At 75.1% G+C, this 57234-nt stretch carries 51 protein-coding genes (1 of these 51 only partly in view); 12 read left to right on the top strand and 39 right to left on the bottom strand.

What is annotated here, in order from left to right; genetic code table 11:
• Positions 1 to 550, bottom strand: the beginning of a protein-coding gene (locus tag ABQ292_RS07020) for an ABC-F family ATP-binding cassette domain-containing protein (protein ID WP_369204655.1). It extends 1052 nt beyond the left edge of the window; 550 of the gene's 1602 nt are visible here — the first part of the coding sequence; the start codon lies at positions 548 to 550; the stop codon falls past the left edge of the window.
• A 127-nt stretch (positions 551 to 677) separates the two neighbouring features.
• Between ABQ292_RS07020 and ABQ292_RS07015 the strand changes: the two genes are divergently transcribed.
• The gene (locus ABQ292_RS07015) at positions 678 to 2819 is read left to right on the top strand and encodes an SCO7613 C-terminal domain-containing membrane protein (protein ID WP_369204653.1); all 2142 of its coding nucleotides are present in this window, start codon (positions 678 to 680) and stop codon (positions 2817 to 2819) included.
• Positions 2820 to 2899: 80 nt separating this feature from the next.
• On the top strand, positions 2900 to 4738 hold the full coding sequence (locus ABQ292_RS07010) for an SCO7613 C-terminal domain-containing membrane protein (protein WP_369204651.1): 1839 nt from the start codon (positions 2900 to 2902) through the stop codon (positions 4736 to 4738).
• Between the two features lie 24 nt (positions 4739 to 4762).
• On the opposite strand, the gene ABQ292_RS07005 is transcribed toward ABQ292_RS07010, so the two are convergent.
• From ABQ292_RS07005 to ABQ292_RS06965, 9 genes are all read right to left on the bottom strand, one after another.
• Positions 4763 to 5953, bottom strand: coding sequence for a site-2 protease family protein (locus ABQ292_RS07005; RefSeq protein WP_369204649.1), 1191 nt, complete (start codon positions 5951 to 5953; stop codon positions 4763 to 4765).
• A gap of 255 nt (positions 5954 to 6208) precedes the next feature.
• Positions 6209 to 6601, bottom strand: a complete 393-nt coding sequence (locus tag ABQ292_RS07000; RefSeq protein ID WP_204694012.1) for a metal-sulfur cluster assembly factor — start codon at positions 6599 to 6601, stop codon at positions 6209 to 6211.
• Entirely contained in the window at positions 6598 to 7080 is a 483-nt protein-coding gene (gene sufU / locus ABQ292_RS06995) for a Fe-S cluster assembly sulfur transfer protein SufU (protein WP_369204647.1), read from the bottom strand. Before sufU ends, ABQ292_RS07000 begins: the two co-directional genes overlap by 4 nt.
• On the bottom strand, positions 7080 to 8411 hold the full coding sequence (locus ABQ292_RS06990; protein ID WP_369204645.1) for a cysteine desulfurase: 1332 nt from the start codon (positions 8409 to 8411) through the stop codon (positions 7080 to 7082). Before ABQ292_RS06990 ends, sufU begins: the two co-directional genes overlap by 1 nt.
• A 73-nt stretch (positions 8412 to 8484) precedes the next feature.
• Positions 8485 to 9288, bottom strand: a complete 804-nt coding sequence (gene sufC / locus ABQ292_RS06985; protein WP_369204643.1) for a Fe-S cluster assembly ATPase SufC — start codon at positions 9286 to 9288, stop codon at positions 8485 to 8487.
• A gap of 15 nt (positions 9289 to 9303) precedes the next feature.
• Positions 9304 to 9672, bottom strand: a complete 369-nt coding sequence (locus ABQ292_RS06980; protein ID WP_369204641.1) for a non-heme iron oxygenase ferredoxin subunit — start codon at positions 9670 to 9672, stop codon at positions 9304 to 9306.
• 2 nt (positions 9673 to 9674) lie between these two features.
• Positions 9675 to 11009: a Fe-S cluster assembly protein SufD gene (sufD, locus tag ABQ292_RS06975; protein ID WP_369204639.1), complete on the bottom strand. Its 1335-nt coding sequence runs from the start codon at positions 11007 to 11009 to the stop codon at positions 9675 to 9677.
• Positions 11009 to 12451 (bottom strand): Fe-S cluster assembly protein SufB, encoded by a 1443-nt coding sequence (gene sufB, locus ABQ292_RS06970; RefSeq protein ID WP_369204637.1) that lies wholly within the window; start codon positions 12449 to 12451, stop codon positions 11009 to 11011. Before sufB ends, sufD begins: the two co-directional genes overlap by 1 nt.
• On the bottom strand, positions 12448 to 13281 hold the full coding sequence (locus ABQ292_RS06965; protein WP_369204635.1) for a helix-turn-helix transcriptional regulator: 834 nt from the start codon (positions 13279 to 13281) through the stop codon (positions 12448 to 12450). The genes sufB and ABQ292_RS06965 overlap by 4 nt, the downstream gene beginning before the upstream one ends.
• 264 nt (positions 13282 to 13545) lie before the next feature.
• On the opposite strand from ABQ292_RS06965, the gene ABQ292_RS06960 reads away from it, so the two are divergent.
• On the top strand, positions 13546 to 14475 hold the full coding sequence (locus tag ABQ292_RS06960) for a COX15/CtaA family protein (RefSeq protein ID WP_369204633.1): 930 nt from the start codon (positions 13546 to 13548) through the stop codon (positions 14473 to 14475).
• 178 nt (positions 14476 to 14653) lie between these two features.
• On the opposite strand, the gene ABQ292_RS06955 is transcribed toward ABQ292_RS06960, so the two are convergent.
• A complete protein-coding gene (locus ABQ292_RS06955; protein WP_369204631.1) occupies positions 14654 to 15574 on the bottom strand; it encodes a heme o synthase in 921 nt (306 codons plus the stop codon).
• A 331-nt stretch (positions 15575 to 15905) separates the two neighbouring features.
• Between ABQ292_RS06955 and tkt the strand changes: the two genes are divergently transcribed.
• The 6 genes from tkt to pgl all read left to right on the top strand — a co-directional run bounded on the left by tkt (position 15906) and on the right by pgl (position 24652).
• Positions 15906 to 18134 carry a transketolase gene (tkt, locus tag ABQ292_RS06950; protein ID WP_369204629.1) on the top strand — a complete coding sequence of 743 codons (2229 nt, stop codon included), beginning with the start codon at positions 15906 to 15908 and terminating at the stop codon, positions 18132 to 18134.
• 141 nt (positions 18135 to 18275) lie between these two features.
• Entirely contained in the window at positions 18276 to 19382 is a 1107-nt protein-coding gene (tal, locus tag ABQ292_RS06945) for a transaldolase (protein WP_369204627.1), read from the top strand.
• Positions 19379 to 20992 (top strand): phosphoglucose isomerase-related protein, encoded by a 1614-nt coding sequence (locus ABQ292_RS06940; RefSeq protein ID WP_369204625.1) that lies wholly within the window; start codon positions 19379 to 19381, stop codon positions 20990 to 20992. Before tal ends, ABQ292_RS06940 begins: the two co-directional genes overlap by 4 nt.
• Positions 20993 to 21055: 63 nt before the next feature.
• Positions 21056 to 22573 (top strand): glucose-6-phosphate dehydrogenase, encoded by a 1518-nt coding sequence (gene zwf / locus ABQ292_RS06935; RefSeq protein ID WP_369204623.1) that lies wholly within the window; start codon positions 21056 to 21058, stop codon positions 22571 to 22573.
• 82 nt (positions 22574 to 22655) lie between these two features.
• Complete coding sequence (locus tag ABQ292_RS06930; RefSeq protein ID WP_369204621.1) at positions 22656 to 23840, top strand: glucose-6-phosphate dehydrogenase assembly protein OpcA; 1185 nt, start codon at positions 22656 to 22658, stop codon at positions 23838 to 23840.
• Positions 23837 to 24652, top strand: coding sequence for a 6-phosphogluconolactonase (gene pgl / locus ABQ292_RS06925; protein WP_369204619.1), 816 nt, complete (start codon positions 23837 to 23839; stop codon positions 24650 to 24652). The genes ABQ292_RS06930 and pgl overlap by 4 nt, the downstream gene beginning before the upstream one ends.
• Positions 24653 to 24707: 55 nt before the next feature.
• Here the strand turns inward: pgl and ABQ292_RS06920 are convergent, their stop codons facing one another.
• From ABQ292_RS06920 to ABQ292_RS06840, 17 genes are all read right to left on the bottom strand, one after another.
• Positions 24708 to 25049, bottom strand: coding sequence for an RNA polymerase-binding protein RbpA (locus ABQ292_RS06920; RefSeq protein WP_369204617.1), 342 nt, complete (start codon positions 25047 to 25049; stop codon positions 24708 to 24710).
• Positions 25050 to 25189: 140 nt separating this feature from the next.
• Complete coding sequence (secG, locus tag ABQ292_RS06915) at positions 25190 to 25423, bottom strand: preprotein translocase subunit SecG (RefSeq protein WP_204693994.1); 234 nt, start codon at positions 25421 to 25423, stop codon at positions 25190 to 25192.
• Between the two features lie 36 nt (positions 25424 to 25459).
• Positions 25460 to 27280, bottom strand: coding sequence for an ABC transporter substrate-binding protein (locus ABQ292_RS06910; protein ID WP_369204615.1), 1821 nt, complete (start codon positions 27278 to 27280; stop codon positions 25460 to 25462).
• Positions 27281 to 27314: 34 nt separating this feature from the next.
• The gene (gene tpiA, locus ABQ292_RS06905; protein WP_369204613.1) at positions 27315 to 28124 is read right to left on the bottom strand and encodes a triose-phosphate isomerase; all 810 of its coding nucleotides are present in this window, start codon (positions 28122 to 28124) and stop codon (positions 27315 to 27317) included.
• On the bottom strand, positions 28124 to 29329 hold the full coding sequence (locus ABQ292_RS06900; RefSeq protein WP_369204611.1) for a phosphoglycerate kinase: 1206 nt from the start codon (positions 29327 to 29329) through the stop codon (positions 28124 to 28126). Before ABQ292_RS06900 ends, tpiA begins: the two co-directional genes overlap by 1 nt.
• A gap of 1 nt (position 29330) precedes the next feature.
• Entirely contained in the window at positions 29331 to 30335 is a 1005-nt protein-coding gene (gap, locus tag ABQ292_RS06895) for a type I glyceraldehyde-3-phosphate dehydrogenase (RefSeq protein WP_369204609.1), read from the bottom strand.
• A gap of 211 nt (positions 30336 to 30546) precedes the next feature.
• Positions 30547 to 32196, bottom strand: a complete 1650-nt coding sequence (locus tag ABQ292_RS06890; protein ID WP_369204607.1) for a histidine kinase N-terminal 7TM domain-containing diguanylate cyclase — start codon at positions 32194 to 32196, stop codon at positions 30547 to 30549.
• Between the two features lie 36 nt (positions 32197 to 32232).
• Entirely contained in the window at positions 32233 to 33207 is a 975-nt protein-coding gene (gene whiA, locus ABQ292_RS06885; RefSeq protein ID WP_438940571.1) for a DNA-binding protein WhiA, read from the bottom strand.
• Between the two features lie 120 nt (positions 33208 to 33327).
• On the bottom strand, positions 33328 to 34308 hold the full coding sequence (locus ABQ292_RS06880) for a gluconeogenesis factor YvcK family protein (RefSeq protein ID WP_369204603.1): 981 nt from the start codon (positions 34306 to 34308) through the stop codon (positions 33328 to 33330).
• Positions 34308 to 35291 (bottom strand): RNase adapter RapZ, encoded by a 984-nt coding sequence (gene rapZ / locus ABQ292_RS06875; RefSeq protein ID WP_369204600.1) that lies wholly within the window; start codon positions 35289 to 35291, stop codon positions 34308 to 34310. The genes ABQ292_RS06880 and rapZ overlap by 1 nt, the downstream gene beginning before the upstream one ends.
• The gene (gene uvrC / locus ABQ292_RS06870; RefSeq protein ID WP_369204598.1) at positions 35288 to 37342 is read right to left on the bottom strand and encodes an excinuclease ABC subunit UvrC; all 2055 of its coding nucleotides are present in this window, start codon (positions 37340 to 37342) and stop codon (positions 35288 to 35290) included. The genes rapZ and uvrC overlap by 4 nt, the downstream gene beginning before the upstream one ends.
• A gap of 57 nt (positions 37343 to 37399) precedes the next feature.
• On the bottom strand, positions 37400 to 38320 hold the full coding sequence (locus ABQ292_RS06865; RefSeq protein WP_369204596.1) for an alpha/beta fold hydrolase: 921 nt from the start codon (positions 38318 to 38320) through the stop codon (positions 37400 to 37402).
• Between the two features lie 94 nt (positions 38321 to 38414).
• A complete protein-coding gene (locus ABQ292_RS06860) occupies positions 38415 to 38705 on the bottom strand; it encodes a hypothetical protein (protein WP_369204594.1) in 291 nt (96 codons plus the stop codon).
• Between the two features lie 177 nt (positions 38706 to 38882).
• Entirely contained in the window at positions 38883 to 39305 is a 423-nt protein-coding gene (locus ABQ292_RS06855) for a VOC family protein (protein ID WP_369204592.1), read from the bottom strand.
• A gap of 10 nt (positions 39306 to 39315) precedes the next feature.
• Positions 39316 to 39750 carry a helix-turn-helix domain-containing protein gene (locus ABQ292_RS06850; RefSeq protein ID WP_369204590.1) on the bottom strand — a complete coding sequence of 145 codons (435 nt, stop codon included), beginning with the start codon at positions 39748 to 39750 and terminating at the stop codon, positions 39316 to 39318.
• Positions 39751 to 39961: 211 nt separating this feature from the next.
• Complete coding sequence (gene uvrA / locus ABQ292_RS06845; RefSeq protein ID WP_369204588.1) at positions 39962 to 42859, bottom strand: excinuclease ABC subunit UvrA; 2898 nt, start codon at positions 42857 to 42859, stop codon at positions 39962 to 39964.
• A 148-nt stretch (positions 42860 to 43007) separates the two neighbouring features.
• Positions 43008 to 44414 carry an amidase gene (locus ABQ292_RS06840; RefSeq protein ID WP_369204586.1) on the bottom strand — a complete coding sequence of 469 codons (1407 nt, stop codon included), beginning with the start codon at positions 44412 to 44414 and terminating at the stop codon, positions 43008 to 43010.
• Between the two features lie 47 nt (positions 44415 to 44461).
• Here ABQ292_RS06840 and ABQ292_RS06835 point away from each other — a divergent pair, with 47 nt between their 5' ends.
• Positions 44462 to 45118 carry an MBL fold metallo-hydrolase gene (locus ABQ292_RS06835; protein ID WP_369204584.1) on the top strand — a complete coding sequence of 219 codons (657 nt, stop codon included), beginning with the start codon at positions 44462 to 44464 and terminating at the stop codon, positions 45116 to 45118.
• A 212-nt stretch (positions 45119 to 45330) separates the two neighbouring features.
• On the opposite strand, the gene ABQ292_RS06830 is transcribed toward ABQ292_RS06835, so the two are convergent.
• Positions 45331 to 46095 (bottom strand): CPBP family intramembrane glutamic endopeptidase, encoded by a 765-nt coding sequence (locus ABQ292_RS06830; protein WP_369204582.1) that lies wholly within the window; start codon positions 46093 to 46095, stop codon positions 45331 to 45333.
• On the bottom strand, positions 46092 to 47033 hold the full coding sequence (locus ABQ292_RS06825) for an NAD(P)H-binding protein (RefSeq protein ID WP_369204580.1): 942 nt from the start codon (positions 47031 to 47033) through the stop codon (positions 46092 to 46094). Before ABQ292_RS06825 ends, ABQ292_RS06830 begins: the two co-directional genes overlap by 4 nt.
• Between ABQ292_RS06825 and ABQ292_RS06820 the strand changes: the two genes are divergently transcribed.
• Entirely contained in the window at positions 47032 to 47169 is a 138-nt protein-coding gene (locus ABQ292_RS06820) for a hypothetical protein (protein WP_369204578.1), read from the top strand. The two genes, ABQ292_RS06825 and ABQ292_RS06820, sit on opposite strands and share 2 nt — an antisense overlap.
• 61 nt (positions 47170 to 47230) lie before the next feature.
• Here ABQ292_RS06820 and ABQ292_RS06815 read toward each other — a convergent pair whose 3' ends face one another.
• The 9 genes from ABQ292_RS06815 to ABQ292_RS06775 all read right to left on the bottom strand — a co-directional run bounded on the left by ABQ292_RS06815 (position 47231) and on the right by ABQ292_RS06775 (position 56442).
• Positions 47231 to 47992 carry an SDR family NAD(P)-dependent oxidoreductase gene (locus tag ABQ292_RS06815; RefSeq protein ID WP_369204576.1) on the bottom strand — a complete coding sequence of 254 codons (762 nt, stop codon included), beginning with the start codon at positions 47990 to 47992 and terminating at the stop codon, positions 47231 to 47233.
• 22 nt (positions 47993 to 48014) lie between these two features.
• The gene (locus tag ABQ292_RS06810) at positions 48015 to 49016 is read right to left on the bottom strand and encodes an acetamidase/formamidase family protein (protein ID WP_369204574.1); all 1002 of its coding nucleotides are present in this window, start codon (positions 49014 to 49016) and stop codon (positions 48015 to 48017) included.
• Positions 49017 to 49061: 45 nt separating this feature from the next.
• The gene (locus tag ABQ292_RS06805) at positions 49062 to 50276 is read right to left on the bottom strand and encodes an alpha-hydroxy acid oxidase (protein ID WP_369204572.1); all 1215 of its coding nucleotides are present in this window, start codon (positions 50274 to 50276) and stop codon (positions 49062 to 49064) included.
• Positions 50277 to 50377: 101 nt separating this feature from the next.
• Positions 50378 to 51130 (bottom strand): TerD family protein, encoded by a 753-nt coding sequence (locus ABQ292_RS06800; protein ID WP_369204571.1) that lies wholly within the window; start codon positions 51128 to 51130, stop codon positions 50378 to 50380.
• Positions 51131 to 51199: 69 nt separating this feature from the next.
• A complete protein-coding gene (locus tag ABQ292_RS06795; RefSeq protein WP_369204569.1) occupies positions 51200 to 53020 on the bottom strand; it encodes a S9 family peptidase in 1821 nt (606 codons plus the stop codon).
• A 65-nt stretch (positions 53021 to 53085) separates the two neighbouring features.
• The gene (locus tag ABQ292_RS06790; protein ID WP_369204567.1) at positions 53086 to 53940 is read right to left on the bottom strand and encodes an AIM24 family protein; all 855 of its coding nucleotides are present in this window, start codon (positions 53938 to 53940) and stop codon (positions 53086 to 53088) included.
• 11 nt (positions 53941 to 53951) lie between these two features.
• Positions 53952 to 54596: an AIM24 family protein gene (locus ABQ292_RS06785; protein ID WP_369204565.1), complete on the bottom strand. Its 645-nt coding sequence runs from the start codon at positions 54594 to 54596 to the stop codon at positions 53952 to 53954.
• Between the two features lie 3 nt (positions 54597 to 54599).
• Complete coding sequence (locus ABQ292_RS06780) at positions 54600 to 55217, bottom strand: AIM24 family protein (RefSeq protein ID WP_369204563.1); 618 nt, start codon at positions 55215 to 55217, stop codon at positions 54600 to 54602.
• Between the two features lie 109 nt (positions 55218 to 55326).
• Complete coding sequence (locus ABQ292_RS06775; RefSeq protein ID WP_369204561.1) at positions 55327 to 56442, bottom strand: DUF475 domain-containing protein; 1116 nt, start codon at positions 56440 to 56442, stop codon at positions 55327 to 55329.
• 299 nt (positions 56443 to 56741) lie between these two features.
• On the opposite strand from ABQ292_RS06775, the gene ABQ292_RS06770 reads away from it, so the two are divergent.
• Positions 56742 to 57234, top strand: a 493-nt coding sequence (locus ABQ292_RS06770; protein WP_369204559.1) for a hypothetical protein, incomplete at its 3' end; no start/stop codon positions are given.

Here is a 57234-nt window from a genome sequence, read left to right as displayed (position 1 = left end):
CGAGCAGCAGCGTCTCGGCGTCGGAGAAGAGGATGCGGGCCAGCTCGACGCGGCGCCGCTGGCCGCCCGAGAGGGTGCGCAGCGGCTGGCCCATGACCCGGTCGGGCAGGCCGAGCGCGGTGCAGATCCGGGCGGCGTCGCTCTCCGCGGCGTAGCCGCCCAGGGCGGCGAACTGGTCCTCCAGGTGCCCGTACCGGCGGACGGCGCGGTCGCGCTCGGCGTCGTCGGCCGGCTCGGCCATGGCCACCTGTGCCTTGACCAGCCTGGCCTTGAGGACGTCGAGGCCGCGGCCGGACAGCACGCGGTCGGTGGCGGTGGTGTCGAGGTCGCCGCTGCGCGGGTCCTGCGGCAGGTAGCCGATCTCGCCGGTCACCTCGACCCTGCCGGCGTGCGGCAGGCGTTCGCCCGCGAGCGTGGTGAGCGTGGTCGTCTTGCCGGCGCCGTTGCGCCCGACCAGGCCGATGCGGTCACCGGCCTGCACGCGCAGGTTGATGTCGCCGAGGAGGATGCGGGCGCCGGCGCGCAGCTCCAGGCCGGTCGTCGTGATCACTGATCCCAGGGTAGGCGCTGTCGGCGCGGATCCCGAGCGGTTTGCCGGGTGACCTCCGCGGCACCTGCTGTCCACAGGCAGGGTGGGATCCGTTCCACCGCGCCGCCCGGGGCGTCACCATGCGGCCATGACCTCGACGGACGCACGCTGGGGCCTGCCGTGCCCGGTCTGCGGCACGCCCGCCGCACCGGCGCCCGCACCCTGCCCGACGTGCGGGCTGCCCGCCGTCGGTCAGGCGGCGACGGTCGTCGCGCGGCTGGGCGCGACGATCGAGGAGTTCGCCCGCGAGCGGGACGCGCTCGTCGCGACGCTCCGCGCGGCGGTTCCCGGCCGGGTCGTCACGGCCGCCGGGAGGGCGTCCACCCCGCCTGCCGCGGCCCGGGCGCCATTCCCGCCCGCCGCCCCACCGCCGGTCGCCCCACCGCCGGTCGCCCCTCCCCCGCCTCCCCCGCTCGCGCCGCTCCCGGCACCGCGCCGGCGGATCAGCCCGCAGCAGGTGCTGCTCGGCCTCGGTGCGCTGCTCGTGGTGGCCGCCGCCCTCGCCTTCGTGGCGGTCGCCTGGACCCGGCTCGGGGTGACCTTCCAGGCGGCGGTCATGGCCACCGTCACGGCCACCGCGATGGCGACGTCGGCCTGGACCGCGCGGCACGGCCTGCGGGCCACCGAGGAGGCACTCGCGGCCGCCGGTGCCGCGCTGCTGGCCGTCGACCTCGGGGCGGCGCACGCACGGGGGCTGTGGAGCGTCGACGCGGTGCCGGAGCGGCTGTGGGCCGGGCTCTCCTGCGCGACCGTCGCGCTCGTGGCGCTGGGGCTCGGGCGGCTGACCCGCAGCACCGTCACCTGGCCGGTCGTCGCCCTGCTGGCCGCCCAGCCGGTCGGGCTGCTGCTCCTGCCGGAGCCGGCGGCCGGGCAGGCCGCCGGGGCGGCGGTGGCCCTCGGGACGGCGCTGGCCGACGTCCTCGTGGTGCTGGTCCTGCGCCCGTCGCTGCACCGGCCGGCCCTCGCGCTCGCCGGGCTGTGGACGGCGGTCGGCGCCCTGCGCGGCGTCGGGGTGGCCTGGGAGCTCGGGCCGGTGCAGTCGTGGACCGCCACCGCCGTCCTGGTGACCGCCGGCGCGGTGACCGTCCCCCTCCTGCGCGAGCTCCGGCTCACCTCCGACCTGCGCCGGGTCGCCGCCGGCGCCGCCGGGCTGCCGGCCCTGGCGCTGAGCGGGTCGCTGGCCGGCGCGGGGTCCGCGGGGACGGAGGTGGCCGGGTCCGTGACCGGGGCCGGCCTCGGGCTGGTGCTGCTCACCGCCGCGGTGCCGGTGCGCTCGGCGCCCGCCGTGCTGGCCGGCCTGCTGAGCGGTGGCCTCACGCTGGCCGGTGCCGGCACCGCGGTGCTCGCCGCCGCCGGCCACACCGACCTGCTGGCGCTGCTGCTCCTCGCCGCCGCCGTGCCGGCGACGCTGGCCGCCCTGCTGCGACCGGAGGTCCGCCTCGCGGCGACGGGCACGGCCCTCGCTCTCCCCGGCCTGGCGGTGCTGCTGGCCACCGAGGCCGGGCTGCTGGTCCCCGCGGTCGCGGGCCTGCTCCTCGCGCTGCTCGCCGCGGTGGCCTTCGGCGTGGCCGCGCTCCGGGCGCGGTGGCCCGAGGAGGCGGCCGCGGCCGCGGTCGGCGCGGGCGGCGGCCTGCTGGCGGGCGCGGTCGCCGGCACCGCCGGGGCCTGGGGGCAGGTCGGGATCGACCTCGCCGTCGCCGGGGCGGCCGCCGGCGTCTACGCCGTCGTCGCGCGGCGGCGGCCGGTGGCGGTGCTCGCCGTCGCCGACCTCGTCGTCGCCGGCTGGATCGCCGCGGCCGGGGCCGACGTCCGGACGCCGGAGGTCTACTCGCTGCCCGCCGCCGCCGGCCTGCTGCTCCTCGCGCTGCCGGCGCTGCGGGCACGGGCCGGTTCCTGGGCGGCGGAGGGCGGGGCGGTGGCGGTCGCGCTGGCGCCCTCGGCGATGGTGGTCGTGACCGACCCGACGGCGCTGCGCCTGGTCCTGGTGGTCGCCGCGGCGACCCTCCTGACCGTGGCGGGCACGCTCACCCACCGGCAGGCGCCCTTCGTGGTCGGCGCCGCGACGCTGGCCTTCGTGGTCCTCGGCCGGCTGTCGTCCTACGCGCCGCTGGTGCCGCGCTGGGTCACCCTCGCCACCGCCGGCCTGCTGCTGCTGGTCGTGGGCGCCACCTACGAGCGCCGCCGGCAGCAGGCACGGGAGGCCGTCGCCTGGGTCGCGCAGATGCGCTGACGGCTCCGGGCCGCCCGGCCTGCCCGGGCCGCCGGCTGCCCCTAGCGTGAGGGGCCGGGGGCGACGGGAGGGGGACGGCGATGGCGTCTGCGCCGCGGCCCCCGCTGCCCTACCCCGGGTCGCCGCCGCGCGGGACGGCACCGCCACGCGACCCGGTCGCGCGGCTGCGGCCACCCCAGGTCCTGCTGGCCGTCGGCGTGGTGCTGCTGGTCGCGGCGGGTGTGGCCGGGCCCGCACTGGTCGGTGACGGTGCCGCACGCACCGGGGTCCTCGTGCTCGCGGCCCTGGCCGCGGCGGCGTCCGCGTGGGCGGGGCGCACGCCGCTGCGCAGCACCGAGGAGGCCTGCGCCGCCGCCGCGGCGGCGCTGGCCCTCACCGGCGCCGCCACCGGCGACCGGCCCCTCGACGGCGGTCCGGTACCGACGCTGGTCCTCGCCGCCGTGCTCGTCGGCCTGCGCGTGCTGCGGCCGCGTCCGCTGACCTGGCCGCTCGCCGCGTGGGTCGCCCTGCAGGTCGCCGTGCTGCGGTCGCTGGACCTCGTCGCCGGCGGCCCGCGCTCGGCGCTGCTGCTGGCGGTCGCGCTGACCGGCCTCGCGGTCACCCTCGCCGGGCGCCCGCGGCTGGCCCGGATCGCGCTGCTGACCACCGCGCCGTGGTGGGCGGCCGGGGTCACCGGTGGGCTGGTGAGCGCGGCGACGGACAGCGGCCCGGCGCGCTGGCTGCCGGCGGTGCTCACCGTCGCCGTGGCGGCCGCCCTGCTGCCGGTGCGGCTGGACCGGTCGGTGGGGTCGCTGCTCGGGCCGCCGCGGGCGGTGCCCGTGCTCGCCGGGCTCGTCGCCGGCGGGGCCGTCGGTGCCGCGCTGTCCACCGACGGGCCGGTCCCCCTGCCCCTGGCCGGCCTGCTCGGGGTCTACCTCGTCGCGGTGGCCGCGGCCACGCTGGAGGGCTGGCGCCGGGGCCTGCTGCTGCCCGCGGCCGAGGCGGCCGGGGGCGTGCTCGTCGCCCTGTCGGTGGCGCAGCTGGTCGCGGCCGCGCGGTGGCCGGCGCTGGTCCTGCTGCTGGTGCTCACCGCGCTGCCCGCGGTCGGCGTGGCCGCCGTGCGCCGCGACGAGCGCCCGACCGCCGTGCCCACCGCGGTCGGCTGCCTGGCCGCGGCGGCGCTCCTGGCGGTCCCGGCCGGGCTCCTGGGGACCGCGGCGTCCGCGGCCGCCCTGACCGCGCTGTTCGCCGCCACGCTGGCCGCCCGCCCCGGCATGGCCGCCGACGTCCGCGGTCCGACGGGCGCGGCCGGCGCCGCGTGCGCCGCCACGGCACTCGTCGTGCTCGCCGTCGTCGCGGCCTGGGCACAGCTCGCGCTGCACCTGGCGGTGCAGGGTGCGCTGACCTACGCGTGGGCGAGGCTGCTGGCCCGGCAGCCGGGGACGGGAGCGCGGGACGAGGCCGGGTCCACCAGGCGGGTCGGCGCGGCGCAACTGGTGGCCGCGGCGTGGACCTGCGCGGCGCTGGCCGGGGCGACGACCGTGGAGGCCTGGAGCCTGCCGGCCGCCGCGGGGCTGCTGCTGGCCGCCGGTCCGGAGCTGTCCCGCGGGCCGTCCTGGCCTGCGTGGGGCCCGGGGCTGGTCGTCGCGGCGGCGCCCTCGACCGTCGCCGCGGTGGTGCAGCCGGGCGCCCTGCGGCCGGTGCTGGTGCTGCTGGTGGCCGCGGCGGTCATGGCGCCGGCGGCGCGCGCCGCGCTCCGGGCGCCCCTGGTCACCGGGGCGGCCACCGCCGTCACCCTGGCCCTCGGGCTGGTGGTGGTGGCGCTGCCGCTGCCGCTGGCCGGCGTGCTCGTCGTCGGCACGGCGCTGCTCGTGCTGGGCGCCCGCCGGGAGTCCCACCCGGTCGCTGGGTTCGGCGCGCGGCTGTCGGAGATGCGCTGACCGCCGGTTGCCGGGGGCGGACGGTCAGCGCGGCCCGGGGTCCGGCGTCCGGGTGACGTCGGCCCCGCCACCGGCGGAGGGGTGCCGGCCGGCCGCCGCCAGGTCGGCCAGCTGCAGGGTCCGCGTGACGTCGCTCGGGGACACCACGCCGACCACGCGGCCGCCGTCGAGGACCACCGCCCGCCCGTCGCTGCAGCCCTGCATCCGGCCCAGCAGGTCGAGCAGCGGCTCCTCCGGGCGGGCGGTCGGGATCTCCGACGGCGGACACGCGACGTCGCGCAGCCGCGTCGTCGGCCGGACGTCCGCCGGCACCGACCGCAGCCGGTTGAGGGTGACCAGGCCCACCAGCGCGCCGCCGCGGTCGACCAGCGGGTAGGTGCTGAACCGGTGCACGAGCGCCACCTCGTGCAGGAACTGCTCGACCGGCTGCTCCGGGTCGGCGAGCAGCACCGGGCCGCTCATCACCCGGCCGACCGCCAATCCGCCGAGCCGCGCCGACGCGTGGGCGTGCTGCTCCTCGGCGGTCGCGGCGTTGACCAGGAACAGCCCGATCAGCGCCAGCCACAGCCCGCCCAGCCCGCGGCCGGTGACCAGCTGGAAGGCGCCGAGGGCGACGAGCGCGAACCCGAAGAACCTCCCGGCCCGGGACGCCGTCACCGCGGAGGACCACGGGTCGCCGCGCCGCCACCACAGCAGCGCCCGCAGCAACCGCCCGCCGTCGAGCGGGGCCGCCGGGACCAGGTTGAACAGGGCCAGCGAGACGTTGATGACCGCGAGGTAGTCCAGGACGGCCACGGGCAGCCCCCCGGCGCCGGCCAGCCGCGCCAGGACGGCGGCCGCCATGAACAGCCCACCGAGGACGAGGCTGGTCAGCGGGCCGACGCCGGCGATGCGGAACTCCGCCCCGGGGGTCCGCGCGCCGCCGCGCAGCCGGGCCACCCCGCCCAGCAGCCACAGGGTGATGCCCTCCACCTCCACCCCGTTGCGCCGGGCGACCAGCGCGTGGGCCAGCTCGTGCGCCAGGAGCGAGGCGAGGAAGGCCGCCGCGGCCACCAGGGCGGCGGCCGCGTAGGCCAGCCCGCTGCGGCCGGGCAGGACCAGCGGGAACCGGCCCAGAGCCAGGCCGCCAGCGATGATCAGCACGATCACCAGGACGCTGGCGTTCACGCCGACCCGGATGCCGGCGATGCGGCCCAGGCGGAAGGTCTCGTTCATGCGGTGCTCCTCGAGCGGCGTGGGCGCACAGATCGCTGGCGCACTACCCGGTTGCCCGCCACGGACAACGTCCGTGCCCGGTCCAGGGTGAGCCGGTCCACCTCCGTGGCGACGACGTGCCACGTGCTGCCCCGGACGACGACTGCCCGCGCCCCGGAGGGCGCGGGCAGCGGTGAGGTCGTGACGCGATGGAACGGCCCCTCCGCAGGGCCCCGCCCCGAGCGTGCGAGGGGTGGGGGGCGGAGGGGTCCTTCGTCAGACGCGGAAGCCGAGCGCGCGCAGCTGCTCGCGACCGTCGTCGGTGATCTTGTCCGGGCCCCACGGCGGCATCCACACCCAGTTGATCCGGATGTCGTCGACCAGGCCGGGGCCGGGGCCGCCGGTCAGGGCGGTGCGCGCCTGGTCCTCGATGACGTCGGTCAGCGGGCAGGCCGCCGAGGTGAGCGTCATGTCCAGGATCGCGACGTTGTCGTCGTCGACGTCGATGCCGTAGACGAGGCCCAGGTCGACGACGTTGACGCCGAGCTCGGGGTCGACGACGTCGCGCATGGCCTCCTCGACGTCCTCGAGCAGCGCCGACTTGTAGGCCGGCAGGTCGCCCGGCGCGCCGTCGGTGGCCGGGGTGGCGTTCTCGGTGCTCTCGCTCATGCCTTCTGTCCTCCGGTCGGGATGGCGGGGTCGGCGACCGCCAGAGCGCGGGCGGATGCGTCCTTGAGGGCCATCCAGCTCATCAGCGCGCACTTGATGCGCGCCGGGTACTTCGACACCCCGGCGAACGCCACGGCGTCCTCCAGCTCGTCCTCGAGCTCCTCGGCCACCGCCGCGTCGCCCCTGCTGTGCATGAGGGTCGTGAAGTGGTCACCGGTGCCCAGCGCGTCGGTCACCGAGCGGCCGACCACCAGGTCGTACATCGCCGAGACCGACGCCTGGCTGATCGAGCAACCCATGCCCTCGTAGGACACGTCGGCGATCGTGTCGCCGTCCAGGTGCACCCGCAGCGTCACCTCGTCCCCGCAGGTGGGGTTGACGTGGTGCACCTCGGCCTCGAACGGCTCGCGCAGCCCGCGGCCGTGCGGGTTGCGGTAGTGGTCCAGGATGATGTCCTGGTACATCGACTCGAGCTGCATCAGGCGCGCTCCTCCTCCGGTGTCACCCCGAAGAAACGCTGCGCGGCCCGCACACCTTCCACGAGCGCGTCGACGTCGTCGTACCCGGTGTGCACGTAGAACGTCGCCCGCGTGGTCGCCGGGACGCCGTAGCGCCGGACCACCGGCCAGGCGCAGTGGTGCCCCACGCGCACGGCGATGCCGAGGTCGTCGAGCACCTGGCCGACGTCGTGCGGGTGGATGCCCTCGACGGTGAAGGAGACCGCGCCGCCGCGGGCCACGGTGTCGGGCGGGCCGATCACGGTGACGCCGGGGATGGCCTGCAGCTGCTCGAGGGCGTAGCCGGTCAGGGCCTCCTCGTGCGCCTGCACCCGGTCCATCCCGAGCGCCTGCAGGTAGTCGACGGCGGCACCCAGCCCGATCGCCTGCGCGGTCATCGGGACGCCGGCCTCGAAGCGCTGCGGCGGGGGCATGAAGGTGCTGCCCTCCATGCGCACGACCTCGATCATCGAGCCGCCCGTCAGGAACGGCGGCATCGCGTCGAGGACGTCGTAGCGGCCCCACAGCACGCCGATGCCGGTCGGACCCAGCATCTTGTGGCCGGAGAAGACGAGGAAGTCCGCGCCGAGGGTGGCGACGTCGACCGGCTGGTGCGGCACCGACTGCGCGCCGTCGACCAGCACCAGGGCGCCGACCTCGCGGGCCCGGGCGATGATCCCGTCCAGCGGGTTGATCGTGCCGAGGATGTTCGACTGCTGGGTGACCGCGACCAGCTTCGTCCGCTCGTTGACCACGGTGGCGAGGTCGGAGAGGTCGAGCCGGCCGCCGTCGGTGAGGCCCAGCCAGCGCAGCGTGGCGCCGGTGCGCTCGCACAGCTGCTGCCAGGGCACCAGGTTGGCGTGGTGCTCCATCTCGGTCACGACGATCTCGTCGCCCTGGCCGACGGCGTAGCGGCGGTGCGCCGGGTCCTTGGCCGTGATCGCGTTCGACAGCGAGTACGCCACGAGGTTGATCGCCTCGGTGGAGTTGCGCGTGAACACGACCTCCTCGGCCGGCGCACCGATGAAGGCGCCGATCCGCGCCCGCGCCGACTCGTAGGCGCCGGTGGCCTCCTCGGCCAGCTGGTGCGCGCCCCGGTGCGGGGCGGCGTTGATCCGCTCGTAGAAGTCGCGCTCGGCGTCCAGGACGCTGCGCGGCTTCTGCGAGGTGGCGCCGGAGTCGAGGTACACCAGCCGCTTCCCGTCGCGGACGGTGCGCGTCAGGATCGGGAAGTCCGCCCGGATCGCCTCGACGTCCAGCGGCAGCGGGGCCTCGTGCGCCCCGGTGCCGGGACGCGAGACGGTCTGGGTCACTTCATCTCCTCGCTGGCGCTCGTCGAGGCAGTGCCCCGGGTCGCCTCACTCATGGCGGACCTCGCGAGCTCGGTCACGCTGATGCGACCTCCGCGGCGGCCTTCTCGGCGCTCGCCTGCTCGTTGGAGTCCTTGACGTACGCGGCGTAGCCCTCGTCCTCGAGCTTGGCCGCCAGCTCCGGGCCGCCCTCGTCGACGACCCGGCCGGCGACGAACACGTGCACGAAGTCGGGCTTGATGTAGCGCAGAATCCGCGTGTAGTGGGTGATCAGCAGGACGCCGACGTCACCCTCCTCGCGGGTGCGGTTGACGCCCTCGGAGACGACCCGCAGGGCGTCGACGTCGAGGCCGGAGTCGGTCTCGTCGAGGATCGCGACCTTCGGCTTGAGCAGCCGCATCTGCAGGATCTCGTGGCGCTTCTTCTCCCCGCCGGAGAAGCCCTCGTTGACGTTGCGCTCGGCGAACGCCGGGTCCATCTCCAGGCCGGACATCTCGGTCTTGACGTCCTTGACCCAGGTGCGCAGCTTCGGGGCCTCGCCCTTGATGGCGGTGGCGGCGGTGCGCAGGAAGTTCGACACCGAGACGCCGGGGACCTCGACCGGGTACTGCATGGCCAGGAACAGGCCGGCGCGGGCACGCTCGTCGACGGTCATCGCGAGGACGTCCTCGCCGTCGAGGGTCACCGTGCCGCCGGTGATCGTGTACTTCGGGTGCCCGGCGATCGAGTAGGCCAGGGTCGACTTGCCCGACCCGTTCGGCCCCATGATCGCGTGCGTCTCGCCCGAGCGGACGGTCAGGTCGACGCCGCGGAGGATCTCCTTGGCGTCGTCACCCTCGCCCACGCTGACGTGCAGGTCGTGGATCTCCAGCACGGACACTTGTCTTCTCGCTCCTCAGTTCGCGGCCCGGTCGTCGGCGGAGGCCAGGGGGCGCGTGCCGTCGGCGTGCGTGTCGACGTACACGTCCTCCCCGTCCACGCGGACCGGGTAGACGTCGACCGGCTCGGTGGCCGGCAGGTTGGTGGGCTCGCCGGTGCGCAGGTCGAAGCACGACCCGTGCAGCCAGCACTCGATGGTGGGGGCGCCGCCGAACTCCTCGACGTCGCCCTCGGACAGCGGGACCTCGGCGTGCGAGCAGACGTCCTGGATCGCGTAGACGTCGCCCTCGAAGCGGACGACGGCCACGTCGATGTCAGCCAGCTCGACCCGCAGGGCGCCGTCCTCCGGCACCTCCGAGAGCCCGCAGACCCGCTCGAAGGCCATGGTCAGGCCACCTCGACCGGCTGCTCGTCGAGGGCGGGCAGCGCGCCCAGGCGGGTCTCGATCGAGCGCATCAGCCGGTCCTGCAGCTGGGGCAGCCCGATCCGCTGGACGACGTCGGCGAAGAAGCCGCGCACGACCAGGCGGCGGGCGGTCTCGGCGTCGATGCCGCGCGAGCAGAGGTAGAACAGCTGCTCGTCGTCGAACCGGCCCGTGGCGCTGGCGTGGCCGGCGCCGACGATCTCGCCGGTCTCGATCTCCAGGTTGGGCACCGAGTCGGCGCGGGCGCCGTCGGTGAGCACCAGGTTGCGGTTGAGCTCGTAGGTGTCGGTGCCGGTGGCCGCCGGGCGGATCCGGACGTCGCCGATCCACACCGTGCGGGCGCCCTCGCCCTGCAGCGCGCCCTTGTAGAGCACGTTGCTGGTGCAGTTGGGCACCGCGTGGTCGACCCAGAGCCGGTGCTCCTGGTGCTGGGTCTCGTCGGAGAAGTAGACGCCGAACAGCTCCGCCGTCCCGCCGGGGCCGGCGTACTGCACGTTGCTGACCAGCCGGACGAGGTCGCCGCCGAGGGTGACCACGACCTGGCTGAAGGAGGCGTCGCGGCCGACGACGGCGTCGAACTGCCCGCCGTGCACCGCGCCGGGCGCCCACTCCTGCACCGACACGACCTTCACCTGCGCGCCGTCGCCCACGAGGACGGCGACACCGCCGGCGTAGCGGGCCAGGCCGCTGTGGTCGAGGACGACGGTCGCCTTCGCGAACGCGCCGACCTCGACGACGAGCTGGCCCCACACGACCTCGCCCGGGTCGCCCGGGCTGCCGGTGCCGGCCAGGCCGAGGACGACCGGCCGGTCCAGCTGCACCTCCGCGGGCACCCGGACGACGGCCGCGCCGCCACTGCGCTGGCGGGCCAGCGCGGCGAGCCGGTCGACCGGCTCGGGCAGGCCCTTGAGCAGCGGGTCGTCGGCGTCGACGCTGGTGAGCTCGACACCGTCGGGCAGGTCGGTCGTCCAGGTCAGGTGCGCGTCGGACGGGGCGCCGTCGAGCAGCGGACGGACGCGGCGCATCGGGGTGAAGCGCCACTCCTCCTCCCGGCCGGTGGGCGCGGCGAAGGCGTCCGGGTCGGTCGAGGTGAACCGCTCGGACGGCGAGCCGGTGGGGACCGGCCCGCCGTGCGAGTGCGCACCCGGCGCGGCCTGCCCAGCGCTGCCGGTGCCGGCGGCCGGGGTGCTCGGCGGGCCGGCCTGCGCACCGACGCCCTCGGCGAACAGCTCGCCGGCGAGGGTGGCCGACTCGGTGGTGAGGCCGGTGGTGTTGGCGGGGGTGGTCTCTGCCGACATCAGCCGACGGCACCTTCCATCTGCAGCTCGATCAGGCGGTTCAGCTCGAGGGCGTACTCCATGGGCAGCTCGCGGGCGATCGGCTCGACGAACCCGCGCACCACCATCGCCATGGCCTCGTCCTCGGACAGACCGCGGCTCATCAGGTAGAAGAGCTGGTCCTCGCTGACCCGGGAGACGGTCGCCTCGTGGCCCATCGACACGTCGTCCTCGCGGACGTCGACGTAGGGGTAGGTGTCCGACCGGCTGATCGTGTCGACCAGCAGGGCGTCGCACTTGACCGTCGACTTCGAGCCGTGGGCACCCTCGTCGATCTGCACGAGGCCGCGGTAGGACGTCCGGCCACCGCCGCGGGCCACCGACTTCGAGACGATGGTCGAGGAGGTGTGGGGGGCGGCGTGCACCATCTTGGCGCCGGCGTCCTGGTGCTGGCCCTCGCCCGCGAAGGCGATGGACAGGACCTCGCCCTTGGCGTGCTCGCCGGTCATCCAGACGGCCGGGTACTTCATGGTGACCTTGGAGCCGAGGTTGCCGTCGATCCACTCCATGGTCGCGCCCTCGTGGGCGATCGCCCGCTTGGTGACCAGGTTGTAGACGTTGTTCGACCAGTTCTGGATGGTCGTGTACCGGCAGCGCGCGTTCTTCTTGACGATGATCTCGACGACCGCGGAGTGCAGCGAGTCCGACTTGTAGATCGGCGCGGTGCAGCCCTCGACGTAGTGCACGTAGGCGCCCTCGTCGACGATGATCAGCGTCCGCTCGAACTGGCCCATGTTCTCGGTGTTGATCCGGAAGTAGGCCTGCAGCGGGATCTCGACCTGCACGCCCTTGGGCACGTAGATGAACGAGCCGCCCGACCACACCGCGGTGTTCAGCGCGGCGAACTTGTTGTCGCCGGACGGGATCACCGTGCCGAAGTACTCGCGGAAGAGCTCCGGGTGCTCCTTGAGGGCGGTGTCGGTGTCGAGGAACAGGACACCCTGCTCCTCGAGGTCCTCGCGGATCTTGTGGTAGACGACCTCGGACTCGTACTGGGCCGCGACACCGGAGATCAGCCGCTGCTTCTCCGCCTCGGGGATGCCCAGCTTGTCGTAGGTGTTCTTGATGTCCTCGGGCAGCTCGTCCCACGAGGCGGCCTGCGCCTCGGTCGAGCGCACGAAGTACTTGATGTTCTGGAAGTCGATGCCGGACAGGTCCGAGCCCCAGTCGGGCATGGGCTTGCGGCCGAAGAGCTTGATGGCCTTGAGGCGGCGCTCGAGCATCCACTCGGGCTCGCTCTTGAGCGCCGAGATGTCGCGGACGACCTCCTCGGACAGACCCCGCCGGGCGGTGGACCCGGCCACGTCGGTGTCGGCCCAGCCGTACTGGTAGCGGCCGAGCTGGTCGATCTGCTCGTCCTGCGTCAGCGGCGTGCCGGCCACCGGCTGCTGCGTGCTGGTCATGCGGGCGTCCTCTCCCGGTCGTTCGTGGGGGTGGTGCTGGTGGACGGTGCGGTGCGCGGGACCCGCGCTGCTCGCTCACCTGGTACAGGGCCCGCGGCCAGGGATCTGTTCCCCCCGCGGGTGTGGTCCGGGCCGCTGCCGGCCGGCCCGTTCCCCGGCCGTCGCGGGCCGGGGATGTGGGTGGTGCAGACGCCGTCGCCGTGGGCGATGGTGGCCAGGCGCTGGACGTGCGTACCCACCAGCCGGCCGATCACCGCCGTCTCGGCCTCGCACAGCTGCGGGAACTCCGCCGCGACGTGCGCCACCGGGCAGTGGTGCTGGCAGAGCTGCCCGCCGCCGGAGATCGCCGAGGCCGAGGCAGCGTAGCCCTCGGTCGTGAGCGCCTCGGCGAGTGCCTGCGCCCGGTCGACCGGGGCGCCCGCGGCGCGGGCGACGGCGTCCGAGGCGCGCTGCTCCAGCCCGGCGAGCTGCGCCTCGGCGACGGCGCGGACGGCGTCCGGCCCGCCGGAGGCGGCGACGTAGCGGAGCGCGGTGAGCGCCAGGTCGTCGTAGGCGTGCCCGAACCCGGAGCGGCCGGCGTCGGTGAGGTGGAAGCGCCGGGCGGGCCGGCCCCTCCCCCGGTGCGCACCCGACGTCGCGCGCTCCTCGACCCGCCCGCGCGCGGCCAGGGCGTCGAGGTGGCGCCGGACGGCGGCCGGGCTGATGCCCAGCCGGCCGGCCAGCTCGCTGGCTGTCTGCGGACCGTGCTCGAGCAGCAGCGCGGTCACGCGGTCGCGCGTGCGGACGTCGTCGGCCCGCACCGTCCCCACCTGCGCCGCGTCGCTTTCCACAACACGATTGTGACCTATATCGGGGGGCCCGCAAGGAAGGTGCACCTAACCCGGACCACCCGTCCCCGTCCCGGACCGGGCAGTGGAAGGACCCCGTCCCCCTCACTCCTCGCGAGCTCGGGGCGAGCCTCCGGACGGGGCCGTGGGGCGGGTCGCACTCGGCCCCGCTGCAGCGTCCCGCCGCGAGCGTGGGAGCGGGGCAGCGGGGACCTTCCTCGCTCCCGGCGAACAGGACGCGCCCGTCCGCGCGGCTAGCATCGGGACGTGCAGGTCACCCCCTCGCTCGTCTCGCGGGTCGCCCTCGTCAACCTGGTCGCGAACGGTGCGATCGTCGTCACGGGCGGGGCCGTCCGGCTCACCGGTTCCGGCCTGGGTTGCCCGACGTTCCCCACGTGCACCGAGGAGAGCCTGGTCACCACGCCCGAGATGGGCGTCCGCGGGGTCATCGAGTTCGGCAACCGCACGCTGACCTTCGTGCTCGCCGCCGTGGCCCTGGCCGTGGTCGTGGCCGTCTGGCGGTCGTCCCGCCGCGACCTGCGCCCGCTGGCCCTGCTCAGCTTCCTGGGCATCCCGGCCCAGGCCGGCCTCGGCGGGGTCACGGTGCTCACCGGACTCAACCCGTGGACCGTCGCCGCGCACTTCCTGATCTCCACGGTGCTCATCGCGATCGCGACCGTCCTGTGGCTGCGGTCGCGGGAGCCCGGCGTCGGCCGGCCGCTGGTCCGCCGTCCGCTCGCCCTCCTGGTCCGGGGCATCGCCGCGGTCACCGCCGCCGTCCTGGTGCTCGGCACGCTCGTGACGGGCAGCGGGCCGCACAGCGGCGACGTCGACGAGGACGACGTCCCGACCGGCGATCGCATGGGCTTCGACCTGGAGACGATCAGCCAGGTGCACGCCGACGCCGTCTTCCTGCTGGTCGGCCTGACCGTCGCGATGCTGGTGGCGCTGCACGCCACCGACGCCCCCGGCCGCGTCACGCGCGCCGCGCGCGACCTGCTGGTCGTCCAGCTCGCCCAGGGGCTGGTCGGGTTCGTCCAGTACTTCACCGGGCTGCCGGTCGTGCTGGTGCTCCTGCACATGCTCGGCGCGGTGCTGGTCACCGTGTTCACGGCCCGGCTGGTGTGGTCGGTGCGCGGGCCGGCGAGCGAGCAGCCGCTCGACACCGCCGCCGTCCGCGCCACCGCCACCCGCTGACGACACCGCGGCCGGGCGACCGTTCCCTGGCGCGCTGAGCCCCCCGCACCGAGATGCGCCCGAGCGCGGTCATCCGGGTCCGAGGACGACGCTGCGCCGCATCTCGACGGACACGACGGCGGCCCCGTCCCGGGCCCGCCACGGGGCCTGCGCGCGGTGGGGGTGAGGGGGTCCTTCCTCAGACGAGGACGTCGACGATGATCGCGACGGAGAGCAGCGCCATGTAGCTGATCGAGATGTGGAACAGCTGCATCGGGCGGGTCTCGTCGCCGCGGCGGATGCGGCCGAGCAGCCGGTGCGCCTCGACGACGAACCAGACGCCCAGCGCGGCGGCGGCGGCGGTGTACAGCGGCCCGATGCCGATCGAGGCACCGACCGGCCAGAGCAGCAGCGAGACCGCGACGGTCAGCCAGGTCCAGGCGACGGTCTGCCGGCCCACCGACAGCGCGGTCGCGACGACCGGCAGCATCGGGACGTCGGCGCGCGCGTAGTCGGTGCGGAACCGCATGGCCAGCGCCCAGAAGTGCGGCAGCTGCCAGCAGAAGACGACGCCGAAGAAGACCACCGCCGGCCAGGCGAGCGAGCCGGTGACCGCGGCCCAGCCGATGAGCACCGGCGCGGCCCCGGGCACCCCGCCGAACAGCGTCGAGTGCCGGGTGTGCCGCTTGAGCACCATCGTGTAGACGACGGCGTAGTAGGCGATCGCCCCGGCGGCCAGGAACGCAGCCAGCGGCGTCGTCGCCAGGTACAGCAGGGCGACCGACACCACGCTGAGCACCAGGCCGAAGAGCAGCGCGGCGGGCGGCGTGACCTCGCCCGTCACCAGGGGCCGCCGCTCGGTGCGGTGCATCAGCCGGTCGATGTCGCGGTCGTACCAGCAGTTGAGGACGTTGGCCGCCCCCGCCGCCAGGGTCCCGCCCGCCATCGTGGCGCCCAACAGGCCCCACGACGGCCAGCCACCGGCCGCCAGCATCATCGCCGGCAGGGTCGTGACGAGCAGGAGCTCGATGATCCGCGGCTTGGTCAGCGCCACGTAGGCCCGCAGGACGGCGGGCAGCCGCCGGGCGGAGACGACCGGTCGCTCGGAGATCGCCGTCACCGGGCGGTCTCTCCCGTGCGCGGGCACGGGTGCCGGGGCACCACCGAGCAGGAAGACAGCACGGAGGTCCCTTCGAACCGGGGATGGATCGGGTCCCACTGTAGCCCGCGGCCACTCCGGGGACGGCTCGGGATGACTAGGGTCCGATCACGTTGACGCTGCGGGAACAGCGGGTAGGGCCGTCGGTGACGACGACGGACGTCTCGGGTCAGCGACGCCCGGAGGCACGGCGCCCTGCCGGGCACCGAACCGCGTCACCCGCCCGGGAGCACGGGACACCGGTCCCCCGGACGGCCCCGTACACGGCCGACCTCGAGGAGCACCGCCCGACATGGACACCAACGCGACGGACACCCGGAGCACCGAGTCCGAGGCCCCCGCCGAGGCCGCGACCGACACTCCCACCGGCTCGCCGCGCCAGCCGCACCCGACGCTGCCCGACGACCTCGGCGACCTCGACCGCCGGGCCATCGACACCGCCCGCGTGCTGGCCATGGACGCCGTCCAGAAGGTCGGCAACGGCCACCCCGGCACCGCGATGAGCATGGCGCCCACCGCCTACCTGCTCTTCCACAAGTGGCTGCGGCACGACCCCACCGACGCGAACTGGGCCGCCCGCGACCGGTTCGTCCTGTCGATGGGCCACTCGAGCCTGACGCTGTACGTGCAGCTGTACCTCTCCGGCTACGGCCTGGAGCTCGAGGACCTGCAGGCCCTGCGCACCTGGGGCTCGAAGACGCCCGGCCACCCCGAGGTCAACCACACCCCCGGCGTGGAGACGACGACCGGTCCATTGGGCCAGGGCGTCGGGAACGCCGTGGGCATGGCGATGGCCGCCCGCCGCGAGCGCGGCCTGCTCGACCCCGACACCCCCGAGGGCGAGAGCCTCTTCGACCACACCATCTGGGCCTTCGCCTCCGACGGCGACCTGGAGGAGGGCGTCAGCGGCGAGGCCTCCTCGCTGGCCGGCACCCAGCAGCTGGGCAACCTGGTGCTCGTCTACGACGACAACCGGATCTCCATCGAGGACGACACGACCGTCGCCTTCACCGAGGACGTCGGCAAGCGCTACGAGGCCTACGGCTGGCACGTGCAGCACGTCGACGACGGCGAGGACCTCGCTGCCGTGGACGCCGCGTTCGCCGCCGCCAAGGCCGAGACCGGCCGCCCGTCGATCATCGTGCTGCGGACGATCATCGCCTGGCCGGCGCCCAACAAGCAGAACACCGGCGCCGCGCACGGCTCGGCGCTCGGCGACGACGAGGTGCGGGCCACCAAGGAGCTCCTGGGCTTCGACCCGGAGCAGACCTTCCAGGTCGACGACGAGGTCCTCGCCCACGCCCGCTCGGTCGTCGAGGAGGGCCGGCAGGAGCACGCCGAGTGGCAGCAGCGCTTCGACGCCTGGACGCAGGCCGAGCCCGAGCGCGCCGCCCTCCTGGAGCGCATGGGCGAGCGCCGGCTGCCCGAGGACTTCGCCGAGGCCCTGCCCACCTTCGACGCCGACCCGAAGGGCGTGGCCACCCGCAAGGCGTCGGGCAAGGTGCTCGCCGCCCTCTACCCGGCACTGCCCGAGCTGTGGGGCGGGTCGGCCGACCTGGCGGAGAGCAACAACACCGCCGTCGAGGGCGAGCCGTCGTTCCTGCCCGCCGACCGCCAGACGAAGATGTGGAACGGCGGCCCCTACGGCCGGACCCTGCACTTCGGCGTCCGCGAGCACGCCATGGGCGCGATCATGAACGGCATCGCGCTGCACGGCGGCACCCGCGTCTACGGGGGCACCTTCCTCACCTTCTCCGACTACATGCGCGGTGCGGTCCGGCTGGCCGCGCTCATGCAGCTGCCGGTCACCTACGTCTGGACGCACGACTCGATCGGCCTCGGCGAGGACGGCCCGACGCACCAGCCGATCGAGCACTTCGCCGCGCTGCGCGCGATCCCCGGCCTCGACGTCGTCCGCCCGGCCGACGCCAACGAGGTGGCCGTCGCCTGGCGCACGGTGCTGGAGAACAGCGACCGCCCGGCCGGCCTGCTGCTGTCGCGGCAGAACCTGCCGGTGTTCGACCGGGCCCGGATGGGCTCGGCCGAGGGCACCGCGCGCGGCGCCTACGTGCTGGCCGACGCCTCGAGCGGCGACCCCGAGGTGATCCTGCTGGGCACCGGCTCGGAGGTGCAGATCGCCGTGGCCGCGCGCGAGCGGCTGGAGGCCGACGGCGTCCCGACCCGCGTGGTCTCGGTGCCCTGCGTCGAGTGGTTCGCCGACCAGGACCAGGCCTACAAGGACGAGGTGCTGCCGCCGACGGTCCGCGCCCGCGTGAGCGTCGAGGCCGGCGTCCCCATGGGCTGGCGGGAGTTCGTCGGCGACGCCGGGCGGATCGTGGGCCTGACCCACTACGGCGCCAGCGCCGCCTACTCCGTCCTCTACGAGCAGTTCGGGCTCACCGACGAGGCCGTCGTCACCGCCGCCCGCGAGAGCATCGAGGCGGCCCGTTCCGGCGCCGCCGTCCCGGCGGGCCCGGTCGCCGCGACCGGCGGCCTGCCCCACCCGACCGGCGACCGCTGAAGAAGGTGACAGGACCCCACTGCCCCCCACCACTCGCACGCTCGCGGTGGGCCCCTGCAGTGGGGCCAACTCCACAATTCGCACGCTCGCGGCGGGACCCTGCAGGGGGCCGCACACCACCAGTCCGGGAGGAACCTGACCATGGCACAGAACGAGAAGCTGGCCGAGCTGTCGGAGGCCGGCGTCGCCGTCTGGCTCGACGACCTGTCCCGCGACCGCATCCGCAGCGGGAACCTGCAGTCGCTGGTCGACGAGCACTCCGTCGTCGGCGTCACCACGAACCCGACCATCTTCGCCGCGGCGATCAGCGGGTCGGACTCCTACGACGACCAGCTGCACGCGATGGCCGTCCGGAAGGTGAGCGTCGAGGAGGCGCTGCGCACCATCACCGCCGCCGACGTCCGCGACGCCTGCGACCTGCTGGCGCCGGTCGCCCAGCGGCAGCCCGGGGACGGCCGGGTGTCGCTCGAGGTCGCCCCCGGCCTCGCGCACGACACCGACGCGACGGCCGCCGAGGCCGCCCACCTGTGGTGGCTGGTCGACCGGCCCAACCTGTTCATCAAGATCCCGGCGACCGAGGAGGGGCTGTCGGCGATCACCACCTCGATCGCCCGCGGCATCAGCGTCAACGTCACCCTCATCTTCAGCCCCGAGCGGTACCGCGCCGTCATGGACGCCTACCTGTCCGGGCTGGAGCAGCGGCTGGCGGAGGACCCCGACGCCGAGCTGTCGCACATCGCCTCGGTGGCGTCCTTCTTCGTGTCGCGCGTCGACACCGAGATCGACAAGCGGCTGGAGAAGGCCGGGGCCGACCCCTCGCTCAAGGGCAAGGCCGCGCTGGCCAACGCCCAGCTCGCCTACCAGGCGTACGAGGAGGTCTTCTCCTCCGACCGCTGGAAGGCGCTGGAGGACGAGGGGGCCCGCCCGCAGCGGCCGCTGTGGGCCTCGACCGGCGTGAAGAACCCCGACTACCCCGACACCCTCTACGTCAGCGAGCTCGTCGCCCCCGGCACGGTGAACACCATGCCGGAGAAGACGCTCATGGCCTACGCCGACCACGGCAGCCCCGGCACCCCGGTGCAGAAGACCTACGAGGAGGCCGCCGCGACGATGAAGGCGGTCGCCGATGCCGGGGTCGACCTCGACGACGTCTTCCGGGTGATCGAGGACGAGGGCGTGCAGAAGTTCGCCGACTCGTGGGACGAGCTGACCGCCTCGGTGCGCGAACAGCTGGAGGACAAGGCGTGACCTTGCGGGTCCTCAGCAGTGGTCTCGAGGTCCCGGAGGTCGTCCGCACCCAGCTGGCCGACGACGACGTCGCCGCCCGGCTGGTCGGCAAGGACGTCACCCTCTGGGGCCCCGAGGCCGAGGCCGAGGCGTCCGTGCGCCTCGGCTGGCTCGACCTGCCGGCGACCAGCCGGGAGCTGCTCGCCCGGCTGACCGGGCTGCGCGCCGAGCTGGCCGCCGAGGGCCTGGACCGGGTGGTCCTCGCCGGGATCGGCGGCTCGTCGCTGGCGGCGGGTGTCGTCTGCCGGACGGCGGGCGTGCCGCTGGTCGTGCTCGACACCACCGACCCCGGCCAGGTCGCCGCGGCGATGACCGACCTCCACCGCACCGTCGTCGTGGTCAGCTCGAAGTCCGGCGGCACGGTGGAGGCCGACAGCCACCGGCGCGCGTTCCTCGCCGCCTTCGCCGAGGCCGGGCTGGACGACACGCAGGTGGGCCGTCGGTTCGTCGTCGTCACCGACCCGGGCTCGCCGCTGGCGGAGACCGCGGCGGCCATGGGCGCCCGCGCGGTCTTCCTCGCCGACCCGCACGTCGGCGGCCGGTACAGCGCGCTGTCGGCCTTCGGCCTGGTGCCCGCGGCGCTGGCCGGCGTCGACGTCACCCCCCTGCTCGACGACGCCGCCGACCTCGCCGAGCACCTGGCCGAGCCGGGGAACGCGGCGCTGGAGCTGGGCGTGGCGATCGGTGCCGGCTTCCGCACCGGCCGGGACAAGATCGCGCTGGTCGACGGCGGGACCCGCGGCGACGGCACGCGGATCGAGGGCTTCGGCGACTGGGTCGAGCACCTCGTCGCGGAGTCCACCGGCAAGCAGGGCCGCGGTGTGCTGCCCGTCGTCCTGGAGTCGGTCGACGCCCCCGGGGTGGCGGCGCCGGACGCGCTGCTCGCCGTCGTCGGCGGCGGCCCGGTGGAGGGCCGGCCCTCCGTCGGCGTCACCGGCCCGCTCGGTGCGCAGTTCCTCGGCTGGGAGTACGCGACGGCGGTGGCCGGGCGGGTGCTCGGGATCAACCCGTTCGACCAGCCGGACGGAACCGGCAGCAGGGAGGACACCGCCCGCATCCTCGACGGCGGGCCGCCCGACAAGCGGCCGGTGACCACGCTGGGCGCGGTGCGGCTGCACGCCTCCGGCGGCGTGCTCGACGGCGTCGACCTGTCGCAGACCGACGGGCTCACCCTGGCCCTCGACGCGCTGCTGGCCGCGGTGCCGCCGCGGGGGTACCTCGCGGTCACGGCCTACCTCGACCGGCAGGCCGACGCCCGGGCCGGGGAGCTGCGGGCCGCCCTGGCCCGGCGCAGCCGGCACGCGGTGACCTTCGGGTGGGGGCCGCGGTTCCTGCACTCCACCGGCCAGTACCACGCGGGGGGCCCGCAGGTCGGCGTGCACCTGCAGCTCACCGGCGCGGTGGCGCAGGACCTGCCCGTCCCCGACCGGCCGTACTCCTTCGGCACGCTGCAGGCCGCGCAGGCCGCCGGCGACCGGCAGGCGCTCGCCGACCGGCAGCGGCCGCTGCTGCACCTGCACCTGACCGACCGGTCCGCGGGCATCGACCAGGTGCTGCGCGCCGCCGCCTGACCCCGTGCCCGGCCGGGGGCCGTCCCCCGGCGGGCGCCCCTGCACCACCCTCGAGGAGGGCCCATGTTCCCCAACCCGCTCCGGGACCCGCGCGACCGGCGGCTGCCGCGCGTCCCCGAACCGTGCGCCCTCGTGGTCTTCGGCATCACCGGCGACCTGGCCCGCAAGAAGCTGCTCCCGGCCGTGTACGACCTGGCCAACCGGGGGCTGCTGCCCACCAACTTCGCCCTGCTGGGCCTCGCCCGGCGCGACTGGGGCAACCAGGACTTCGCCGAGCTCGCCCGCGACGCCGCCCGCAAGGCCGCCCGCACCCCGTGGCGCGAGGAGGTCTGGGAGCGGCTGGCCGCCAGCGTCCGCTTCGTCCAGGGCTCCTTCGACGACGACAACGCCTTCGACGAGCTGGCCGCCACGCTCGACGAGCTGGAGGGCAGCCACGGCATCGGCGGCAACGCGGCGTTCTACCTGTCGATCCCGCCGGCGATGTTCCCCGTCGTGCTCAAGCAGATGCAGCGCACCGGCATGGCCGAGAGCACGCCCGACCGGTGGCGGCGGGTCGTCGTCGAGAAGCCCTTCGGCAACGACCTCGCGTCCAGCCGGGAGCTCAACGAGCTGGTCGACTCGGTGTTCAGCGCCGAGGACGTCTTCCGGATCGACCACTACCTGGGCAAGGAGACCGTCCAGAACCTGTTGGCGCTGCGGTTCGCCAACACGCTGTTCGAGCCGGTGTGGAACGGCCACCACGTCGACTCGGTGCAGATCACCATGGCCGAGGACGTCGGCATCGGCGGCCGCGCGGGCTTCTACGAGCGGACCGGCGCCGCCCGCGACGTGCTGCAGAACCACCTGCTGCAGCTGCTGGCGCTGACCGCCATGGAGGAGCCGGTCGAGTTCTCCGCCGACGAGATCCGCACCGAGAAGCTCAAGGTGCTGCGGGCGGTGTCGCTGCCCGAGGACCTGCGCACCTTCGCCGTCCGTGGCCAGTACGAGCAGGGCTGGCTGGCCGGCCAGCGGGCCACCGGCTACCGGCAGGAGGAGGGCGTCGACCCGGCCTCGAACACGGAGACCTTCGCCGCGGTCCGGCTGGGCGTGGAGACCCGCCGCTGGGCCGGCGTGCCGTTCTACCTGCGCACCGGCAAGCGGCTGCCGCGCCGGGTCACCGAGATCGCGCTGGTGTTCAAGCGCGCGCCGCACCTGCCCTTCGCCGACACCGACACCGAGGAGCTGGGCAACAACCAGCTGGTCGTGCGCGTGCAGCCCGACGAGGGGGTCACCCTCAAGTTCGGGTCGAAGGTCCCCGGCAGCGTCATGGAGGTCCGGGACGTGTCCATGGACTTCCTCTACGGCGAGCAGTTCACCGAGGCCAGCCCCGAGGCCTACGAGCGACTGCTGCTCGACGTGCTGCTCGGCGACGCCACCCTCTTCCCCCGCAACGCCGAGGTCGAGGCGTCCTGGTCGGTCATCGACCCGCTCGAGGAGTTCTGGGCCGGCAGCACACCGGAGCCGTACCGGGCCGGCGAGTGGGGCCCGCGGGCCGCCGACGACATGCTCGCCGCCGAGGGCCGCCGGTGGCGGCGCCCGTGAGCTCACCCCACGAAGACGCTCCGCTGCGCTCCACGTCTCCGGGGGGACCCCGGAGCAGCGGTGACCGACGGGAGGACACCCGATGACGACCCTCTGGGACACCACCGGCTCGGCCGTGGTCAAGGAGCTGGCCAGCCAGCGGCGGACCGGCGGCGCGGTGCTGTCCGGGGTCGCGCTGACCCTGGTCGTCGTCGCCGACGAGAGCCGGGTCACCGAGGCCGAGGAGGCGGCCACCACCGCCGCCGAGCAGCACCCCTGCCGGATCCTCGTCGTCGTGCGCCGGCAGATCGAGGCGCCGGTGCCCCGGCTGGACGCCGAGGTCTCGATCGGTGGCCGGCTCGGTCCGGGTGAGGCCGTCGTCATGCGGATGTACGGACGGCTGGCGCTGCACGCCGAGTCGGTCGTGCTGCCGCTGCTGGCCGCCGACGCGCCCGTGGTCACCTGGTGGCACTGCAACGCGCCGTCGCGGCTGACCACCGACGCGCTGGCGGTCATCGCCGACCGGCGGATCACCGACAGCGCCACGGCGGAGGACCAGCTGCGCGCACTGCGCACCCGTGCGGAGGACTACGCCCCCGGCGACACCGACCTGGCCTGGACCCGGGCCACCCCCTGGCGGGCGACCCTCACCTCCGCGGTGGACTCGGTGTCCGGGCGCCGCGGCGACGCGGTGCGGGTGCTCGGCGGCCGGGTCGAGGGCGATCCGGGTGCGGCGACGGCGCAGCTGCTGGCCGGCTGGCTGCAGTCGCGCTCCGGCGCCCCGATCGACGTCGTCCAGTCCACCCGCCACCCCGGGCCCAGCGGCGTCGACGCGGTCGTCCTGCAGCTGGACCAGGACGAGGAGGTCCGGGTCCACACCGACCGTCGCGGCGGCGCGGTGATCAGCCAGCCCTTCCGCCCCGACGCCACCGTGGCGCTCCCCGACCGCCCGCTCGGCGACCTCCTCGGCGAGGAGCTGCGGCGGCTGGACTCCGACGAGCCCTACGCCGAGGCCCTCGAGGCGACCACCGGCGTCTCCGGCCTGGTCGGACGGGCCGCGGTCCGCGCGCACGTGTGGGTCGACCCGGCCGAGCACGGCGGCTCCGGCGGGGTGGCCGAGGAGGTCCCCGCGGACGGCACCGGGGACGGGGGCGAGGGCGGCGTCGGGCAGGGCAGCCCGCACGGCGCGGCCCCCACCGTGCCCGCGGACTCCGAGGGCGCCGACGAGGTCGCCGAGCACGGCGAGCACGACACCCCGGACCCGACCGCGCCCGAGGCGGTCCGGTGACGCCGACCCCCGGGGACCGCATCGTCGCCCGGCCGGCCGAGCGGACCGACGGGCCGGGGCCCGACGTCGTCGTCGAGCCCGACGCCGAGGTGCTCGCCCGCGTGGCCGCCACCGCGCTGGTCGCCCGGCTGGCCGCCGCCCAGGCGGTGCACGGGACGGCGTCGGTGGTGCTCACCGGCGGCGGCGTCGGCACCGCCGTGCTGCGGCACGTGGCCGGCCTGGCGGAGGAGCCGGCGCGGGAGCGGGTGGACTGGACGGCGGTCGACGTCTGGTGGGGCGACGAGCGGTTCGTGCCCGCCGACGACGACGAGCGCAACGAGAAGGGCGCCCGCGCGGCACTGCTCGACCGGGTCGGGGTGCCGGCGGAGCGGGTGCACGCGATGCCCGCCTCCGACGCCGGCTTCGCCGAGCCCGAGGACGCCGCCGAGTGGTACGCCGGGCAGCTCGCGGCGGCCGCCGGCGAGGGCCCGCTGCCCCGCTTCGACGTGCTGCTGCTGGGCATGGGACCGGAGGGTCACGTCGCGTCGATCTTCCCGCACTCGCCCGCGGCCACGGACGAGCGGCCGGTGGTCGCCGTCCGGGACTGCCCGAAGCCGCCGCCGACCCGGGTGAGCCTCGGCTTCCCGGCCATCACCAGCGCCGAGGAGGTGTGGCTGCTGGTCTCCGGCGAGGGCAAGGCCGACGCCGTGGCGAGCGCGCTGGGCGGGGCGGACCCGGTCGACCTGCCCGCGGCCGGTGCCCGCGGCCGCCGGGCCACCCGCTGGCTGCTCGACGCCGCGGCCGCCGACCGCCTACCGGGGGCGGAGGCCTGAGCCTCCGCCCCTCACGGCGTCAGGCACCGTGGGCCCCAGGGGCCGCGGCGATGAATCAGGCTCCCCGGCGTGCCCGCAGCTTGGCCAGGGCCTCCTCGAGGAGGGCGTCACCGTCGGCGTCGCTGCGCCGCTCGCGCACGTAGGCGAGGTGGGTCTTGTAGGGCTCGGTGCGCGGCGCCGGCGGCGGCGTCTGCTCGTCCTGGCCGGCCGGCAGGCCGCACCGGGGGCAGTCCCACAGCTCGGGCACCTCGGCGTCGGTGGCGAAGGCCACCCGTGTCTCGTGCCCCTGGCTGCACCAGTAGGCGATCCGGTTGCGTGGCGCGGCCTCGCCGCGCTCGGCCTCCCCCATCGGACCCGCACCGACCCGTGTGCCCCGGATCGCATTGCCACCAGCCACGAGCGCCCCCTCAGGACCGACCTGCTCTGCGACGTGCCATGACGTCGTCCTGCGGCGCGGGACGCACCGCCCGCGCAGTCTATGGCCTGGGACGCGTCTCCTCGATCACGTTTTCGCCGCGAGCGTGCGGAGCGTGACGCTCAGACCTTCAGCAGGATGCCGAGCGTCACGATGCACACCGTCCAGATCGCGCCGGTGAACACGGTGAGCCGGTTGAGGTTCTTCTCGACCACCGAGGAGCCGGACAGCTGCGAGGACACCGCGCCGCCGAACATCGAGGACAGGCCGCCGCCCTTGCCGCGGTGCAGCAGGATCAGCACCACGAGCAGCACGCTGGTGAGGACCAGCACCACGTTCAGGGCGAGCTCGACCATGGGCCCCAGGGTAACCGGTGCCCGTGGACGCCCCGGTCAGCGCACGCCCGCGGTGGCCAGGTCGTAGCCGGCGTAGGGCAGCATGACCACCCCGTTGCGCAGCCGCTGGCCGGCCAGCAGCTGCAGGCGGGTCTCCACGAGCGGCACGTAGGCGTCGGTGGCCCGGGCCGCGGTGGCCACCTCCGCCCAGGCCGTCCGCGCGGCCCCGGGGTCGGCGGCCTGGCGGGCGGCGTCGACCAGGCCCGACAGCGCCGGGTCGGTCAGCCGGGCGTAGTTGGTGTTGCCCACCGCGCTCACCGACCGGCCGTCGGCCAGGGGCACGAGGAAGGAGCTGGGGGTGGGGAAGTCGGCGCTCCAGGTGGCCAGCACGATGCCGTAGCCGTTGCGGGCGACGTTGTCCGGGCTGCCGACGTCGGTGGCGTAGAAGCTCGCCGCGGGCAACGGCGTCACCCGGGCGTCGATCCCGACGGCGGCCAGCTGGCCGGAGACCTCCTCGGCGACCTCGATGCTGGTCCCCGCGTCGGGGACGGCGAGCACCGTGCTGAACCCCTCCGGCTGGCCGCAGGCGGCCAGCGCGGCGCGTGCGGCGTCGAGGTCCGGGCCCGGGTCGGGCTCCTCCGGTCCGCCGGCGAGCGCCCGCGGCCACAGCTGCGAGGTGCGCACGGCGTTGTCCCCGCCGCCGAGCACGTCCTGCACGGCGCGCCGGTCGATGGCCGCGACCACCGCGGCCCGGCAGTCGGCGTTGCCCATCGGCGCCACGTCGGTCGGCAGCGCCAGCATGCGCACCGCGCCGCTGGTCACGTCGTCGACCCGGTCGGCCAGGGGCACCTCGCCCCCGGCGCCCTCGGCCAGCCGGGAGGTGGTCGCGGCGTGCACGCCCATCCCGGAGACGTCGACGTCGGCCGACCCGGCCAGCAGCGCCTGGTCGCGCTCGAGGTTGGACATCCCGGTGCGGACGACGACGCGGTCGGGCAGCGCCGAGCGGATGGGGTCGGCCGCGCGATCCCACTGCGGGTTGCGGTCAAGCACGATGCCGGTCTCGGCGTCGACGGAGGTCACCGCGTAGGGGCCGGAGGAGACCGGGTCGCGGCCGTAGTCGGCACCGGTGTCGTTCTCCACCGGCACCGGGCTGCTCGAGGGCAGGGCCAGCACGTGGGGGAAGTCGGGCCGGGCGGTGCGCAGCCGGAAGACGACGGTCAGGTCGTCGGGCGTCTCGACGGCGGCCAGCCCGAGCCTGTCCGGGGCCTCGTCCTGGTACGGCCCGGCGTAGGGGTTGGCCGGGTCGTCGAGCAGGTCGACGACGTAGGTGGGGCCGCCGACGACGACGTCCGAGGCGAAGGACCGCTCGATGCCGTACTTGACGTCGCGCGAGGTGATCGCCCGGCCGTTCTCGAACCGGGCTCCCTCGCGGATGGTGAACGCCCAGGTCAGCCCGCCGTCGGTGGTGGTGCCCCGGTCGGTGGCCAGGTCGGGCACCAGGTCGCCGGTGCTGCCGGGCTCGGAGGAGTAGGTGACCAGCGTGCGGGTGTAGAGCCGCATGAGGTTCCACACGCCCGGCTGGTAGGAGCGCTGCGGGTCGAGGCTGTCGATCTCGCCGGTGACCACGCGCAGCGTCCCGCCGGTGGCGTCGGACGCCGAGCGGACGCCGTCGACACCGGCGTCGGGCCCGTCGCCGAGGACGGGGACGGTCGCGGCGCCGTCGCGGGCGCCGCCGCAGCTGACCGCGAGGACGACGACGAGCACCACCACGCCGGCCAGGGCGAGGACCCGCCTGGCCGTGCCGCGCAGCCACGCCGGCCGGCGGCCCGGGAGCCGGGTGGACGTGCTCCCGGAGGAGCGCTCGCGCGTGCTGTCCACCCACCCGCCCCCACTGGGCCGCCGGCGGCTGCGACTAGCTGCCCTCGGCGGCGATCCGACAGATCTGCGCGAACTCGTCGGCGTCCAGGCTCGCGCCCCCGACGAGTGCGCCGTCGACGTCCGGCCCGGCCAGGATCCCGGCCGTGCTGGCGGACTTCACCGACCCGCCGTAGAGGATACGGACGACGGCGGCCGTCGCGGGGCTGAAACGCTGGGCGAGCCGTGACCGTAGGGCACCGCACACCTCCTGAGCGTCCTCGGGCGTGGCCACCTCGCCGGTACCGATCGCCCACACCGGCTCGTAGGCCAGGACGATCCGCTCGACCTGCTCGGCGGGGACACCCTCGAGCGCGGCGTCGAGCTGGGCGGTGCAGTGGGCCACGTGCCCGCCGGCGCGGCGGACGTCGAGCCCCTCCCCCACGCACAGGATCGGCGTCAGGCCGTGCCGCAGGGCGGCCTGCACCTTGGCCGCGACCTCGGCGTCGTCCTCACCGTGCAGCGCCCGCCGCTCGGAGTGCCCGACGACGACGAACCCGCAGGCCAGCGCGGAGAGCATCGCGCCGCTGACCTCACCGGTGTAGGCGCCGGAGTCGTGCGCGGAGAGGTCCTGCGCGCCGTAGCCGACGGCGAGCTGGTCGCCCGTGACCAGGGTCTGCACGCTGCGCAGCGCGGTGAACGGCGGGAGGACGACGACCTCGGCGTCGTCGAGCTGCTTCTCGGTGAGGCTGAAGACGAGCTTCTGCACCAGGCCGATGGCCTCCAGGTGCGTCATGTGCATCTTCCAGTTGCCCGCGATCAGCGGGCGGCGGCCCTCGCGGCGGGCCGGCGGCTGCGTGCGGGCCATCAGGCGTCCCCTCCGTCCGCGAGCACCGCCAGGCCCGGCAGCTCCCGGCCCTCGAGGTACTCCAGCGACGCGCCGCCGCCGGTGCTGATGTGTCCGTAGGCCGACTCGTCGAGGCCGAGCTGCCGGACGGCGGCCGCGGAGTCACCGCCGCCGACCACCGACAGCCCGTCGACGGCGGCCACGGCCTCGGCGACCCCGCGGGTGCCGGCCTGGAAGGGCGCCAGCTCGAACACGCCCATCGGGCCGTTCCAGAACACCGTCCGCGCGCCGGCCAGCTCGCGGCCGAACGCCTCGACCGTCCGCGGGCCCACGTCGAGGCCCATCTGCCCGTCCGGGATCTCCTCGACCGGGACGATCGTCGTCTCCACGTCGGCGCTGAACTCCGGCGCGCAGACGACGTCGAGCGGCAGCACGATCCGGTCGCCGGCCTCGGCCAGCAGCCGCCGGCAGGTGTCGACCTGGTCGGCCTCCAGCAGCGAGCCCCCGACCCCGTGACCCTGGGCGGCCAGGAAGGTGAAGCACATCCCGCCGCCCACCAGCAGCCGGTCGACCTTGGGCAGCAGCGCCTCGATGACGGCGAGCTTGTCGCTCACCTTCGAGCCGCCCAGCACGACCACGTAGGGCCGCGCCGGGTCGGTCGTGAGCCGGGTGAGGACGTCCAGCTCGGTGGCCACCAGCCGGCCGGCGACGTGCGGCAGCCGCTCCGCGACGTCGTACACCGACGCGTGCTTGCGGTGCACCGCGCCGAAGGCGTCGTCGACGTAGACGTCGGCCAGCGCGGCCAGCCGGTCGGCCAGCTCGCCGCGCTCGGCGTCGTCCTTGCTCGTCTCGGCGGCCTCGAAGCGGACGTTCTCCACCAGGAGGACGTCGCCGTCGCCGAGGGCCGCGGCCCGCGCGCGGGCGTCGTCGCCGGCGACGTCGGCGGCCAGCGGCACGTCGGTGCCGAGCAGCTCGCCGAGCCGCGCGGCCACCGGGGCCAGCGAGTACTGCGGGTCGGGGGCGCCCTTGGGCCGGCCCAGGTGGGCGGCGACGACGACGCGGGCGCCGCCCTCGCGCAACGCCTGCAGCGTCGGCAGGCTGGCCCGGATGCGCCCGTCGTCGGTGATCGCGCGGGTCTGCTTGTCCAGGGGGACGTTCAGGTCGGCGCGCACGAGCACGCGCCGACCCGAGACGCCCTCGGCGAGCAGGTCGTCGAGGGCGCGCATGTCAGAGGGAACGCCCGACGAGCTCGACGGAGTCGACGAGCCGGTTCGAGTAGCCCCACTCGTTGTCGTACCAGCCGAGCACCTTGGCCATCGGACCGAAGACCTTGGTCAGCTTGGAGTCGTAGATGCACGACGCCGGGTCGGTGACGATGTCGGAGGAGACGATCGGCGCGTCGGTGTACTTGAGGTACCCGGCCAGCGGCCCGGCCGCGGCCTCGCGGTAGGCGGCGTCGATGTCGTCGGCCGAGGCCTCGCGGGTGAGCTGGACGGTGAGGTCGGTGGCCGAGCCGGTGGGCACCGGGACGCGGAGGGCGTAGCCGTCGAGCTTGCCCTGTAGCTCGGGCAGCACCAGGCCGATGGCCTTGGCCGCACCGGTGGAGGTCGGGACGATGTTGAGCGCGGCGGCGCGGGCGCGGCGCAGGTCCTTGTGCGGGCCGTCCTGCAGGTTCTGGTCGGCGGTGTAGGCGTGGATCGTCGTCATCAGGCCGCGCTCGATGCCGAAGGCGTCGTTGAGCACCTTGGCCAGCGGCGCCAGGCAGTTGGTGGTGCAGGACGCGTTGCTGATGATGGTCTGCGAGCCGTCGTACTGCTCGTGGTTGACGCCCATGACGATGGTCAGGTCGTCGCCGGTGGCCGGCGCGGAGATGACGACCTTCTTGGCGCCGCCGGCGTCGACGTGCTTGCGGGCGTCGTCGGCCTTGGTGAAGAAGCCGGTGGACTCGACGACGACGTCGACGCCCAGGTCGCCCCACGGCAGGCTGGCCGGGTCGCGCTCGGAGAGCACCTTCACGGTGGTCCCGCCGATCTTGATGCCCTGGCCGTCGGCGGCGACGTCCTCGGACAGCACGCCCAGGACGCTGTCGTACTTGAGCAGGTGCGCGAGCACCTCGGGGCTGGTCAGGTCGTTGACCGCCACGATCTCGACGTCCTTGCCGCTGGCCGCGGCCGCTCGCCAGAAGTTGCGCCCGATCCGGCCGAAGCCGTTGATGCCAACCCGTACGGTCACAGCTGACCTCCATGTGCTCGGTTCGATGTCACCTCGGTCGGCCGCGCGGGCGCGCGACCCCGACTGGCGACGACCCTATCGGCCGGGGCCCGAGCCGTCCGGTCGAGCCTCAGCCGCCGGGCACCAGTTCCGGCACGGGCGCGCCGGTGGCCACCGCGCCGTCGGCGGGGTCCGCGGCGACGACCCGGTCGCGCCCGGTCGCCTTGGCGGCCTAGAGGGCGCGGTCGGCGGCCTCGAGCAGGGCGGCGGCTCCCGCCGCCTCGGACGGGCAGACGGCGACCCCGACGCTCACCGTGACCGCGTGGTCCTCGCCGCCGAGCCGGTGCCGGGCGGCGGCGATCTCGCGCCGCACCCGCTCGGCGCGCTCGAGGGCCTGCTGGCGGCCGGCACCGGGCAGCACGAGCACGAACTCCTCCCCGCCGAGCCGCGCGGCGGTGTCCCCCTCCCGCACGGCGGCGTCGAGCACCGCGGCGACCGCGGTGAGCACCCGGTCACCGGCGGCGTGCCCGAAGCGGTCGTTGACGGTCGTGACGTGGTCGACGTCGACGACGAGCACCGCCAGCTCGCCGGCCCGGGGACGGCGGACCAGGTCGGCGGCGAGCGCGCGGTCGAGGTGGCGGCGGTTGTGCAGCCCGGTCAGCGGGTCGCGGACGGCCTCCTCGGCGAGCTCGGCCCGCAGCCGCTCGATCACCTCGACCTGCTCGGCGAGCTGCTCGTTGAGCCGTTCGACGGCGGCCTGCCGCTCCTGCTGCTCGCTGACGTCGCGCACCACGGGGATCCGGCCCAGCGGCCGCCCGCGCGGGTCGCTCACCGCGGAGGAGCGCACGTCGAGCCACAGCCCCGGGCGGACCTCGGCGACCTGGTGACCGCCGTGCCCTGCGGTCGCGGCCAGGGCGGCCACCGCACGGGGGCCCGCGACGTCGGCCAGCAACCGTCCGACCAGCTCACCCCGGACCTCCGGCCGGAGCCGCTGCAGCATCCGGACGGCGGCCGGGTTGACGTCGATGAGGACGCCGCCGGGGTCGACGACGAGGACGCCGTCGGGGACGGTGTCGACGACCTGCTCGCGGGCGACCGGGACCAGTCGCAGCAGGCCGAGCCGGAACAGCGCCCAGCTGTCGACGACCCCGCTGACCAGGGTGAACAGCGGGGTGATCTCGACACCCGAGCCGTTGTGGATGGCCAGCACGGCCACGACGTCGCCGACCGTGGACAACGCCCCGGTGGCGGGCAGGACGCCGATCTGGCGGCGGAACACCCCGGCGGCTCCGGACCAGCGGCGGAGCAGCTGGGTGTGGGCGACGGCGACCAGGACGTGGGCCCCCGCGGTGCGGGCCGTCAGCAGCGGCCCGACCGCGATCCGCAGGTCCGACGCCGGGCCGTCCAGGTGCGCCCCGGGCAGGACCAGGTCCCGCGTGGCAGGCACGGCGAAGGCCACGATGAGCAGTGCCGGCTCGACCGCGAGCAGCAGGGCCGCCCGGCGGGAGAGCCGCCAGGAGGGGTCGGCGACCGTCCGCGCGAGGGCGAACGCGGCGATGACGACGAGGCCGCTGGCGGCGTACAGGGCCGGGGCGCACACCAGCCGGACGGCCGCGGACACCGGCGAGAAGAAGACCGCGTCCGCCGCCGACCAGGCCGCGACGCCTGCCATGAGCGCGGCCAGCGACGTCGCGGCCGGCGTGCGGTCGCGTCGCTGCCACCCCAGGACGGCGGCGCCTGCAGCGACCAGCGCCGCGCAGGAGAAGACCAGGACCCAGTGCTGCGTGCCCGTCCTGGGCTCCTCGCTCCGACGGGCGCGTCCGTCTGCACGCCACTGCCGGAGGCATCGACCACCGCCCCGCCCGGCTGGAGGTGCCGTCACCCGGCCGGGTGACGGGCGCGGGAGGCCCCCGAGCCCCTACTGGGCCAGCATGTCCTCCGTCACGACCGACTCGGTGTCGGGGATGCCGAGGTCCTTCGCCCGCTTGTCGGCCATGGCCAGCAGGCGCCGGATGCGGCCGGCGACGGCGTCCTTGGTCATCGGCGGGTCGGCGCGCTGACCGAGCTCCTCCAGCGAGGCCTGGCCGTACTCGAGGCGCAGCCGCCCGGCGACCAGCAGGTGCTCGGGGGCGTCGCCGGCGAGGATCTCCAGCGCCCGCTCGACCCGGGCGCTGGCCGCGACCGCGGCGCGCGCGGAGCGGCGCAGGTTGGCGTCGTCGAAGTTCGCCAGCCGGTTGGCGGTGGCCCGGACCTCGCGGCGCATCCGCCGCTCCTCCCAGGCCAGGACGGCGTCGTGCGCGCCCATGCGGGTCAGCAGCGCGCCGATCGCGTCGCCGTCGCGGACGACGACCCGGTCGGCGCCGCGGACCTCGCGGGCCTTGGCGGCGATGCCCAGCCGCCGGGCCGCGCCGACCAGGGCCATGGCCGCCTCGGGGCCGGGGCAGGTGACCTCGAGCGAGGAGGACCGGCCGGGCTCGGTGAGCGAGCCGTGCGCCAGGAACGCCCCCCGCCAGGCGGCCTCGGCGTCGTTGATGCTGCCCGAGACCACCGACGGCGGCAGCCCGCGCACCGGGCGGCCGCGCTGGTCGACCAGCCCGGTCTGCCGCGCGAGGCCCTCGCCGTGCTTGGCGATGCGCACCAGGTACCGCACGCCGCGGCGGATGTTGCCGCCGGCCAGCACGCTGACCCCGCTGGTGTAGCCGTAGACCTCGCTGATGTCCCGCCGGAGCCGGCGGGCCACCGACCCGGTGTCCAGTTCGGCCTCGATGACGACGCGACCGCCCACGATGTGCAGTCCGCCGGAGAAGCGGAGCAGCGCGGTGACCTCGGCCTTGCGCTCGGAGGTCCGCGTGCACTCCACCCGGGACAGCTCGTCCTTGACCATGGCGGTCATCGCCACGACGACCACCCCCTCGCCTGCTGCGGCGCCATACGCGGCGTCACCTCTCCCCCTCGAACCGTCCGGTCACCGTCGGTACCGGTGTACCGGTGTACCGGCTGCGACCCCTACCCGTCACTGCGCTCCGACCACCACCGAGGTCAGCGCGGCGGACAACCGCGTGGGGTCGTGGCGCGGTGAGCCGTCGAGCTCGGCGACCGGGGCCAGGACGAGCTCGGCGCCGCACTCGCGCACTGCAGACAGGAGACCACAACGGTCAACCACCGATTCCGCATCCGCGATCACGGTGTGCAGCGCCACACCGTCCAGGTGGGCCTGCAGCACCCGCAGGTGCTCCTCCGGCGAGAAGCCGTCGGTCTCCCCCGGCTGCGGCTCCAGGTTGAGCACCACGACCACCCGGGCGGGGCTCGCGGCCAGCGCCGCGCGCAGCTTCGGCACCAGCAGGTGGGGCAGCACGGAGGTGTACCAGGAGCCGGGCCCCAGCGACACGACGTCGGCGGCGGCGATGGCGGCGAGCACGTCGGGGTGCACGGGCGGGTCGGCCGGCGCGAGCAGGATGTCGCGCACCCGGCCGGGGGTGGAGGCGATGGCCACCTGGCCACGGATGGTGCGGGTGCGGGCCGGGTCGTCGGGGTCGAACGTCTCCACGTGGGCGACGAGGTCGAGCGGGACGTCGGCCATGGGCAGCACCCGCCCGCACGCGCCGACCAGCTCGCGCGCGGCGTCGAGCGCGCGGACGGTGTCGCCGTCGTGCAGCTCCACCAGCCCGGTGAGGACGAGGTTGCCGACGGGGTGCCCGGCGAGCACGCCGGTGCCCCCGAGCCGGTGCTGGAACAGCCGCGCCATCTCCTGCCGAGCCGGGTCCTCCCCGGCCAGCGCGGCCAGCGCCATGCGCAGGTCACCGGGGGGTAGCACGGGCATCTCGCGGCGGATCCGGCCGGAGGAGCCGCCGTCGTCGGCCACGGTGACCACGGCGGTCAGGTCCGGGGTGATCCGGCGCCAGGCGCCCAGGGCCGCAGCCAGTCCGTGGCCGCCACCGAAGGCGACCACCCGGGGGGCGGCGCTGGACCCGGGCGCGGTGGGCCGGGCGCCCACTACTCGCGGCCCAGGTCGCGGTGGCGGGCGACCGCGTCGATGCCGTCGGCCCGCAACCGGCGGGTGAACTCCTCGGCGATGGCGACGCTGCGGTGCTTGCCGCCGGTGCAGCCGACCGCGAGCGTCAGGTAGCGCTTGCCCTCGCGGCGGTAGCCGGGCACGAGCAGCCGCAGGACGTCGGTGTAGCGGTCGAGGAAGGGCCCGGCGTCCTCCTGGCCGAGGACGTAGTCCCGGACGTCGGGGTCCTGGCCGGTGTGCGGGCGCAGCTCGGGCAGCCAGTGCGGGTTGGGCAGGAAGCGGGCGTCGACGACGAGGTCGGCGTCCAGCGGGAGGCCGTACTTGAAGCCGAAGCTGAGCACGGTCGCCGTCAGGGGCGGGGTGCGGCCCTCGCGCGCGAAGGCGTTCTCCAGGGTGGCCCGCAGCTGGTGGACGTTGAGGTCGCTGGTGTCGACCCACAGGTCGGCCTCGCCGGCGATCCCGGTGAGCAGGACCCGCTCGGCGGAGATGCCGTCGATCAGCCGGCCCGAGCCCTGCAGCGGGTGCTCGCGGCGGTTGGACTCGTACCGGCGGACCAGCACCTCGTCGCGGGCGTGCACGTAGACGACCCGCGGCCGGTGCCCGGCCTCGGCCAGCACCCGGATGGCCTCCTGCAGGTCGCTGGAGAAGGCCCGGCTGCGGACGTCGACGACGGCGGCGAAGCGGCGGACGTCGCCGCGTGCGCCGAGCTCGACCATCGGCAGCAGCAGCGCCGGCGGCAGGTTGTCGACGACGTACCAGCCCAGGTCCTCCATGACCCGTCCGGCGCTGTTCTTGCCCGCACCGGACAGGCCGGTGACGACGACGACCTCGACCGGCGGCGTCTCGGTGCTGCTCCCGTCGAGGCCGGCCGGGACGTCGGCCTGTGGACCGGCCTGACCGTCCCGCGCGGCGACGTCGGCGGTCGGGGCCGCCGTCCCGGCCCCGGTCCCCTGCTCGGTGCTCACGAGGCGACCCGGCCGACCTCGGCGGTGTCACCGGCGCCGGGGACGGGCGTCCCCCGCTCGGCCGGCCCGGCCGGCGCGGTCGTGCTCTCGACGACACCGTCCGCGTCGACGTCGTCCGCGTCGTCGCGAGACCGGTCGGCAGCCGGCTCGGCGACGGCGGCCAGGACCGCCTCGGCGGTCCGGCGGCCGATGCCGGGCACCGCCACGAGCTCGTCGACCGAGGCCGCGCGCAGCCGCTTGAGGGACCCGAACTGCTTCATCAGCGCCTTCCGCCGCGTCTCCCCGAGGCCGGGGACGTCGTCCAACAGCGACACCAGCATGCTGACCGACCGCTTCTGCCGGTGGTAGGTGATCGCGAACCGGTGGGCCTCGTCGCGCACCCGCTGCAGCAGGTACAGCGCCTCCGAGGTGCGCGGCAGGATCACCGGGTCGCTCTCCCCGGGCAGCCACACCTCCTCCATCCGCTTGGCCAGCCCGCAGACGGCGACGTCGACGACCCCCAGCTCGTCGAGCGAGCGGGCGGCCGCGGCGACCTGCGGGGCGCCGCCGTCCACCACGAGCAGGTTCGGCGGGTAGGCGAACCGGCGCGGCCGGCCCTCCTCCGCGGCGATGCCCTGCTCGTCCCTGCGGTCGGCCTCCTCCTTGAGGTGGCGGGCGAACCGGCGGCGGACCACCTCGGCCATGGCCGCGGTGTCGTCGGTGCCGTGCTGGACGGAGAACCGGCGGTAGTCCGACTTCTTCGCCAGGCCGTCCTCGAAGACGACCATGCTGGCCACGACGTTGGTCTGCTGCACGTGCGAGACGTCGATGCACTCGATGCGCAGCGGCGCCTCGGGCAGCTCGAGCGCCTCCTGCAGCTCGCTGAGCGCCAGGCTGCGGGCGGTGAGGTCGCTGGAGCGCTTCACGCGGTGCCGGGCGAAGGCCTCCTTGGCGTTGCGCTCCACGGTCTCCAGCAGGCTGCGCTTGTCGCCGCGCTGGGGCACCCGCAGCGACACCCGCGAGCCGCGCAGCTCGGTGAGCAGCTCCTCGTAGACGTCGGCGTCCTCGGGCAGCTCGGGGACCAGCACCTCCCTGGGCACCGCCTCCCCCGCCTCGCCGACCCCGGTCTGCTCGTCGACCCCGCCGTACACCTGCAGGAGGAACTGCTCGACCAGCTCGCCGGTGCTGACCTCCTCGACCTTGTCGATGATCCAGCCGCGCTGGCCGCGCACCCGCCCGCCGCGGACGTGGAACACCTGGACGGCGGCCTCCAGCTCGTCCTGGGCGAAGGCGACGACGTCGGCGTCGGTGCCGTCGCCCAGGACGACGGCCTGCTTCTCCATCGCCCGCTTGAGCGCGCCGAGGTCGTCGCGCAGCCGGGCGGCCTTCTCGTACTCCATGGCCTCGGCGGCCTCGGCCATCTCCCGCTCGAGCCGCTTGACCATGAGGTCGGTGCGGCCGGCCATGAAGTCGCAGAAGTCGTCGACGATCGCGCGGTGCTCCTCGGTGGAGACCCGGCCGACGCAGGGGGCGGCGCACTTGCCGATGTAGCCGAGCAGGCAGGGCCGGCCGATCTGCCCGGCCCGCTTGAAGACGCCGTTGGAGCAGGTGCGGGCGGGGAAGACCCGGGTGAGCGTGTCGAGCGTCTCGCGGATGGCCCAGGCGTGCGCGTAGGGCCCGAAGTACCGGACGCCCTTCCTCTTCGGCCCGCGCATCACCTGCAGCCGCGGGTACTCCTCGTTGAGGGTCACGGCGAGGCTCGGGTAGCTCTTGTCGTCGCGGTAGCGGACGTTGAACCGCGGGTCGAACTCCTTGATCCAGTTGTACTCGAGCTGGAGGGCCTCGACCTCGGTGCCGACGACGGTCCACTCGACGCTCGCCGCCGTCGTCACCATCTGGCGGGTGCGCGGGTGCAGGCCGGCGACGTCGGCGAAGTAGCTGTTCAGCCGCTGGCGCAGGCTCTTCGCCTTGCCCACGTAGATCACGCGGCCGTTGGGATCGCGGAACCTGTAGACCCCCGGGCTCTCGGGGATGCTGCCGACCGCGGGGCGGTACGTGGACGGGTCGGGCATGGCTCCCAGGTTAGGTCGGGGGGACGACACCGGTGTGGTTCGCCCCCGCCGTCGGTGTCATCCGGCCAGCCGCTGCTCCAGCCAGGCCAGCAGGTCGGCGGTCACCTCGTCGCGGTTGGTCTCGTTGAACACCTCGTGACGGGCGTCGGGGTAGACCCGCTGCTCCACCGGCAGGCCGCGGCCGCGCAGCAGCTCGGCCAGCGCGGTCACCTGCGCGGCGTCCTCGCCGCCGACCGGGTCGCGCTGCCCGGACAGCAGCAGCACCGGCAGCCCACCGGGCAGCCCGGCGACGCCCTCGGGGCTCGCGACCCGGGTCACCAGGGCGAACATCCCGGCGCCGTAGCCGTACGTCGGCGGGACGTCGTCACCGCACAGCGGGTCGGCCACGTAGGCGTCGACCTCGGCCGGGTCGCGGGACAGCCAGTCGTAGGGGGTGCGGGCCGGCTCGAAGGACGCGTTGAAGCCACTGAGGGCGTCCATCGGCTGGTCCCCCAGCCCGCCGGCGACGGCGGCCTCCAGCTGCGGCACGGCCTCGGCGAAGCGCGGCGCGACGCCGATCGGCCCGGACAGCACGAGGCCGGCCAGGCCCGCGCCGTCGCGCTCGGCGGAGGCCAGCGCCACGGCGGAGCCGAGCGAGTGGCCGAGCAGGAACCGCGGGACGCCGGGGTGCTCGGCGGCCAGCCGCTCCCCCAGGTCGCGGACGTCGTCGAGGACGGCGTCGCTGGTCGCGCCCTGGCCGAACGCCCCGGGTCCGGTCGACTCCGCCGTGCGCCCGTGCCCGCGCTGGTCGAGCGCGGCGACGGCGAGGCCGCGGGCGGTGAGCGCCCCGGCCAGCCGCTCGTAGCGGCCGGCGTGCTCCGACAGCCCGTGCACCAGCTGGACCGTCCCGCGCGCCGCGCCGTCGGGCCGCCAGCGGCGCTCGGCCAGCCGGACGCCGTCGGCGGCGTCGGTCCAGGTGACGGGTGCGGGACCGGTCATCGGCAGGGCCTCCTCGGACGGCGTCGTCGCGCGGTCAGCCTGCCGTCCTCGGGCCGGCTCCGCAGCCCGGGGTGTCGTGGTCGTGCGGTGCCGGTCAGGCCGCCGGACGGGACCGGCGCACCTGGGGCGCCCACGCGGCGGCGGTGACGGCGCGCCGGGTGAGGCGCACGCCCCGGCTGCCCAGCACCAGCGCCGAGACCAGACCCACGCCCCCCGCGAGGAAGACGACGGCCCCGGGTACCGCGTCTGCGGTGACGGCGAGCACCGCGACGGTGACCAGGGCGAGCAGGACGACCGTGGAGCGCACGCTCCCGCCCGGTGACGAGCCCACGGGAGAGCCGCAGGTGGACAGGTCGGGGTCGCAGTCGGGCGTGAGCGCGCTCATGGGCGTCTCCTCCATCGGGCACCCGTCACGCCGCGTCGACGGCGTGACGTCCGTCACAGCGGACGATACGGCGCGTCCCCGTATCGGCTCAAGTGGGTGGCCCTCCAGGGCGGGCGCGGGGCACCCGACGGTGAGCGACGCCGCCGGCGCGGCGGCCGGGACCCGGCCGCGAGCGCCTCAGGTGGAGGGCGGCGGGGTCATCTGCGCGACGCGCACGGAGTTGCCGAACGGGTCGCGGAAGCCGAAGTCGATGCCGTAGGGCTGCACGACCGGCTCCTCGGGCACGTCCACGCCCTTCTCCCGCAGCGCGGCATGGGTCTTGTGCGCATCGTCCGTGGTGAAGAACAGGTGGCCGCCTCCGGCGCCCCGGGTGACCAGGTCGCGCACCTGCTCGGCCAGCTCCGGGCTGACCGACGGCGGGGCGGGCAGCTCCAGGAGCACCGCGTGGCCGGGGTCGGAGGGCAGCGCGACGGTGAGGAAGCGCATCGGCCCGAACTGCTGGTCGGTCTTGACCTCGAAGCCGAGCTTGCCCACGTAGAAGTCCAGCGCCTGGTCCTGGTCGAGGACGTAGATCTGCGTGATCGAGATGGTGTTCAACATGCGTCCGACGCTAGGGCGCGGGGACCGCGCCGGGCTTCTCCGTTCCTGAGCTGTGCTCGCTCGGTCTCAGCCAGCGCATGCCGAAGCAGCTGGGCACGGCCGCCAGCGGCCCGCGGCGGCGGTACGCGCTCGGCGGCTCCCCCACGACCTCGGCGAACACCCGGCTGAAGGTGCCGAGGCTGGAGAAGCCGACCGCCATGCAGACGTCGGTCACCGACCGGTCGGTGCTGCGCAGCAGCCACATGGCCCGCTCCACCCGGCGGCGCTGCAGGTACCGGTGCGGCGTCTCGCCGAAGGTCGCCCGGAAGGTGCGGATGAAGTGCGCCTCGGACACGTGCGCGATCCGGGCCAGCGTGGGGACGTCGAGCGGCTCGGCGTAGGAGCGGTCCATCTCGTCCCGCGCCCGGAGCATGCGGCGGTTGGAGTCCTCGCTCGCCCGGCTCACCGGGTCAGCATCGCAGCGGAGCGGCTCCCGGGGCAGGGCCGGGCTCCCCGCGTCCACACGGCCGTGATCGTCGCCCGGGAGCGTCTTCCCGCTGGTCAGCGGCGCCGCGGGCGTGGTGGGCACGTGGTGGTGGGCATCCCAGCAGAGATGGCTCGAGCGCCGGCACGGCTGCGCCGGTCCCGGGCGGGATGCCCGGGACCGGCGCCCGCGCTCAGCTGGCGCGCTTGCGAGTGGCGCGCTTCTTCGGCTCGGCGGCCGCGGCCTCGACCGCAGCCGGGTCGAGCAGCGGCACGAGGTAGCGGCCGGTGTGGGACTCCGGCACCGACGCGACGAACTCCGGCGGTCCCTCGGCCACGACCGTGCCGCCACGGAACCCGCCCTCGGGGCCCATGTCGATCAGCCAGTCGGCACTCTTGATGACGTCGAGGTTGTGCTCGATGACGATCACCGAGTTGCCCTTGTCCACCAGGCCCTGCAGTACCAGCAGCAGCTTGCGGATGTCCTCGAAGTGCAGACCGGTGGTCGGCTCGTCGAGCACGTACACGCTGCGCCCGTTGGACCGCTTCTGCAGCTCGCTGGCCAGCTTCACCCGCTGCGCCTCACCGCCGGAGAGGGTCGTGGCCGGCTGGCCGAGCCGCACGTAGCCCAGGCCGACGTCGGTCAGCGTGCGCAGGTACCGCGCGATCGACGGGATCGCCGCGAAGAAGTCGGCGGCCTCCTCGATCGGCATGTCGAGGACCTCGGCCACCGTCTTGCCCTTGTAGTGCACCTCGAGCGTCTCCCGGTTGAACCGGTTGCCCTTGCACACCTCGCACGGGACGTAGACGTCCGGCAGGAAGTTCATCTCGATCTTGATCGTGCCGTCGCCGGAGCACGCCTCGCAGCGGCCACCCTTGACGTTGAAGGAGAAGCGCCCCGGCTGGTAGCCGCGGATCTTCGCCTCCGACGTCTGGGCGAAGAGCTTGCGGATCTGGTCCCAGACGCCGGTGTAGGTGGCCGGGTTGGACCGCGGGGTGCGGCCGATCGGCGACTGGTCGACGTGCACGACCTTGTCCAGGTGCTCCAGGCCGGTCACCGTCCGGTGCCGGCCCGGGACCATCCGGGCGCGGTTGAGCTGGTTGGCCAGCACCGTGTAGAGGATGTCGTTGACCAGGCTGGACTTCCCCGACCCCGACACCCCGGTGACGCCGACCAGGCAGCCCAGCGGGAAGGTCACGTCGACGCCCTTGAGGTTGTGCTCGCGGGCGCCCCTGACCACCAGCTCCCGGCCCGGCTGCGGCTGCCGCCGCACCTTCGGCACGGTGATCTCCATCCGGCCGGACAGGTACTGGCCGGTCAGCGAGCGCTCACTGGCCAGCAGCTCCTCGACGGTGCCGCTGACGATCACCTCACCGCCGTGCTCGCCGGCGCCCGGGCCGATGTCGACCACCCAGTCGGCGGTCTTGATCGTGTCCTCGTCGTGCTCGACGACGATGAGCGTGTTGCCCATGTCGCGCAGCCGCACGAGGGTCTCGATCAGCCGGCTGTTGTCACGCTGGTGCAGCCCGATCGACGGCTCGTCGAGCACGTAGAGGACGCCGACCAGGCCGGATCCGATCTGCGTGGCGAGCCGGATCCGCTGCGCCTCACCGCCGGCCAGCGTCGCCGCGGGCCGGTCGAGGGAGAGGTAGTCCAGGCCGACGTCGACGAGGAAGGACAGCCGGGCCTGGATCTCCTTGAGCACGCGGTCGGCGATCGCCCGCTCACGCTCCCCCAGCTCCAGCGCGCCCAGCCACTCGGCGGCCTCACCGATCGACAGACCGGTGACCTCGGCGATCGAGCGGTTGTTCAGCTTGACCGCGAGGATCTCCGGCTTGAGCCGGGTGCCGTGGCACACGGGGCAGGGCACGTCGCGCATGTAGCCCTCGTACTTGTCCCGCATGTACTCGCTGTCGGTGTCCTCGTGGCGGCGCTCGAGGAAGGGCAGCACACCCTCGAACGCGGCGTAGTAGCTGCGCTCGCGGCCGTAGCGGTTCTTGTAGCGGACGTGCACCTGGTCGGGGGAGCCGTGCAGGACGGCCTTCTGCACCTTGGCCGGCAGGCCCTCCCACGGGGTGTCCATGGAGAACCCGAGCATGTCCGACAGCCCGGAGAGCAGCCGCTGGAAGTACTCGTTGCTCATCGACCCCGCCCACGGGGCCACCGCGCCCTGCGCGAGGCTCTTCTCCGGGTCGGGGATGACGAGGTCCGGATCGACCTCCTTGCGGGTGCCGATCCCGGTGCACTCGGGGCAGGCGCCGAACGGCGAGTTGAACGAGAAGCTGCGCGGCTCGAGGGCCTCGAAGGACAGCCCGTCGTCGACGCAGGCGAGGTGCTCGGAGAAGGTGCGCTCGCGCTGCGGGTCGCCGTCGGGCAGGTCGACGAAGTCGAGGACGACGAGGCCGCCGGCCAGGCCGAGCGCGGTCTCGACCGAGTCGGTCAGGCGGCGCTTGGCGCTCTCCTTGACCGTGAGCCGGTCGACGATCACCTCGATCGTGTGCTTCTCCTGCTTCTTCAGCTTCGGCGGCTCGGTGAGCGGGTGCACCGTGCCGTCGACCCGGACACGGGAGAAGCCCTGGGTCTGCAGCGAGCTGAACAGGTCGACGTACTCGCCCTTGCGCGCCCGCACCACCGGGGCGAGCACCTGGAAGCGGGTGCCCTCCTCCATGGCCAGCACCTGGTCGACGATCTGCTGCGGCGTCTGCCGCGAGATCGGCTTGCCGCAGTTGGGGCAGTGCGGCTGGCCGGCGCGGGCGTACAGCAGCCGCAGGTAGTCGTAGACCTCGGTGATGGTGCCGACGGTCGAGCGCGGGTTGCGGTTCGTCGACTTCTGGTCGATCGAGACGGCCGGCGACAGGCCCTCGATGAAGTCGACGTCGGGCTTGTCCATCTGGCCGAGGAACTGGCGGGCGTAGGCCGACAGCGACTCGACGTAACGCCGCTGGCCCTCGGCGAAGATGGTGTCGAAGGCCAGGCTCGACTTGCCCGACCCGGACAGCCCGGTGAACACGATCAGGGCGTCGCGGGGCAGGTCGAGGTGGACGTCCTTGAGGTTGTGCTCACGGGCGCCGCGGACGACGAGACGGTCCAATGTGATCCCTGTCGGTCAGCCGGGCCGGCCGGTCTCGCCGGGGCCCACGGTGGAGGTTCGGTGGAGGTGTCGAGGTGTCGGTACGCGCAACGCCGTCACCGCCCGGGCGCAATCCGTGACGACGGCGACGTTGCCGTGTGGCGGCAGCTCAGACGGAGGCCGGGGACGGCGCCCCGGCGGGGTCGAAGACCGGCGCGTGACGGCGCCAGGGCTGCCGGCGCTCCAGCTCCCCGGCCAGCCAGAGTAGTCGCGTCTCGCTGCCCGGGGGGCCGGCGAACTGGACCGCCAGGGGGTGCCCCTCGGGCCGGGTGCCGGCGGGCAGGACCAGGGCGGGCAGGCCGGCCAGGTTCCACGGCGGCGTCCACGGCGCCCACCGCGCGTTGGCCCAGACGTTGGAGGTGAACGACCGCTCGTGCCAGGGCCGGGCCGGCAGGGGCGGCCCGGTGGTCACCGGGGTGAGCAGCAGGTCCACGTCGGAGAAGAACGCGGTCATCCGCTGACGGAACCGCTCCGCCGTCCGCGGGCGGACCAGGCCGGCCCGGCGGACCAGCCGGCCGATCCGTGCGTGCGTCCGGCTGCGCGGCTGCAGGGCCGCCCGGTCGATCCCCAGGGCCTCGGTCCCGGAGTCGGCGCCGGCCAGCCACCGGGCGAGCGTGCCGCCGGCCGCTCCCGGCGGGACGACCAGGCGCCGCCGGACGACGGTGTGCCCGGCCGACCGCAGCTCGGCGGCGACCGCCTGGACCGCCGCCCGCGCCGGGCCGTCGGTCGGGACGCCGGGGACCAGCGGGGCGGTGGACACGGCGATCCGCAGCGGGCCGGCGGGCGCGGCGGGCGGGCCCGGCCGCTCCCCGGCGAGCAGCGAGGTGGCCAGCGCCAGGTCGGCCACGGTCGTGGCCAGGACCCCGTTCTCGACCATCCCGGACCAGTCGTCGGGGAGGGTGGGGACCACGCCGCGGCCCGGCTTGAGCGTCACCAGCCCGCACGCCGCGGCGGGCAGCCGCAGGGACCCCATGCCGTCGTTGCCGAGCGCGAGGGGGACGACGCCGGCGGCGACCGCGGCGGCGCTGCCCCCGGAGCTGCCCGCCGGGGACCGCGCGGTGTCCCACGGGTTGCGGCTGACGGCACCGGGGGCGTCGGTGGCGGCGTAGAGGCCGAGCTCCGGCATGCGCGTGATCCCGAGGACGACGGCCCCGGCCGCGCGCACGCGGGCGATGACGGGGTGGTCCTCGGACGCGGGCGCGGCCGGGCAGGCCGGGGAGCCCCCGGTGGGCGTCTCGCCGGTCACGGCGATGTTGTCCTTGACCGCCACCGGGACGCCGGCCAGCGGCAGCGACGACCGGTCGGGCGCGGCGTCGACCGCCGCCGCCTCGGCCAGGGCCGCCTCCGCGCGGACCACCCGGAACGCGCCGATCCGCGGCTCGACGTCCGCGAGGTGGGCGAGGTGCGCGCGCACCACCGCGACGGCGGAGAGCTCGCCGGACCGCACCCGCGCGGCGATCTCGGTGGCCGGCAGACCGACGACCCGGGCGCCGCCGGGACCTCCGCTAGCGTCCATGCGGCGACCGTATCCGCGGTCGCCGACAGATTCCGAACGGAGGCCCGATGAGCTACACCGGCGACGTCGAGGTGGGCGGTCCGGCCGACGTCCGGGAGCTGCCCGGGTTGACCATCAGCAAGGTCGCGGTCAGCGAGATGTCCAACAACGCCTACCTGCTGCGGTGCACCGCGACCGGGCAGGCGCTGCTCGTCGACGCCGCCGCGGAGCCGGAGACGCTGCGGGCGCTGGTCGGGGACGCCGACCTGCGCACCGTCGTCACCACGCACGGGCACTGGGACCACCACCGGGCGCTGCCCGACGTCGTGTCGACCACCGGCGCGCAGACCGTCGCGCACGCCGCCGACGCCGGTGACCTGCCGGTGCCGGTCGACCGCACGGTGGCGCACGGGGACACGGTCGCCGTCGGCGAGCAGGTGCTCGAGGTGGTGCACCTGCGCGGGCACACGCCGGGCAGCATCGCGCTGGTCTGGCGCGGCCCGGACGACGCCGGCACGCACGTGTTCACCGGCGACAGCCTCTTCCCCGGCGGTCCCGGGAGGACGACGAACCCGGCCGACTTCGGGTCCCTCATGGACGACCTGGAGGAGAGGGTCTTCGCTCCGATGGACGACGCGACGTGGGTCTACCCGGGTCACGGGAAGGACACCACGCTCGGCACCGAGCGCCCACACCTCGGGGAGTGGCGCGACCGGGGTTGGTGAGGAGCCGACCGGGGACGGGTCACCTCCGCGGGCGTCGTCGAAGCCCTCCGGGCTCCGGCCTCTCGGCTCCGCCCTCACCGCAGCGGAGGCATCCCGTCACGGAGGACGCCTGAGCGCAGGACGGCGCCCTCGCGGTCCAGGCCCGATGGACCGCCGGTGGCGTCCGAGCCCCGGACCGCAGGCTCCTCCGGAGGTGGGCGGTCCGGGGAGCATCAGGCGGCCGCGGGGCGCGGGTCGTGCGCGTCGGGACGGTCGGCGAACAGCGGCGGCAGGAAACGCAGCATCAGCGCCGACCAGGTGACGTGGGTGAGCACCGGGGCCTGGATGCCGCCGGTGACCCGCCGCTGCACCCCGAACAGCGCCCCCATGACCAGTGAGGCGAGCAGCAGGGCCGGGTTGCGGGTGGCCGCAGTGGCCAGACAGTAGACCGCGGTCGAGGTGACCACCGGGCGATCGACGCCGATGGCGGCGTACAGGGCGCCGCGGAAGAAGACCTCCTCGGCCACGCCGTTGGCCAGCGCCGTCGTCGCCACCAGGGGGGTCGAGCCCTGGTGCGCATAGCGCATGACCCTGGTGATCGACCGGTCGAGGACGGGGATCCGGCGGGCCACCAGGGCCGCGCCGTAGAAGGCGCCGAAGGCGGCGACCCCCGTGATCACCGGCGTCACCACGGGGCGGCGCAGCTGGTGGTCGGGCGTGAGCACCCAGCCCAGGTGCAGCGGACCCGAGGCCAGGCCGCCGGCGACCCAGGTGCCGGCCACGGCCATCGTGAGGCCGTAGAAGGTCGGCGAGCCGGGCTTCGTCGACAGCGAGATCCCGAGCAGCCCGGCACCCCCCAGCGCCACCCCCGCGGTCACCCTCCGGCGGCGACGGAAGGCCGCGTCGGTCTCGCGGTGGTCGCGCGGGACCGGCTCGACCAGCCGGTCCGGCAGCCGCTCGGCCGCTCGTGCCAGCAGGCCGCCGCGCCGTCGGCTCACGAGCGGGCGCCGCCGGCGAGCAGGCCGGCGCGGCGGACGCGGGCCGCGCGTCGGCGGTCGGCCGCCCGCTCGCCCAGCGCCACCAGCACCATCTCGTCGTAACCCATCGGCTCGAAGGGCACCACCGTGCGGATGGCGTCGTCGGTGACGACGACCTCGTTGATCATCGAGTCGACCAGCGAACGGCCGGTGGTCACGTCGACGTCGGTGACCAGCGCCAGCCAGCGCGAGGACAGGCTCGGCGTCAGCAGCGGCACGGGGACGACGAACAGGTGCCTGCCCTGGATGTCGGCGACCCGGCTGAGCATCTGGAGGTAGGTGAGCACCTCGGGGCCGCCGACCTCGAACACCCGGCCCCTGGCGTCGGGCGCCTCGAGGACGCCCACCAGGTAGCGGACGACGTCTGCGACGGCGATCGGCTGCGTGCGGGTGTGCACCCACCGCGGGGTGACCATCGCAGGCAGGTGCGCCACGAGCTGACGGGTCATCTCCCAGGAGACGCCTCCGTGCCCGACGACGATGCCCGCGCGCAGGGTCGTGACGGGGACGCCGGTCGAGGCGAGCAGCCGCTCCACCTCGCGGCGGCTGCGCAGGTGGGGGGAGAGTTCGTCGCCGTCGCGGCCCAGTCCGCCGAGGTAGACGATCCGCTCGACGCCGGCGTCGGCGGCGGCGCGGGCGAAGGTCCGCGCGGCCTCGGCGTCCTTGCGCTGGAACTCGGCGTCGCCGAGGGAGTGCACCAGGTAGTAGGCGGCCTCGCAGCCGCTCAGCGCCCGCCGCAGCGACGCCTCGTCGGTGACGTCGCCGGCCACCGGCGTGCCTGCGCCGCCGTAGTCGTCCGGCCGGCGGGTCATGGCGCGCACGTCGTGGCCCGCCTTCACCAGGGCCGGCGCGAGCCGGCCGCCCACGAACCCGGACGCGCCGGTGAGGAGGAGTTGCATGAGCACCGGGTACCCGGGCGCGCTGACCGGAATCCCGCCGGCCCGCGGCTCCGGCCCGGCACCCGGGCACGGCAGGGACACGACGATCGGCGCCGAGCGCCCGTCCCTGCCGGAGTGGCGCGCCCGCGGGTGGTGACCGACCGACGGCGCCCCCGGTCAGCCGGTCGGCCCGGACGGACGGACGAGGGCCGGGGCGGTCACAGCTGGATGCCGCGGGTGAGCGCGCCGTCCACGACGAGGTTGGTGCCGGTCGTGAAGCTCGACACCGGGCTGGACAGGAAGACGACGGACTTCGCCATCTCCTCCGCCGTCCCCATCCGGCCGGTGGGGTTGAGCGCCAGCGACGCGGTGAACAGCTCGGGGTCGCCGTTCTCGATGCCCTGCCAGAAGCCGCCCTCGAAGTAGGTGTTGCCCGGCGAGACGACGTTGGCGCGCACCCCGCGCCCGGCCAGCTGCACCGCCAGCCCGGACACGTAGCCCACGATCGCCGTCTTCATCGTCCCGTACGGCCCCGAGACGGCGTCGGACTCCCGGCCCGAGACGCTGGAGACGGCCACGATGGAACCCGTTCGGCTGCGCTCCAGGTGCGGGATCGCCGCCTTCGCCAGCCTCACCGTGTGCATCAGGTCGACCTCGAAGCTCGTGTACCAGTTCTCCTCGGTGTCGGGGATGGCCAGGGCGCTGACGTTGGCGACGACGGCGTCCAGCCCGCCGAGCCGGCCGGCGGCGGCCTCGACCCAGCCGGTGAGCGCCGCCCCGTTCCGCACGTCGAGCTGCGCACCGGTCGCCCGGCCCCCGCGCTCGGCGACCGCCTTCTCGGTCGCCTCGATCTCCGCGGCGTCGCGGGCGCAGAACTCCACGACGGCGCCCTCGTCGACGAAGGCCTCGACGATCGCCCGGCCGATGCCACGGGTCCCGCCGGTCACGAGCACGCGGGAGCCGGTCAGCTGCAGGTCCATGCGGGATCCTCTCGGAGGTGGGTCAGCGCAGGGTCGCCGCGCGGCGGCGGAGGTCGTCGTGCAGCCCGTCGTAGGCGGTGGCCCGGGGCAGGAGCGACTTCCGGGCCTTCACCACGGTGCTGTAGTTCGCGTCGACGACGTTGGCGATCGGCACCTCGGCGATCTGCGAGAGGAGCTGGTAGGCGTCCATCGGGTGCAGCCCGTAGAGCTCGCCGAACCAGCGCACCAACTCGACCTGGCCGATCCGCCACGCGTCCTCCAGCGGCCGGCTCGAGCCGACGGTCATCCAGTGCGTGTCGTCCTCGATCCGGGGCCACAGCGGCGCGCCGCCCTTGATCAGCTCCACGACGAGGGTCGTGGTCATCGCGCCCTCGACAGCGGTGCCGCAGGCCTCGCCCTCGCCCTGCCGGTAGTGCCCGTCACCGACGGAGAACAGCGCCCCTTCGACGTTGACGCCGAGGAAGCAGGTGGCGCCGGGCCGCATCTGCGGGGTGTCCATGTTGCCGCCGAAGCGCTCGGGCACCAGCGAGCTGCGGACCTCCCCGCCGGGTGGCGCGACACCCACGGTGCCGAGCATCGGCTCCACCGGGAGCGCGACCTGCAGCTCCGAGTGCAGCGCCGCGAAGGTCACGGTGTTGCGCGTGCGGTCGAGCTCGTAGATCCAGGTGGTATCGGGCAAGGGGTCCTGCAGCGTGGCCACCCGGTCGGTACTGGTGAGGCCGCCGAAGAAGGGGATCGCCGCCGACGCGCCCCAGTCCCGGGCCGGCTCCATCGCCACGAAGTGCAGCGCCAGGGTGTCCCCCGGCTCGGCGCCCTCCACGAAGAACGGGCCGGTCTGCGGGTTCACGAACCGCAGGTCGACCTTCTCGCCGGACAGGTCGGAGGGCTTGCGCAGTGCGCCGCAGAAGGCGTCGTCGGACCACACCCGCAACGCCGTCCCAGGCGTGATCCGCACGAGCGGGGGGACGCCGCCGAAGGTGAAGGCGTACTGCTCGAAGGTGGGAACGACCTCGACGACGTCCATTGCGGCACCCTAGGAACCCGCCGGTGGGTGGGCAACCGGCGCCGATCAGGCGCGCAGGCGCACCCGGTCCGGCGTCAGCTCCGCCATCGAGGTCACACCGAGCAGCTGCAAGGTCCGGGCCATCTCCCGGGCCAGGATGTCCGCCGCCCGCTGCACCCCGCGCTCACCACCGGCCATGAGCCCGTACAGGTAGGCCCGGCCCACGAGGCAGCCGCGCGCCCCGAGAGCGACGGCGGCCACCACGTCGGCACCGTCCAGGATGCCGCCGTCGAGGAGGACCTCGGCGCGGTCGCCGACCGCCCGCACGACCGCGGGCAGCTCCTCCAGCGGCGTGGGTGCCCGATCGAGCTGGCGGCCGCCGTGGTTGGAGACGACGACCGCGTCGGCGCCGGCGTCCACGACCGCCCGCGCGTCCTCCGCCGTCTGCACGCCCTTGACGACGAGGGCGCCGCTCCACGTCTCCCGGAGCGCACGGACGTCGTCCAGCGTCGCCGCCGGCTCGAACACGCGGTCGGCGAGTTCGGCGACGGTGCCGCCCCACGAGCGCAACGAGGCGAACTCGAGCGGCTCGGTGGTGAGCAGGTCGATCCACCAGCGGGGGTGGACGGCGGCGTTGGCGACGGTCCTCGGGGTGAGCGTGGGCGGGATGGTGAAGCCGTTGCGCACGTCGCGCAGTCGCGGCCCGGCCACGGGTGTGTCGACGGTGAGGACCAGCGCCTCGTACCCGGCCGCGCCGGCCCGCTCGACGAGCGCGGCACTGGCCTCGCGATCCCGCCAGAGGTAGAGCTGGAACCAGCGGCGGACCCCGGGTGCCGCGGCCGCCAGCGCCTCGATCGTCGTGGTCCCCATGGTCGACAGGGCGTGCGGGATGCCGACCCGCTCGGCCACCCGGCCCACCGCCGTCTCGCCCTCGGCGTGCATCAGCCGGGTGAAGCCGGTCGGCGCGAACGCCAGCGGCAGGGCCGACGGGCGGCCGAGGAGCACGGTCGAGGAGTCGACGACGGACACGTCGCGCAGCACGCTGGGACGGAACTCGACCCGCTGGAACGCCTCGCGGGAGCGGCGCAGGCTGAGCTCCGCCCCCGCGGCGCCGTCGGTGTAGTCGAAGACGGCCCGCGGTGCCCGCCGGCGGGCGATCTCGCGGAGGTCGCCGATGCTCGCGGCGCGGGCCAGCCGGCGATCGGTGGCGTCGCCGGCCGGGCCGCGCGGGCGGGCCAGTTCCCTCAGCTGGGACCAGCGGGGCAGCCGGCGCTCCACCACGGGGACCCCTTCCGTCGTCGTCCGGTCACCTTGCCAGGACGGCGGCCGCGGTGGCGCGCCCGAGGCGGGTGACCCCGGGCGCGCCGGACGGGCTCAGCGGCTCACTTGCGGCCGGGGGTCCAGTCCATGCCCCAGCCGTACTGGCGGTCGAGGACGTCCTGGCCGCCGTGCACGTAGCGCACCTCGCGGTTGACGACGAGCTGCCCGCCCTGGTTCTCGATCATCGCGATCGCGCAGAGCCGGGCGCGCGGGTCGTGCTCGTCGAGGCGCACCTCGATCTGCGGGCCGTTCGCCGGGTACATCGTGACGACGGCGTCGGCCTGACCCCAGTTCGGCACACCCTCGTAGATCAGCGCGAACACGAGCACCCGGCGGATCAGCTGGGTGTGCTCCAGGTTGATCAGCAGGTTCTCGCCGCCGCTCGCCGCGCCGGACCGGTCGTCCCCGTCCAGCCACACGATCGACTGGCCGCCGCCCAGCGAGTGCTGCCCGCGGAAGGCGTTGCCCAGCGCCTGGATGACGCCCTTCGACCCGTCGGCGTACTCGTACAGGCAGCCGAGGTCGAGGTCGATCGCCCCGGACGACGCGGCCGCGGCCAACCGCTTGAGGAAACCGCCGCCACCCCCGCCCGCGGGCCTCGAGTTCCAGTTGAGGTTGACCCTCAGGATGCCCGTCGTCCCGGCCGTCTTGGTCAGCGACACCGACGGCGACGCCTTGGTGAGCGACACCTTGCCCAGGTCCACGCCGCCGGACGCCGGCGGCGGTGGCGGCTGGTACGGCGGCGGCTGCGGCGGCGCCGGGGGTGGCGGCTGCTGCTGCGGCGGGGACTTCGGGCGCTTCGTGTAGTCGACCAACTGGGGCCTCCCCGCAGGTCCCCGACGGGCGGGGCCCTGCTCTGTGAGCGGCGGACGCGTCCCCCGACCCTAGGGGGCGCCGCCACCCTCCCGCCCCGCCCCTCGCTCACCGGCCGGGCCGTCACCCTCGGCCACGGGCAGCCAGCGGTCCCACCAGCCCAGCAGGTGCTCCAGCCGGGCCAGCCGGTGCCGCGGGCGGCCGGCGGCCGGGTCGGCGGCGGTCGGGTCGAGACCCTCGCCGGGGAAGAGCAGCAGCTCGCTGGGGACGCCGCGCCGCTGCAGCGCGGCGAACAGCCGCTGCCCCTCTTCCGGCGGGCAGCGCCGGTCCCGCTCGGCGGAGACGACGAGGGTGGGTGTGCGGACGGCGTCGAGGTCCTCCGGCAGGGTGCCCGCCGGCGGGCGCTCCACCACAGCGGCGGCGAACCGGTCGGTGCGGCCGGTGAGGACCCCCGCGAGCCCGCCGCCCAGGACGCCGACCCGCTCGGCGTCCAGCGCGGGGTCGGCCAGCGCGGCCTCGAGGACGGCCAGCGCGGCGTCGGCGGACACCAGCGGACCGCACTGCACGACGGCGTACCCGGCCGAGGCGTGGACCTGGACGTCGTCCCGGAGCGACCAGCCGCCGCCCGACACCGCCAGCAGCACCGGGTGGGGGCCGGCACCGTCGGGCACCGTCACCCAGCCGTGCACCTGCCCGCCGTCGGGGGCGTCGGCGGTGAGCTCCGCCGCCCGGTGCAGCCGGCCGGTGGCCCCCAGCCCGCGGCCGAAGCCGGTGAGCAGCCGGCGCCGCCCGGGCGTGATGGCGACCAGCTCACCCGCCGACCGGTCGTGCGCCACCGTCGCGACGACGACCCCGCCGGCGGCGGCGAACCCGCGCACGGTGAACGGCCCGTCGACGAGGGGCTCGGGCGGCCGTCCGTCCAGCGGGACGCGCAGCAGCTCGACCGCCCCGGCCCGCCGCACCCCGGCCAGCGTCGCCCCGTCGACGACGACGGTCCCGGGCGTCCCGTCGGCGCGGTGCGTCTCCTGCGGGTCCAGCAGCGGCACGAGCGGGCCGCCGGCGACCGGCACGCGGCACGGGGTCGGCCCGCTCCCGGCGACGTCGAGGCCCTCGGGACCGAGGTCGGGGCGGGCGGTGACGAGGAGGGTGGCGCCGCCGGGGTCGAAGGCCGGCGTCCGGCACCGGCCGCGGCCCCGGGTGACCCGCCGCGGGTTCCCGCCGCTCGCCGGGACCAGGTAGACGTCGCGGACGAGGTCGCGGTCGGCGTGCGCGTGGCGGGCGGAGACGAAGGCCAGCACCCGGCCGTCGGGCGACCAGGCGACGTCGGTGTCCCCGCCCGCGCCGTCGGTCAGCTGCCGCGGCTCCGGCAGGGGCACGGCGTCGTCGTCGGGGTCCTCGGGCAGGTCGAGGACGAACACGCAGCCGGGCCGGTCGCGGGTGTGCTCGTCCTCGTCGGCCCCCGCGGGGCGGAGCCGGGTGAGCAGCCGGGGGGCGCCGGCGTCGGCACCGTCCGAGGGCACCGGGCCCACCCAGGCCAGCCGCCGGGAGTCCGGTGACCATACCGGCGCCCCGGCGCCCAGCGGCGCGTCGGTCAGGCGGCGGGGGGCGCCGCCGGCGGTGGGCAGCAGGTGCACCTGCGGCGGGTCCCCCGGCACGGCGGAGAGGTAGGCCAGCCACCGGCCGTCCGGGGAGAACGCGGGGGCGGAGTCGCGGGCCCCGGAGGTGAGCGGGCGGGCCGGCGCCGACCCGTCGGTGGGCACCGCCCACAGCTGCGCCCGGTACCCGTCGGCGTCGACGTCGGGCCGCTCGACGGCTACCACGGCCATGCGGCCGTCCGGGGAGACGGTCGGCACCCCCGGCGTGCGCAGCAGGGCGAGGTCGGCGGGCCGCATGGGCCCCCGAGACTAGTGGAGCGGGGTCCCCGGCCCGGCCGTCCGCGCCGGGCCGGGGAGGCCGCTCAGGACTGCTGCTGCGCCCGGGCGACCAGCCGCTGCCCGAGGGCGCCGGCCTGGGTGTCGGTGAGCAGCTGGGTCTGCGACTCCACGAGCCGGAGCACCGCCGGGTCCTCGCGGGCGATCTCCGAGGACTGCAGCAGGATCGTGCCCTGCCCGGTGAAGTCGTACTGCCGCTCCTCCCCCGAGGCCCGGCCCAGCGCGCCCGACAGCATGCCGCGGATGCTCTGCGTCATCCACTGGGCGTCGTGGTGCACCGACGGCGACGGGCAGTCGGCCCAGCCGAGCAGCGCGTCCGGGTCGGCCCGGAACGGCGGCTCGACGAAGATCACCGGCCCGTTGGAGGAGGCGATGAACTTCCCGGTGCCGAGGAGGGTGACGAAGCCCGGCACGATCGACTGCTTGAGCTCCAGCTGCGGGGAGAACGCGCAGAGGTTGCGCGCCTTGATCGTCAGGTTGCCGTCGTCGAGGTCGTAGCTGTTGAGGTCGAAGCCGCGGTCGCCGATGAGGACCTTGCCCTGGCCGGAGGCGACCACCCAGTCCTGCACGTAGACGGGGCTGGAGAAGCGGGCGGCCACCCAGGCCTGCACCGCGGAGTACTCGGTCACCGCCTCGAAGCGGACGTTGCCGTAGTAGGCCAGCATGGCGCCCTTGCTCATGAACCAGTCGCCGTTCAGCGCGACGCAGAAGACGTAGGGGTTGACGTTGTCGTCCTCCGGCAGCGTGTGCGCGTCGAGCGTCCTCGGCACCCCGGCGGGCGGGCCGCCGTGGGGCGCCGGAGGCGGGCCGCCGTAGGGGGGCTGCGGCGCGCCGCCGTAGGGGGGCTGGCCGCCGTAAGGGGTGCCGGGCGGGTACGTCATCGTCGCCGTCCTCAGAACTTCTGCTCGCTGGCCTGCACGTACACCGTGCCGTAGCCGCTGATCCTCAACTGGAAGGCCTCGCCGGAGCCCCGGCCGACCACGTCGCGCAGACCCACCTTGGCCGCGAGGTCGACGGTGAGCTGGCCGACGTGCCCGACGTAGGCCTGCGGGTCGACGCCGACCTGCGTGCCGTTCAGCTGCAGCGGGAAGGCGCCGCCGTGCGAGAGCAGCGCCACCGACCCGCGGCCGTGCACGTTGGTGGTGAACAGCCCCTGCCCGGTCATCGCGCCGCTGATCGCCGACCGGATGCCGCCGGAGCCGAGGAACGCGACGCTGGTCTGCAGGCCGGCGTCGTGCACCAGGAGCCGGTCGGCCTCGCAGACCAGCGGCGCGCTGCCGTCGAGCTCGAGGAGCGTGGTGTGCAGCCCCTTGTAGCCGTAGAGGACCTCGCCCTGCCCCTCGGTGGCCATCATCGGGGTGGACTCGCCGGAGAGGGCGGCGCCGGCCATGCCGCCGATGCCCCGGCCCTGCCCGTGCACGGGGCGGAAGGTGACCTGCCCGGAGTAGCCGAGCATCGCGCCGCGGCGGGCGAGGACCGGCGTCGCGGGGCTGACACGCGCCCGGACGACCTTGCTGTTGACCGCGTCGAAGGGCACGGGTCAGCGCTCCGAGGACTGGACGAGCACCAGGCCGTGCCCGGTGAAGCGGAGGGAGAACGGCTCCCCGGTGCCCTCGCCGACGAGGGACTTCCACGAGACGCCGCTGACCATGCTCATCGACAGCTGCCCGCGCGAGCCGACGTAGGCGTCGGGGTCGACGACCAGGTCCATCCCGGGCCGGACCTCCAGCGCCATGACCGGCCCCTCCGACACGATCGCCACCTGGCCGTGGCCGGTGACGGTGGTGGTGGCCAGGCCCTGCCCGCTGGTCATGCCGCGCAGGCCGGCGAACTGGACGTCGAGGCGCAGCTGCTCGGTGTGGGCGAGGATGTGCTCGCTCTCCACGGTGAGCGTGTCGCCGGCCAGGTCGACGACGAGGACGTCCTTGGCGTCGAGGGCCAGGTACACGCGGCCGTGCCCGGTGCAGTCCATGAGCGAGAGGCTCTCCCCGGCGACGGCGCGCTTCAGGGCCGCGCGCATGCCGCCGCCCCCGCCCATGCCGGAGGACTTGAACTCGACGGTGCCCTCGACGGCGACCATCGAGCCGCTGGCGGCCCGGATGCGGTCGCCCTGCAGGTCGGCGTGCAGGACGCGCTTGTCGGCGGTGAGCAGTGCCACGGGTTCCTCTCGCAGGACGGACGGGGGGACGGCGCGGGACCGTATCGGGCTCGCCCGGTGCCGCGGTAGGTCCCACGCCGCGGCCCGTCGTGCCGGACCGTGCGCGCGGTCAGCGCCCGACGGTCACCTCGTCGCGCTCCTCGGCGCGGACGGGCTCGGCGGCCCGCTCGCGCCGGCTCTCGACCACGCTGCTGATGACCGCGGCCACGATGAACAGCAGGCCGGTCAGGCCGGTGACGTACTCGCTGATGTGGAACCGCAGCTCGAGGATCATGATCGCGGCGAGGAAGCCGATGGCCCACATCGCCCCGTGCTCGAGGTAGCGGTACTCGTCGAGGGTGCCCTTGTCGACCATGTAGATGGTCAGCGACCGCACCCAGAAGGCACCGATGCCCAGGCCCAGCGCGATGATGAAGATGTCGCTGCTGATGGCGAAGGCGCCGATGACGCCGTCGAAGGAGAACGACGCGTCGAGCACCTCGAGGTACAGGAACGCCGCCGCGCCGGCGCCGGCCACGGCCTTGGTCGCCGTGCCCGCTGCGTTCCCACCGGAGGTCGAGCCGCCGGTCGCGGTGACGTCGTCGGCGTCGTCGTCCCCCTCGGGGGCCTCCATGAGCTCGTTGAGGCCGCCGATGAGCAGGTAGGTGAACAGGCCGGCGATGCCGGAGACCAGGACGGTGGAGTACTTCTCGGGGTCGGCGATCTGCGAGCCGACGTAGATGACCGTCAGTGCGATGATCACCGCGAGGTAGGGCAGCTTGCCGGCCTTGGCCAGCGGCCGCTCCAGCCACGACAGCCAGTGGATCTCCCGGTCCTCGTCGAAGAGGAAGTTGAGGAAGATCATCAGCAGGAAGATGCCACCGAAGGTGTAGATGGCCTCCGCGGCGGACTCGACGTTCTCGCCGTAGGCCTGCTGGTCGGTCAGCGCGAGGTCCCAGACCTCGGGGATCGACAGCCCTGCGGTGACCGACACCAGCACGATCGGGAGCAGCAGCCGCATGCCGAAGACGGCGATGAAGATGCCGACGTAGAGGAACAGCTTCCGCCACAGCGGGCTCATCCGGCGGAGCACCTTGGCGTTGACCACGGCGTTGTCGAAGGACAGACAGACCTCGAGCACGCCGAGGACGGCGACGGCCAGCAGGGCCGCCGGGCCGCCGAAGAACACGGCGGTGACGAGCGCGGCCACCGTCAGGAAGACGGAGAAGCCGAAGTAGCGGAGCATCAAGGGGTCCTTTCCGACGCCTGACGGACGAGGCGGCGACGAGTTCGGCACGGACGACCGAGCCGGATCGGCCGGGAGGCGGGTCCTGCTGTCAACGAGACCCGGCAGGCACCGGTTCCCGCCGCACCCGGTCGTGCGACGAAGGACACGTCCGGCCGAACGGGCGGCAGCGGCCGCCCGTCGGGTGCAGCACCGCCCCGACGGAGGGTGTTCCGGCGTGGTAGGCATCGGCCGCTGGGGTGCAGGAGCACCGGTCGGCCCCCGCCGGACGGGGACGGCGGGGAGGAGGGGAGGCGGACATGGCCGGGCTCGGCGGGAGCGCCGCCCCCCGCTGGTGGCGCCGCGACGCGGACGCCGCCCGGCGCGAGGCCGCCGCGGCGCGGGAGGCCGCGGCCGCGGCGATGCTGGAGCTGGACGCCGCGCTCAGCGACCTGCCCGACGCCGTGTCCGTCGTGGAGGAGACCGGGGCAGGCGGTGGCGCACGGGCTCAGCACCGCATCTCCGCTCCCGCCTCGTTGGCCAGCGACTGGCGCGACCTCTCCGTCCACGCCGACGCGGTCATCGGACAGTACCTGCAGACCCTCGCCGAGCACGACGCCGAGGCCGACCCCGAGTCGGGCCCGTCGCGCCGGGCGGCCGCCGACCTCGGCCGGGCCGCGGCCGCGCTGCGCGAGGTCCTCGCCCAGGTGCTGCGGTTCCGCGACCAGTACGGCGAGGCGCTGGCCGCCGCGACCCGCGTCCGGGCCACGGCGGCCCGGACCGTCCCCGCCGCCCGGGACGCGGTCGCCGCCG

The sequence above is a fragment of the Geodermatophilus maliterrae genome (assembly GCF_041018925.1).
Classification (GTDB): Bacteria; Actinomycetota; Actinomycetes; order Mycobacteriales; family Geodermatophilaceae; genus Geodermatophilus; species Geodermatophilus maliterrae.
Note: the sequence above shows the minus strand (reverse complement) of the source record. Positions and strands in the feature narration are given on the sequence as shown.

What these genes read in the sequence shown, in the direction of transcription:
- ABQ292_RS07015 (WP_369204653.1), top strand. Translation starts at nt 678, where the DNA reads ATGACCTCGACGGACGCACGCTGGGGCCTGCCGTGCCCGGTCTGCGGC.
- ABQ292_RS07010 (WP_369204651.1), top strand. Translation starts at nt 2,900, where the DNA reads ATGGCGTCTGCGCCGCGGCCCCCGCTGCCCTACCCCGGGTCGCCGCCG.
- ABQ292_RS07005 (WP_369204649.1), bottom strand. Translation starts at nt 5,953, where the DNA reads ATGAACGAGACCTTCCGCCTGGGCCGCATCGCCGGCATCCGGGTCGGC.
- ABQ292_RS07000 (WP_204694012.1), bottom strand. Translation starts at nt 6,601, where the DNA reads ATGAGCGAGAGCACCGAGAACGCCACCCCGGCCACCGACGGCGCGCCG.
- sufU (WP_369204647.1), bottom strand. Translation starts at nt 7,080, where the DNA reads ATGCAGCTCGAGTCGATGTACCAGGACATCATCCTGGACCACTACCGC.
- ABQ292_RS06980 (WP_369204641.1), bottom strand. Translation starts at nt 9,672, where the DNA reads ATGGCCTTCGAGCGGGTCTGCGGGCTCTCGGAGGTGCCGGAGGACGGC.
- sufD (WP_369204639.1), bottom strand. Translation starts at nt 11,009, where the DNA reads ATGTCGGCAGAGACCACCCCCGCCAACACCACCGGCCTCACCACCGAG.
- sufB (WP_369204637.1), bottom strand. Translation starts at nt 12,451, where the DNA reads ATGACCAGCACGCAGCAGCCGGTGGCCGGCACGCCGCTGACGCAGGAC.
- tkt (WP_369204629.1), top strand. Translation starts at nt 15,906, where the DNA reads ATGGACACCAACGCGACGGACACCCGGAGCACCGAGTCCGAGGCCCCC.
- tal (WP_369204627.1), top strand. Translation starts at nt 18,276, where the DNA reads ATGGCACAGAACGAGAAGCTGGCCGAGCTGTCGGAGGCCGGCGTCGCC.
- zwf (WP_369204623.1), top strand. Translation starts at nt 21,056, where the DNA reads ATGTTCCCCAACCCGCTCCGGGACCCGCGCGACCGGCGGCTGCCGCGC.
- ABQ292_RS06930 (WP_369204621.1), top strand. Translation starts at nt 22,656, where the DNA reads ATGACGACCCTCTGGGACACCACCGGCTCGGCCGTGGTCAAGGAGCTG.
- secG (WP_204693994.1), bottom strand. Translation starts at nt 25,423, where the DNA reads ATGGTCGAGCTCGCCCTGAACGTGGTGCTGGTCCTCACCAGCGTGCTG.
- tpiA (WP_369204613.1), bottom strand. Translation starts at nt 28,124, where the DNA reads ATGGCCCGCACGCAGCCGCCGGCCCGCCGCGAGGGCCGCCGCCCGCTG.
- ABQ292_RS06900 (WP_369204611.1), bottom strand. Translation starts at nt 29,329, where the DNA reads ATGCGCGCCCTCGACGACCTGCTCGCCGAGGGCGTCTCGGGTCGGCGC.
- whiA (WP_438940571.1), bottom strand. Translation starts at nt 33,207, where the DNA reads ATGACCGCCATGGTCAAGGACGAGCTGTCCCGGGTGGAGTGCACGCGG.
- uvrC (WP_369204598.1), bottom strand. Translation starts at nt 37,342, where the DNA reads ATGCCCGACCCGTCCACGTACCGCCCCGCGGTCGGCAGCATCCCCGAG.
- ABQ292_RS06865 (WP_369204596.1), bottom strand. Translation starts at nt 38,320, where the DNA reads ATGACCGGTCCCGCACCCGTCACCTGGACCGACGCCGCCGACGGCGTC.
- ABQ292_RS06860 (WP_369204594.1), bottom strand. Translation starts at nt 38,705, where the DNA reads ATGAGCGCGCTCACGCCCGACTGCGACCCCGACCTGTCCACCTGCGGC.
- ABQ292_RS06855 (WP_369204592.1), bottom strand. Translation starts at nt 39,305, where the DNA reads ATGTTGAACACCATCTCGATCACGCAGATCTACGTCCTCGACCAGGAC.
- ABQ292_RS06840 (WP_369204586.1), bottom strand. Translation starts at nt 44,414, where the DNA reads ATGGACGCTAGCGGAGGTCCCGGCGGCGCCCGGGTCGTCGGTCTGCCG.
- ABQ292_RS06835 (WP_369204584.1), top strand. Translation starts at nt 44,462, where the DNA reads ATGAGCTACACCGGCGACGTCGAGGTGGGCGGTCCGGCCGACGTCCGG.
- ABQ292_RS06820 (WP_369204578.1), top strand. Translation starts at nt 47,032, where the DNA reads ATGAGCACCGGGTACCCGGGCGCGCTGACCGGAATCCCGCCGGCCCGC.
- ABQ292_RS06825 (WP_369204580.1), bottom strand. Translation starts at nt 47,033, where the DNA reads ATGCAACTCCTCCTCACCGGCGCGTCCGGGTTCGTGGGCGGCCGGCTC.
- ABQ292_RS06815 (WP_369204576.1), bottom strand. Translation starts at nt 47,992, where the DNA reads ATGGACCTGCAGCTGACCGGCTCCCGCGTGCTCGTGACCGGCGGGACC.
- ABQ292_RS06810 (WP_369204574.1), bottom strand. Translation starts at nt 49,016, where the DNA reads ATGGACGTCGTCGAGGTCGTTCCCACCTTCGAGCAGTACGCCTTCACC.
- ABQ292_RS06795 (WP_369204569.1), bottom strand. Translation starts at nt 53,020, where the DNA reads ATGCGGCCCGCCGACCTCGCCCTGCTGCGCACGCCGGGGGTGCCGACC.
- ABQ292_RS06790 (WP_369204567.1), bottom strand. Translation starts at nt 53,940, where the DNA reads ATGACGTACCCGCCCGGCACCCCTTACGGCGGCCAGCCCCCCTACGGC.
- ABQ292_RS06775 (WP_369204561.1), bottom strand. Translation starts at nt 56,442, where the DNA reads ATGCTCCGCTACTTCGGCTTCTCCGTCTTCCTGACGGTGGCCGCGCTC.